Origin of the sequence: Allomuricauda ruestringensis DSM 13258, assembly GCF_000224085.1 — a bacterium.
Lineage (GTDB): Bacteria > Bacteroidota > Bacteroidia > Flavobacteriales > Flavobacteriaceae > Flagellimonas > Flagellimonas ruestringensis.
In genome coordinates, this window is sequence record NC_015945.1 from 3,279,901 (window position 1) to 3,337,571 (window position 57,671).

At 39.9% G+C, this 57,671-nt stretch carries 47 protein-coding genes and 1 pseudogene (2 of these 48 only partly in view); 22 read left to right on the forward strand and 26 right to left on the reverse strand.

All coding sequences use genetic code 11. The annotated features are described in order from the left end of the window. From menA to MURRU_RS14795, 7 genes are all read left to right on the forward strand, one after another. Positions 1-244, forward strand: partial view of a 1,4-dihydroxy-2-naphthoate octaprenyltransferase gene (gene menA / locus MURRU_RS14765; protein WP_014034278.1) — the 3' portion only. 665 nt of this gene lie to the left of the window's left edge; the window shows 244 of its 909 coding nt (coding positions 666-909); the start codon falls outside the window, past its left edge; the stop codon is at positions 242-244. Positions 245-277: 33 nt separating this feature from the next. Continuing rightward, complete coding sequence (locus tag MURRU_RS14770; protein ID WP_014034279.1) at positions 278-1,027, forward strand: LytR/AlgR family response regulator transcription factor; 750 nt, start codon at positions 278-280, stop codon at positions 1,025-1,027. 537 nt (positions 1,028-1,564) lie between these two features. Next, entirely contained in the window at positions 1,565-3,526 is a 1,962-nt protein-coding gene (locus MURRU_RS14775; RefSeq protein WP_014034280.1) for a histidine kinase dimerization/phosphoacceptor domain -containing protein, read from the forward strand. A gap of 55 nt (positions 3,527-3,581) precedes the next feature. After that, positions 3,582-4,634 carry an o-succinylbenzoate synthase gene (menC, locus tag MURRU_RS14780; protein ID WP_014034281.1) on the forward strand — a complete coding sequence of 351 codons (1,053 nt, stop codon included), beginning with the start codon at positions 3,582-3,584 and terminating at the stop codon, positions 4,632-4,634. After that, on the forward strand, positions 4,625-5,587 hold the full coding sequence (locus MURRU_RS14785; RefSeq protein WP_014034282.1) for a CPBP family intramembrane glutamic endopeptidase: 963 nt from the start codon (positions 4,625-4,627) through the stop codon (positions 5,585-5,587). Before menC ends, MURRU_RS14785 begins: the two co-directional genes overlap by 10 nt. After that, positions 5,565-6,638, forward strand: a complete 1,074-nt coding sequence (locus MURRU_RS14790; protein WP_014034283.1) for an AMP-binding protein — start codon at positions 5,565-5,567, stop codon at positions 6,636-6,638. Before MURRU_RS14785 ends, MURRU_RS14790 begins: the two co-directional genes overlap by 23 nt. Positions 6,639-6,836: 198 nt before the next feature. Beyond that, on the forward strand, positions 6,837-8,183 hold the full coding sequence (locus tag MURRU_RS14795) for a M24 family metallopeptidase (RefSeq protein WP_014034284.1): 1,347 nt from the start codon (positions 6,837-6,839) through the stop codon (positions 8,181-8,183). Positions 8,184-8,187: 4 nt separating this feature from the next. Here MURRU_RS14795 and MURRU_RS14800 read toward each other — a convergent pair whose 3' ends face one another. Continuing rightward, a complete protein-coding gene (locus MURRU_RS14800) occupies positions 8,188-9,816 on the reverse strand; it encodes an acyl-CoA carboxylase subunit beta (RefSeq protein WP_014034285.1) in 1,629 nt (542 codons plus the stop codon). Positions 9,817-9,878: 62 nt separating this feature from the next. On the opposite strand from MURRU_RS14800, the gene MURRU_RS14805 reads away from it, so the two are divergent. The 3 genes from MURRU_RS14805 (at position 9,879) to ettA (ending at position 12,836) form a co-directional block, all read left to right on the forward strand. Continuing rightward, positions 9,879-10,862 carry a Gfo/Idh/MocA family protein gene (locus MURRU_RS14805; protein ID WP_014034286.1) on the forward strand — a complete coding sequence of 328 codons (984 nt, stop codon included), beginning with the start codon at positions 9,879-9,881 and terminating at the stop codon, positions 10,860-10,862. A 66-nt stretch (positions 10,863-10,928) separates the two neighbouring features. Beyond that, positions 10,929-11,111, forward strand: a complete 183-nt coding sequence (locus tag MURRU_RS17980; protein ID WP_041801594.1) for a CAL67264 family membrane protein — start codon at positions 10,929-10,931, stop codon at positions 11,109-11,111. Positions 11,112-11,144: 33 nt separating this feature from the next. Then, positions 11,145-12,836 carry an energy-dependent translational throttle protein EttA gene (ettA, locus tag MURRU_RS14815; RefSeq protein ID WP_014034288.1) on the forward strand — a complete coding sequence of 564 codons (1,692 nt, stop codon included), beginning with the start codon at positions 11,145-11,147 and terminating at the stop codon, positions 12,834-12,836. 8 nt (positions 12,837-12,844) lie between these two features. Here ettA and MURRU_RS14820 read toward each other — a convergent pair whose 3' ends face one another. Next, entirely contained in the window at positions 12,845-13,534 is a 690-nt protein-coding gene (locus MURRU_RS14820; protein ID WP_014034289.1) for a hypothetical protein, read from the reverse strand. Between the two features lie 65 nt (positions 13,535-13,599). Then, on the reverse strand, positions 13,600-14,397 hold the full coding sequence (locus MURRU_RS14825) for an MBL fold metallo-hydrolase (RefSeq protein WP_014034290.1): 798 nt from the start codon (positions 14,395-14,397) through the stop codon (positions 13,600-13,602). Positions 14,398-14,563: 166 nt separating this feature from the next. Here MURRU_RS14825 and MURRU_RS14830 point away from each other — a divergent pair, with 166 nt between their 5' ends. Then, positions 14,564-15,454, forward strand: coding sequence for a hypothetical protein (locus MURRU_RS14830; protein WP_014034291.1), 891 nt, complete (start codon positions 14,564-14,566; stop codon positions 15,452-15,454). A gap of 77 nt (positions 15,455-15,531) precedes the next feature. Here MURRU_RS14830 and fumC read toward each other — a convergent pair whose 3' ends face one another. Further along, positions 15,532-16,929: a class II fumarate hydratase gene (fumC, locus tag MURRU_RS14835; protein ID WP_014034292.1), complete on the reverse strand. Its 1,398-nt coding sequence runs from the start codon at positions 16,927-16,929 to the stop codon at positions 15,532-15,534. Between the two features lie 138 nt (positions 16,930-17,067). On the opposite strand from fumC, the gene MURRU_RS17985 reads away from it, so the two are divergent. Then, positions 17,068-17,241: a hypothetical protein gene (locus MURRU_RS17985; protein WP_014034293.1), complete on the forward strand. Its 174-nt coding sequence runs from the start codon at positions 17,068-17,070 to the stop codon at positions 17,239-17,241. Positions 17,242-17,428: 187 nt separating this feature from the next. On the opposite strand, the gene MURRU_RS14845 is transcribed toward MURRU_RS17985, so the two are convergent. The 4 genes from MURRU_RS14845 to prfB all read right to left on the reverse strand — a co-directional run bounded on the left by MURRU_RS14845 (position 17,429) and on the right by prfB (position 22,030). Next, positions 17,429-19,912 carry a TonB-dependent receptor gene (locus MURRU_RS14845; protein WP_014034294.1) on the reverse strand — a complete coding sequence of 828 codons (2,484 nt, stop codon included), beginning with the start codon at positions 19,910-19,912 and terminating at the stop codon, positions 17,429-17,431. 101 nt (positions 19,913-20,013) lie between these two features. Beyond that, positions 20,014-20,508, reverse strand: coding sequence for a hypothetical protein (locus MURRU_RS14850; RefSeq protein ID WP_014034295.1), 495 nt, complete (start codon positions 20,506-20,508; stop codon positions 20,014-20,016). 68 nt (positions 20,509-20,576) lie between these two features. Further along, entirely contained in the window at positions 20,577-20,918 is a 342-nt protein-coding gene (gene arsC / locus MURRU_RS14855) for an arsenate reductase (glutaredoxin) (RefSeq protein WP_014034296.1), read from the reverse strand. Positions 20,919-20,928: 10 nt separating this feature from the next. Then, a protein-coding gene (gene prfB, locus MURRU_RS14860) for a peptide chain release factor 2 (RefSeq protein WP_014034297.1) occupies positions 20,929-22,030 on the reverse strand; the annotation gives its coding sequence in 2 pieces (ribosomal slippage) (positions 20,929-21,966 and positions 21,968-22,030; 1,101 coding nt in all). Between the two features lie 455 nt (positions 22,031-22,485). Between prfB and MURRU_RS14865 the strand changes: the two genes are divergently transcribed. From MURRU_RS14865 to MURRU_RS14875, 3 genes are all read left to right on the forward strand, one after another. After that, the gene (locus tag MURRU_RS14865; protein WP_014034299.1) at positions 22,486-24,888 is read left to right on the forward strand and encodes a zinc-dependent metalloprotease; all 2,403 of its coding nucleotides are present in this window, start codon (positions 22,486-22,488) and stop codon (positions 24,886-24,888) included. Between the two features lie 8 nt (positions 24,889-24,896). After that, entirely contained in the window at positions 24,897-25,922 is a 1,026-nt protein-coding gene (locus MURRU_RS14870) for a threonine aldolase family protein (RefSeq protein WP_014034300.1), read from the forward strand. Positions 25,923-26,178: 256 nt separating this feature from the next. Further along, positions 26,179-26,475: a GIY-YIG nuclease family protein gene (locus MURRU_RS14875; protein WP_014034301.1), complete on the forward strand. Its 297-nt coding sequence runs from the start codon at positions 26,179-26,181 to the stop codon at positions 26,473-26,475. 210 nt (positions 26,476-26,685) lie between these two features. Here MURRU_RS14875 and MURRU_RS14880 read toward each other — a convergent pair whose 3' ends face one another. After that, positions 26,686-27,012, reverse strand: coding sequence for a YbaB/EbfC family nucleoid-associated protein (locus MURRU_RS14880; RefSeq protein ID WP_014034302.1), 327 nt, complete (start codon positions 27,010-27,012; stop codon positions 26,686-26,688). A gap of 103 nt (positions 27,013-27,115) precedes the next feature. Here MURRU_RS14880 and MURRU_RS14885 point away from each other — a divergent pair, with 103 nt between their 5' ends. The 3 genes from MURRU_RS14885 to MURRU_RS14895 all read left to right on the forward strand — a co-directional run bounded on the left by MURRU_RS14885 (position 27,116) and on the right by MURRU_RS14895 (position 31,749). Then, the gene (locus MURRU_RS14885; protein WP_014034303.1) at positions 27,116-29,254 is read left to right on the forward strand and encodes a S9 family peptidase; all 2,139 of its coding nucleotides are present in this window, start codon (positions 27,116-27,118) and stop codon (positions 29,252-29,254) included. A gap of 70 nt (positions 29,255-29,324) precedes the next feature. After that, positions 29,325-30,365 (forward strand): cysteate synthase, encoded by a 1,041-nt coding sequence (locus MURRU_RS14890; RefSeq protein ID WP_014034304.1) that lies wholly within the window; start codon positions 29,325-29,327, stop codon positions 30,363-30,365. Between the two features lie 124 nt (positions 30,366-30,489). Continuing rightward, the gene (locus tag MURRU_RS14895; protein ID WP_014034305.1) at positions 30,490-31,749 is read left to right on the forward strand and encodes a cysteate-C-fatty acyltransferase; all 1,260 of its coding nucleotides are present in this window, start codon (positions 30,490-30,492) and stop codon (positions 31,747-31,749) included. An 88-nt stretch (positions 31,750-31,837) separates the two neighbouring features. Here the strand turns inward: MURRU_RS14895 and MURRU_RS14900 are convergent, their stop codons facing one another. From MURRU_RS14900 to MURRU_RS14970, 13 genes and pseudogenes are all read right to left on the reverse strand, one after another. Next, positions 31,838-32,788 carry a nitrilase family protein gene (locus MURRU_RS14900; RefSeq protein WP_014034306.1) on the reverse strand — a complete coding sequence of 317 codons (951 nt, stop codon included), beginning with the start codon at positions 32,786-32,788 and terminating at the stop codon, positions 31,838-31,840. 87 nt (positions 32,789-32,875) lie between these two features. Then, the gene (locus MURRU_RS14905; RefSeq protein ID WP_014034307.1) at positions 32,876-33,673 is read right to left on the reverse strand and encodes a helix-turn-helix transcriptional regulator; all 798 of its coding nucleotides are present in this window, start codon (positions 33,671-33,673) and stop codon (positions 32,876-32,878) included. Between the two features lie 256 nt (positions 33,674-33,929). Further along, on the reverse strand, positions 33,930-34,616 hold the full coding sequence (locus tag MURRU_RS14910) for a DUF4386 family protein (RefSeq protein WP_014034308.1): 687 nt from the start codon (positions 34,614-34,616) through the stop codon (positions 33,930-33,932). Positions 34,617-35,172: 556 nt separating this feature from the next. Next, positions 35,173-36,512 (reverse strand): annotated as a pseudogene (locus MURRU_RS14920) (IS3 family transposase). A 108-nt stretch (positions 36,513-36,620) separates the two neighbouring features. After that, positions 36,621-38,873, reverse strand: a complete 2,253-nt coding sequence (locus tag MURRU_RS14930; RefSeq protein WP_014034309.1) for an ATP-binding cassette domain-containing protein — start codon at positions 38,871-38,873, stop codon at positions 36,621-36,623. A 190-nt stretch (positions 38,874-39,063) separates the two neighbouring features. Beyond that, positions 39,064-39,651 carry a hypothetical protein gene (locus MURRU_RS14935; RefSeq protein WP_014034310.1) on the reverse strand — a complete coding sequence of 196 codons (588 nt, stop codon included), beginning with the start codon at positions 39,649-39,651 and terminating at the stop codon, positions 39,064-39,066. 227 nt (positions 39,652-39,878) lie between these two features. Beyond that, a complete protein-coding gene (locus MURRU_RS14940) occupies positions 39,879-40,235 on the reverse strand; it encodes a hypothetical protein (RefSeq protein ID WP_014034311.1) in 357 nt (118 codons plus the stop codon). Between the two features lie 217 nt (positions 40,236-40,452). Then, positions 40,453-41,046, reverse strand: coding sequence for an acyl carrier protein (locus tag MURRU_RS18180; protein WP_014034312.1), 594 nt, complete (start codon positions 41,044-41,046; stop codon positions 40,453-40,455). A 152-nt stretch (positions 41,047-41,198) separates the two neighbouring features. Beyond that, positions 41,199-42,314, reverse strand: a complete 1,116-nt coding sequence (locus tag MURRU_RS14950; RefSeq protein WP_014034313.1) for a tyrosine-type recombinase/integrase — start codon at positions 42,312-42,314, stop codon at positions 41,199-41,201. 410 nt (positions 42,315-42,724) lie between these two features. Continuing rightward, positions 42,725-43,507, reverse strand: coding sequence for a sterol desaturase family protein (locus MURRU_RS14955; protein WP_014034314.1), 783 nt, complete (start codon positions 43,505-43,507; stop codon positions 42,725-42,727). A 119-nt stretch (positions 43,508-43,626) separates the two neighbouring features. Beyond that, positions 43,627-44,496 carry a helix-turn-helix domain-containing protein gene (locus tag MURRU_RS14960; protein WP_014034315.1) on the reverse strand — a complete coding sequence of 290 codons (870 nt, stop codon included), beginning with the start codon at positions 44,494-44,496 and terminating at the stop codon, positions 43,627-43,629. A 186-nt stretch (positions 44,497-44,682) separates the two neighbouring features. Next, positions 44,683-45,801 (reverse strand): hypothetical protein, encoded by a 1,119-nt coding sequence (locus MURRU_RS14965; RefSeq protein WP_014034316.1) that lies wholly within the window; start codon positions 45,799-45,801, stop codon positions 44,683-44,685. Positions 45,802-45,885: 84 nt separating this feature from the next. After that, a complete protein-coding gene (locus MURRU_RS14970) occupies positions 45,886-46,848 on the reverse strand; it encodes a transporter (protein ID WP_014034317.1) in 963 nt (320 codons plus the stop codon). Positions 46,849-46,935: 87 nt separating this feature from the next. Between MURRU_RS14970 and MURRU_RS14975 the strand changes: the two genes are divergently transcribed. The 4 genes from MURRU_RS14975 to MURRU_RS14990 are packed head-to-tail and all read left to right on the forward strand — an operon-like array spanning position 46,936 to position 52,381. Continuing rightward, positions 46,936-47,196 carry a DUF4834 family protein gene (locus tag MURRU_RS14975; protein WP_014034318.1) on the forward strand — a complete coding sequence of 87 codons (261 nt, stop codon included), beginning with the start codon at positions 46,936-46,938 and terminating at the stop codon, positions 47,194-47,196. Positions 47,197-47,220: 24 nt separating this feature from the next. Further along, the gene (locus MURRU_RS14980; protein WP_014034319.1) at positions 47,221-49,653 is read left to right on the forward strand and encodes a YfhO family protein; all 2,433 of its coding nucleotides are present in this window, start codon (positions 47,221-47,223) and stop codon (positions 49,651-49,653) included. Further along, positions 49,653-50,921: a glycosyltransferase family 4 protein gene (locus tag MURRU_RS14985; RefSeq protein WP_014034320.1), complete on the forward strand. Its 1,269-nt coding sequence runs from the start codon at positions 49,653-49,655 to the stop codon at positions 50,919-50,921. Before MURRU_RS14980 ends, MURRU_RS14985 begins: the two co-directional genes overlap by 1 nt. Continuing rightward, positions 50,921-52,381, forward strand: a complete 1,461-nt coding sequence (locus MURRU_RS14990) for a lipopolysaccharide biosynthesis protein (RefSeq protein WP_014034321.1) — start codon at positions 50,921-50,923, stop codon at positions 52,379-52,381. Before MURRU_RS14985 ends, MURRU_RS14990 begins: the two co-directional genes overlap by 1 nt. 50 nt (positions 52,382-52,431) lie before the next feature. Here the strand turns inward: MURRU_RS14990 and MURRU_RS14995 are convergent, their stop codons facing one another. From MURRU_RS14995 to MURRU_RS15010, 4 genes are all read right to left on the reverse strand, one after another. Further along, on the reverse strand, positions 52,432-53,646 hold the full coding sequence (locus MURRU_RS14995) for a hypothetical protein (RefSeq protein ID WP_014034322.1): 1,215 nt from the start codon (positions 53,644-53,646) through the stop codon (positions 52,432-52,434). Between the two features lie 436 nt (positions 53,647-54,082). Further along, a complete protein-coding gene (locus MURRU_RS15000; protein WP_014034323.1) occupies positions 54,083-56,020 on the reverse strand; it encodes an OmpA family protein in 1,938 nt (645 codons plus the stop codon). A gap of 10 nt (positions 56,021-56,030) precedes the next feature. Then, a complete protein-coding gene (locus MURRU_RS15005; protein WP_014034324.1) occupies positions 56,031-56,987 on the reverse strand; it encodes a PorP/SprF family type IX secretion system membrane protein in 957 nt (318 codons plus the stop codon). 47 nt (positions 56,988-57,034) lie between these two features. After that, positions 57,035-57,671, reverse strand: partial view of a gliding motility-associated C-terminal domain-containing protein gene (locus tag MURRU_RS15010; protein WP_187289859.1) — the final stretch only. It continues 2,531 nt past the right edge of the window; 637 of the gene's 3,168 nt are visible here — the last part of the coding sequence; its start codon lies beyond the right edge, outside the window; its stop codon occupies positions 57,035-57,037.

Genomic DNA, 57,671 nt, shown 5'->3' on the forward strand with positions numbered 1-57,671 from the left:
AAAGCGCTACCATTTTCTTTTGATTTTGATGGCCTTGATCAGCTTTGCATTATATCTGTGGATGGAAAACTATGGTTGGAAACAATCCTTCTTTATGTTGGCCTTTGCGCCATTATTGATTCATTTACGAAAAGTGATGATGACCAAAGATCCGGGGGAATTGGACATCGAATTAAAAAAAGTAGCACTCAGCACTTTTTTATTGGCGCTATTATTCTTAATTTCTGTTAATATTTTTTTGTAAATTTGATTTACAACCAAATAAACTTAAAGGAACTTGGAACATCCGATAAAAATTTTGATCGTAGAGGATAATGTCATCATTGCTGATGACATGCAATCCATGCTAGAGGAAATCGGCTATGAAATTGTCGACAATGTCATAGTATACGAGCAGGCAGTAGATGTATTAAAGAACAATCATGTTGATTTGGTGCTCATCGATATCATTTTGGCATCGGACAAAACTGGTATTGACCTTGGTAAGCATATCCGGGACACCTACAATATTCCTTTTATATTCGTAACATCCAACTCGGACCGGGCCACTGTTGAAAATGCAAAAACAGTAAAACCGGACGGATATTTGGTTAAACCTTTTGAACAACAAGACCTCTATACATCCATAGAAATTGCGTTATCCAACTTTAACTATGCCAAAAAAGGAATAGATAAAGTAGCGGACGAAGCAGATGAAATTACTTCCAATTCTGTTTTAAAGGATTCCATCTTTGTAAAGAAACAACATCTGTATTATAGAATCCAGTTTTGTGATATCCAGTTTATAAAAGCGGACAATGTTTATTTGGAAGTTAATACGGCGGATAAAAAGTTTTTGGTACGCTCCCCCTTAAAGGATTATTTGGAAAAATTGCCCAAGAACAAGTTCTATAGGGCCCATAAATCCTACATTGTGAACGTTGATCACATTGACGCCATCAACTCCAAGGATATTATGATCAACAATAACTTGATTCCGATTTCCAAGGATTTTAAAGAATTTATACTGTCCTCCATGAACAGTTAATGTTTGTTGGAGCATACAATATACAAGTGCCTTTAGGGGCACTTTTTTTGTGGCAACAATTTTTAAAGGGGGTGACAACAATTTTTAAGGGGTTCACAACAATATTTTTTCTACCATGCCGTATGCCCATACTTTAGCAGTGTTAATAAATCAGAAAGTAATTTTTTCATTTTCATATAGTGTTCTCGTAAAAGGGTCTTGTTGTAAAAAGCAGGACCTTTTTCAATTTTATGCCCTTTGTGCCAATCCAAATATTCCATAAAAAGCACAAAACATCGACAAAATGCATTTTTACATACAGGAATTCTGTTTTCACAACAGAAAACAACACTTTCACAACAATAGTGGTCAACTCTTTCCTATTGGATTTAATTTTGTGGCAAAACTAACGTTCTTTATATACCCCATACGTTGCAATTCGGTACAATGTTCCTTTTTTTGAATTGAATTGAATGTCGGGGCAATAAAGGAAAAAAGGGCACGATAATAATATAGGGCCTGCGGAAACAATCCGTGGTCGCTATATCAATTAAATTAATGGGACGTTACGTAAAATTTTTATTTACCGCGGTATTTTTTGTTTTTCTTTTCAATTCATCTGCGCAGAACATTGTAGATGAGGAGGAAAGTGTCCTCAAAGAGTTTCAGGATACCGACCAAGCTTCTCAGCGGTTCGAGGTTTTTTTCAATTCCTTGGATCGGTACAATGTAAATTCTGCCTACGATTGGTTGGATACCATTAAAATTTATTTGGCCAACGCCCAAAAAACTCAAGATACTACAGCTTCGCACCTCTACCGAGTAATGCAGGCACAGGTGTACAACGATTTGGGCGAATATGATAAAAGTACTGCCCTGGCCATGGAATTGTACGATATTAAGGATTCTTTGGATGCTGACTCCCAGCGAATAGTTCTGGATGTCCTCGATGATAACTACGCCAACCTCCAATTGTTCGATAAACAGATTGAAATCCGAAAGCAAAAGCGTGAGCTGGGATTGACCAACAATGTTTCTTTTTACGACATCTACAGCAACCTAGGATTGTATAGAAAAGCTCGTAACCAATATATAATGGAGGTGAAGCCAACCATTGCGGACAACGATTCCTATGGTTTGGCAAAATACCATAGCAAGGTAGGCAACTATTTAAGGCTGGATGACTCTGCACCAACGGCCTTGAGCGAATTAAAAAAGGCAAAGGCCTATTTAGATGTTTATGTCAACGATATTTCTACCCAAAAAAGTGAATCGGACATATTTGAAAGTAACCTGTTAAAGGCAGAAATAGAAGGGAATATTGCAAAATGTCACGTAATGCTCGGCGAATATGAAGAGGCAATCCCACTTTTGGAAACCAGTATCGAAACCTTAAATAAATCACCGGATAATAAGGATCAAAGCGAAGTAGTGGAAAACACCCTTTACTTGGCCGAAGCCAATTTGCAAATGGATCACTTTTCCGCGGCAAAAAAATATTTAGACGTTGAGTTCGACAATATTTCGGTGCTACAAACCATAAAAAAGAACAGTCTGTTGGCCGCTTTTTACGATAAAGTAGAAAACTATAAAAACGCTTCCATTTACTATAAACGTAATGAAAGAATCAAGGATTCGCTATCCAAAAAACAATCGGCACTTATAAAACAACAATTGGTTACCATTGTTGCCAATGAAGACTTGGAAAACTCCCAAAGGCTTATAGATGAGCAAAAAAGAATAAACGAACTGGCCCGTAGCGAGATGAAAGCCAAGGATGAACGAATCAACTTGGTGTTTATTTCCTTGATATTTACCCTTTTGGGCTTTGCAGGATTAGTATACGCTTATTTAAAGAGCATCAAAAACCAACGTTTGATCGCGGAACAGAAGCATATTATTGAAAACTCCCTTGTGGAAAAGGATTCTCTTTTAAAAGAGATTCACCATAGGGTAAAGAACAATTTGCAAATGGTGAGCAGTTTGTTGAGCCTACAGACCAAGAACACGCGTAGCAAAGCTGCGATTGTGGCTTTGGAAGAAGGCAAGAGTAGGGTAAAGGCTATGGCCTTGATTCATCAAAAGTTATATCAGAACGATGATCTTTCGGTGATAGAAATGCAAGGATATATTGAGAGTTTGATCAACAGTGTACAATCCGTTTATAAAAAAGGAGGCCACAACATCACCATTACCATTGATGCAGAAGGAACCGAACTGGACATTGATCGGGCCATTCCCTTTGGTTTGATTTTGAACGAACTCGTATCCAATTCTTTCAAGTACGCCTTTCCCGATAACGATGATAACGGTAAAATCTACATCCACTTACGTAAAAATGGTGATCAAGGCTATTTTGAATATACTGATAACGGAATAGGGCTTCCAGAAGATACCGATGAACGTGCCCACTCCTCCATGGGTATTCGTCTTATCAACCGATTGGTGAATCAACTTCAATCCAAATTAAACATAGATAGGGAAGTAGAAGGAGTACGGTTCTGGTTCAACTTTAGTTGATTTATTTTTCTCTCGCCCTTTAGGATTCAAAATATACTTAAATTTGGCTCACTTCATGAAAGCAAGCTATAAAAAGTATACCCTCAATTTTAAGGTCCCCAGCGGTACCTCGCGCGGGGTAATGACCCAAAAAGAAACCTGGTACATCATCCTTAAAGATGCTAATGCATTTGGAATAGGAGAGTGCGGAATATTGCGCGGATTGAGCGTTGATGACGTGCCTGATTATGAACAACAACTTGCTTGGGCCTGCGATAATATCCATTTAGGAAAAGATGAATTGTTGCGTCATTTAAGGGCTTATCCATCCATTCAATTTGGACTTGAACAGGCCTTGTTGTCGTTACAATCCAAAGACCCGTTTGTGCTTTTCCCCTCCGATTTTACGCAAAAGGAATCCCCAATATCCATAAACGGCCTTATTTGGATGGGCGATGAGGCCTATATGCTAAAACAATTGGAGCAAAAACTGAACGATGGTTTTGGCTGCATCAAAATGAAGATAGGAGCCATTGATTTTGAAAAAGAAATGGACATTCTTAAGTCCATTCGCAATAATTTTTCACCAGAAGAAATAGAACTTCGAGTAGATGCCAATGGAGCGTTTTCACCTAAAGAAGCCATGGATAAATTGGAACGCTTGTCCACATTTAAAGTGCATTCCATAGAGCAGCCCATTAAAGCTGGACAATGGAACGAAATGGCCAAACTTTGCAGAAAAACTCCGTTGCCCATTGCCTTGGACGAGGAATTGATTGGAGTTTTTGATGTAACAGAAAAGGAAGAACTACTACAAACAATACAACCTCAATATATAATATTGAAGCCAAGTTTGGTGGGCGGAATAAATGGTAGCCAAGAGTGGATAGAACTGGCCGAAAAGCAAAACATAAAATGGTGGATTACGAGTGCGTTGGAAAGCAATATTGGGCTAAACGCCATTGCACAGTACACCTATTGGCTAAACACAACAATGCCCCAAGGATTGGGAACCGGTAGCCTATTTACCAATAATATTAAAAGTCCTTTGGAAGTAGCCGAGGGCAAGCTTTTTTACAGACAAGCAAATGGCTGGGATATGGATTTAATACAAGAAATATGTATATAGAGCAAGCGTATAAAGGATTTACAGAGCGTTGGAGGTATTTGGTCGGTTTGTTGATTGTTTTTATTGGTTGGCAAGTGCTCGGAGGAATCCCGCTTATTTTTGCCTTGATTTTAAAGTCGGATTTTATGAATTCCATGCCGACGGATTATGGCACCATGGCCGAGACTCTAGGTCTCAACCTCTTTTTTCTTTTGGTACTCCTGACCTTTTTGGGAGGAATGGTAAGTTTGTGGTTTGTTGTAAAGTTTGTACATAAGTTATCATTTAAGGACTTCACTACTTCTAGAAAAAGGATTGATTGGAAACGAATTGCTTTCTCATTTCTGCTTTGGGGAATAATATCATCTGGACTAGTTTTCTTGGACGTTTATCTGTCTCCCGAAAACTATGAGTTCGATTTTAATCCTGGACCATTCTTTATGTTGGTCATTATTTCAGTAATTTTCATCCCCATCCAAACCAGTTTTGAGGAGTATTTTACCCGAGGATATTTGATGCAGGCCATTGGAATTGCATCCAAAAATAAATGGCTTCCCTTTTTGATAAGTTCTTCACTTTTTGGTCTATTGCACATTTTTAACCCAGAGGTGGAAAAGTTGGGTCATGGTATTTTGGTTTACTATGTAGGAACCGGGTTTTTTCTTGGCATATTGACTTTAATGGATGAAGGATTGGAATTACCTTTAGGCTTCCATGCAGCTAATAATTTTTTTACGGCCATTTTGGTTACGGCGGACTGGACAGCCTTCCAAACCAACTCACTTTATAAAGATGTTTCGGAACCCGTATTGGGCTGGGATGTTCTGATTCCTGTTTTTGTGATTTATCCCATTTTGCTGTTTATTTTCTCAAAAAAGTACGGCTGGAAAAACTGGAACGAACGCCTTTTTGGAAAAGTACTGATCAAAGAAGAATATGTAGCAATTACCGATGGAGCATCCGACTTGGCATAATGTTCACCCCGATTTTAGGTTAAACGATATTCCGTTAAATTTTGAAGGTATAACTAAAATAGGTCAAAACCTCATAAAGGAAGGAAAGCCGTTTGAAAAAAGCATTGGAGATTTTTTATTGGACTGGGCTTCGGATGATTCAACAATAAAAGTCCAAACTTCTGGATCTACGGGCAAACCTAAAACCATAGTGCTCAAAAAAGAGCAAATGGTAAATTCCGCACTGGCTACGGGAGCATATTTTAAATTAGAGCCCAGGCATAAAGCCCTTTTGTGTTTGCCATGTACGGGGATTGCCGGTAAAATGATGTTGGTCCGCGCCATGATTTTAGGTCTACATCTGGATTATGTGGAACCCTCATCGACACCCTTGTCAAATACTAATAAAACCTACGATTTTGTAGCTATGGTGCCTTTGCAGGTCCAAAATTCCTTAAAAGACTTATTTAAGGTTAAAAAACTGATTATTGGAGGCGCACCCGTGGATTCAAATTTACGAAACAAGCTTAAAACACTATCTGTTGAAGCTTACGAAACCTATGGGATGACAGAGACCATAACCCATATTGCAGTAAAACGAATAACTGGTGATTCAGTTAATAGTTTTGAGACGTTGCCCCATGTTTTTGTTACCCAAGATGATAGGGGGTGTCTTGTAATTGATGCGCCTAAAATTTCAGATCAGAAAGTTGTGACCAATGATTTGGTGGAACTTATAAGTAAAACTAGGTTTAAATGGCTGGGCAGGTACGATTCCATAATCAATTCGGGCGGGATCAAATTGGTTCCCGAGACGATTGAGGAAAAACTATCAAGCGTAATAAAATCACGCTTTTTTGTTGCTGGCATACCGGATGAAACTCTGGGACAAAAATTAGTGCTTGTAGTAGAAGGCAATTCAACCGATGGGCGAGAACAGCTTCAAGCCATCAAGGAATCAAAAACGCTATCAAAATACGAGGTGCCCAAGGAGGTTTACTTTGTAAAAGCTTTCTCGGAAACTGCAACTAAAAAAATCAATAGGCAAAAAACAATTCAACAGATTGCTTAATTTTATACTGATTGTCCGTTTAATGTCATAATGGTGTTTTTGGCGTCATGCCTGCCGACAAAGGCAGGTTTCAACATCTCATCCTGCTGAACATGAGCATCTTTATGTGACCCTGAATCAAGTTCAGGGTGACGTTGGTAATATTATGACACATTGCGGACATTCAAATTTTATAAGCATCAAACTAAAAAATCAACCATGCGAAAAACCATCAACCTAATAGTACTGCTATTGCCTTTTATTGCCATTTCCCAACAAATACTCCCCGAAGTGGAACGGGCAAGGGCAGTGGACGAAATTCTAGAAGAACGTTTTAATGTGTTGCTCCCCCAGTTAATGGATGATGCAGGGTTGGATATGTGGATTCTGATATCTAGAGAGTACAACGAAGACCCTGTGCTCCGCACCATGCTGCCAGCGAAATGGTTGAATGCAAGAAGAAGAACCATTCTCCTTTTTTATAGGAATAAACAAAAAAATACTATAGATAAACTGGCCGTTGCCCGCTACAATATTGGTAAAAGTATAAGCTCCGCTTGGGATAAGGAAAAAGAACCTGATCAATGGAAAAGATTGATGCAGTTAATCGCTGAACGAAATCCTGACAAAATTGGGCTCAATTTTTCCAAGGACCACAACATAGCTGATGGTCTTGATAAAACCGATTATGATGAATTTATGGCCAATCTGCCCAGAAAATATCAACCCAAGGTAGTGTCTGCAGAGCAATTGGCAGTCCGTTGGGTTGAGACCCGTACACCTCGGGAAATGACCATTTTTAATCAGTTGACGGATATTACCCACGACATTATCGCCGAAGCTTTTTCTGAAAAAGTGATCACACCTGACGTTACCACTACTACCGAAGTGGAATGGTGGATGCGCCAAAAAGTTACGGATTTGGGTCTGGAAACTTGGTTTCATCCAACCGTGGATGTGCAGCGAACAAGTGAAGAGTTGGTGGGTCACCTGTATTCTTTTTCGGGAAGACCAGATGACGAAGTCATCCAACAAGGAGATTTATTGCACTGCGATTTTGGAATCACCTACTTGCGCTTAAATACCGATTGCCAAGAATTGGCCTACGTACTTAAACCAGGAGAAACCGAAGCCCCTTCTTTTTTGGTCAATGCTTTATATGATGGTAATCGTGTACAGGACTTTCTCACCCAAAACATGGTAGCGGGCAGGGTAGGCAACGAGATTTTGGCCAAAGCCCTGCAAGACGCTAAAGATGCTGGACTAAGGCCATCAATTTATACACATCCTTTGGGTACTTATGGACATTCAGCCGGAACTACTATTGGTATGTGGGATGCCCAAGAAGGTGTAATGAAAGACGACGGGGAGAACTATCCACTAAACCCCAACACCGCTTATGCCATTGAACTGAACGCCACCGTGAATATCCCTGAATGGAACAGGGATATTCGGATTATGTTGGAAGAACCAGGTTTCTTCGGTGAAGATGGATTCCGATACATTAATGGCAGACAAACGGAGTTGTTGTTGATACCAAGGCCAAAATCGCATTTAGGGAACTAAAAAATCACACCTGCAAAACCCCCATATTAAATTGCTTCTCAATAGGTGCATGGTTCGCGGCCTCTATCCCCATGGAAATCCATTTGCGGGTATCCAACGGGTCGATTATGGCGTCCGTCCAAAGTCGGGCTGCAGCGTAGTAGGGTGATATTTGGTCATCGTACCGTTGTTTTATTTGGTCAAAAAGTTCCTTTTCCTTTTCGGCGTCCACAGCTTTTCCGCTTTTCTCCAAACTGGCTTTTTCAATCTGCATGAGTACTTTTGCCGCAGAATTTCCGCTCATCACCGCAAGTTCGGCACTCGGCCAAGCCACAATCAATCTTGGGTCATAAGCTTTTCCGCACATGGCATAGTTTCCCGCCCCGTAGCTGTTGCCAATTACAATGGTAAATTTGGGCACTACAGAATTGCTCACGGCATTCACCATTTTGGCACCATCTTTTATAATACCGCCATGCTCACTTTTACTGCCCACCATAAATCCAGTAACGTCTTGTAAAAACACGAGTGGAATCTTCTTTTGATTGCAATTGGCAATAAATCGGGTTGCCTTGTCCGCGGAATCGGAATAGATAACACCGCCAAACTGCATCTCGCCCTTTTTGGTCTTGACAACCTTTCTTTGATTGGCTACAATGCCTACGGCCCAACCATCTATGCGGGCATAGCCTGTTAGTATTGTTTTGCCGTAACCCTCTTTGTATTGCTCAAATTCGGAATCGTCCACCAAACGCTTTATAATTTCCAACATATCGTACTGGTCGCTTCGGGATGCGGGCAGTATACCAAAAATATCATCAGGATTCTCGACCGGTTTCTTGGCTTCAACCCGATTGAAACCCGCCTTGTCAAAATCACCAATTTTATCTACGATGTTCTTTATCTTGTTAAGCGCATCTTTATCATCTTTGGCCTTGTAATCGGTCACACCGCTAATTTCTGAGTGCGTAGAGGCACCACCTAGTGTTTCGTTGTCAATACTCTCGCCAATGGCGGCTTTCACCAAATAACTTCCAGCCAAAAATATGCTTCCCGTTTTGTCCACGATCAACGCTTCGTCGCTCATAATGGGCAAGTAAGCGCCTCCGGCAACACAACTTCCCATAACGGCAGCAATTTGGGTGATTCCCATACTGCTCATTACGGCATTGTTCCTAAAAATGCGTCCAAAATGTTCTTTGTCGGGAAAAATCTCGTCCTGCATGGACAGGTACACTCCTGCGCTGTCCACCAAATAAATGATGGGCAACTTATTTTCGATGGAGATTTCTTGAGCACGTAGGTTTTTCTTTCCGGTAATAGGAAACCAGGCACCCGCTTTTACGGTAGCATCATTGGCCACCACCACACATTGTTTGCCCTGAACATATCCAACTTTAACCACTACACCGCCCGATGGGCATCCGCCATGCTCCTCATACATATTTTCCCCGGCAAAAGCACCTATTTCAATGGACTGGCTATCATCATCCAGTAAATAATCAATACGCTCCCTTGCGGTCATTTTACCTTTGGCATGGTGCTTTTCGATACGGCTCTTGCCACCTCCGAGTTTCACTTTGGCCAGTCTACGCTTTAGATCGGATAGTTTTAATTTATTATGGTCTTCGTTCTTATTGAAGTTTATGTCCATTCTTTTTGAAAATTCATTTAGTTGGTTAAAGATAAGGAGTTATAATTATTACTTTTGAATCTATGGAAACCAAAATACGATGGGGCATTGTTGGCCCTGGAAAAATAGCTAGAAAATTTGTGTCGGACCTTTTGCTCGTTGATGATGCCGAGATTGCTGCGGTGGCATCACGATCATTGGAACGGGCCGAAGCGTTTGCCGAAGAATACGATGTGGAGCATACCTTTGGGAGTTATGATGCATTGTTCCAATCAGGAACAGTTGATGTAGTCTACATCGCTACGCCGCACAATTTTCATAAGGAATTGTCCGTAAAAGCCCTTGAAAATAGTATTGGGGTACTTTGTGAAAAACCAATGGGCGTCAATAGGGCAGAAGTGGTGGAGCAGGTAAATGCTTCCAAACAAAACAACGCATTTTTGATGGAGGCCATGTGGTCTAGGTTCAATCCATCCATCAAAAAAGTAAAACAGTTGGTTGATGAAGGGGTGGTGGGTGATTTGAAATATATCCATGCGGATTTTGCATTTTACGGTTTGGACAAAGGTTTGGACTCTAGGTTATTGAATCCCGATTTAGCTTCGGGCAGTATATTGGATATAGGTATTTATCCCATTTTTCTATCTTATTTGTTGTTGGGTATGCCAGATGAGATTATGGCTACATCCAAATTCCATGAAAATGGAACGGAACTCCAAACCAGTATGATTTTTGATTATAAAGATGCCCAATCAATTCTCTATAGCGGACTTACAAGCGATTCTAAAATGGAGGCTGAAATATCAGGCACCAAAGGACAATTGTTTTTAAAACCCAGATGGCACGAGGCAGACGAGTATACCTTGGTAAAAGATGAGAAAACCAATAAGTTCAGTTTGCCTTTAACTGGAATTGGCTACTACTACGAGATTTTGGAAGTGAACCAGTGTTTGAGGGAAAACAAAATTGAAAGTGAGCTGTGGTCGCATCAAAACAGTCTGGATTTGTCAGAGTTGTTGGACAAGGTCAGGGAAAAGTGTGGTGTAAGCTTTCCTTTTGAAACATAATCCTTAATAATAACTTTACATTATCTCTATTTTTACGATATTTGAAATTCTTCAGAAATATATATAATGGGAATGAATAAGAACACGGTGCTGGCCTATGCCACATGGATTATGATTTTGGTAGGTTTGGGAATGATAGCACTTGGAGCTTTTAAATATGATGAAGTAGCAGGATGGGGCTTCGCTGCTGTTGGAATTGGATTTTTTGCCGTAGCTTGGGTTTTTAATGCCCTAAAAGGTAGAGTATAGCCTCTTTTTCAAAAACAATTTAATTTATAGTAGATGTCAGACGATAAAAAAGTCATTTTTTCAATGTCTGGGGTTACCAAGACCTTTAAAACGGCCAATACTCCAGTACTTAAAAATATTTACCTAAGCTTTTTCTATGGGGCCAAAATCGGGATTTTGGGTCTCAACGGTTCGGGTAAGTCCACCTTGTTGAAAATAATCGCAGGGGTCGATAAGAATTATCAGGGCGATGTGGTTTTCTCTCCAGGTTATTCTGTTGGCTATTTAGAACAGGAACCACAGTTGGATGAGGACAAAACTGTTCTTGAAGTGGTAAAAGAAGGCGTAGCCGAGACCGTTGCCATTTTGGACGAGTACAATAAAATCAACGATATGTTTGGTCTGCCCGAAGTATATGAGGATGCGGACAAGATGCAAAAGTTGATGGATAAGCAAGCAGCACTCCAAGATAGGATAGATGCTTCCAATGCTTGGGAATTGGATACAAAACTGGAGATTGCGATGGATGCCCTTCGTACTCCCGAATCCGATAAAAAAATAAGTGTGCTTTCTGGTGGTGAGCGTAGACGAGTGGCGCTGTGCCGTTTGTTGTTGAAAGAACCGGATGTGCTATTGTTGGATGAGCCTACCAACCACTTGGATGCAGAATCCGTACATTGGTTGGAGCACCATTTGGCACAATACAAAGGAACTGTAATTGCCGTAACGCACGATCGTTATTTCTTGGATAATGTGGCTGGTTGGATTTTGGAACTGGACCGTGGAGAAGGAATTCCTTGGAAAGGAAACTACTCGAGCTGGTTGGATCAAAAAGCGAAGCGATTGGAGCAGGAGAGCAAACAAGCGTCCAAGCGCCAAAAAACCTTGGAGCGGGAGCTGGATTGGGTACGCCAAGGCGCCAAAGGTAGACAGGCCAAGCAAAAGGCCCGTTTAAAAAACTACGACAAGCTTCTTAGCCAAGATCAGAAACAAATGGAGGAGAAGTTGGAGATCTATATCCCCAACGGACCACGTTTGGGAACCAATGTAATCGAGGCCAAGGATGTAAGCAAAGCTTTTGGTGACAAATTGTTGTACGAGAACTTGAACTTTAACTTACCACAGGCCGGAATTGTTGGTATTATCGGCCCCAATGGTGCTGGTAAAACCACCATTTTTAAAATGATTATGGGGGAAGAAACTCCTGATAAAGGTGAATTTGTTGTTGGTGAAACAGCAAAATTGGCATACGTAGACCAATCACATTCCAATATAGATTCTGAAAAATCTATTTGGGAGAACTTTAGTGACAGCCAAGAATTGATGATGATGGGAGGGAAGCAAGTAAATTCACGTGCCTATCTGAGTCGATTTAATTTTTCGGGAAGTGAACAGAACAAAAAAGTGAACATGCTTTCGGGTGGAGAACGTAACCGCCTCCATTTGGCCATGACCTTAAAAGAGGAGGGCAACGTTTTGCTTTTGGATGAGCCTACCAATGATTTGGATGTAAACACGCTTCGGGCCTTGGAAGAGGGTCTAGAAAATTTTGCTGGTTGTGCCGTGATTATTTCCCACGACAGATGGTTCTTGGATAGGGTTTGTACCCACATCCTTGCTTTTGAAGGCGATTCGCAAGTATATTTCTTTGAAGGCTCTTTCTCTGATTACGAGGAGAACAAAAAGAAACGCTTGGGAACGGATATCATGCCCAAGCGTATCAAGTATAAAAAGTTGATTCGATAGAAGAGGAATTATTCTTCTCCACCGAGATTTTTGATTCCTTCCTCCAATAACTTTTTAGCTTTTTCCAAATAAGCTTTTTGGTGAGCTGCCAAGCTGTTAGGGTCTTGATTATTATCTGCAGATGCTGGACCAATGGAACTGGATAGTTCCACCAATTGCTCAATGGCTTCCTCTGCGGATTGGAGTTTGTCATTGGCATGCTTTTCAAAAACCTTGATCATTTCCAGTTCCATGGAGTTAACGGAAGCGGTTTTGGTTTTTTCTTCAACTGTATTTATTTCGTAGGAACTCGAGGAATCTTCGGCCGCAGCAGTAGTTGTTGAATTGCCGAGGGTACATTGGTCAATAATTGTAATCAATTCGTTGATTTCTCCCAGAGCCTTTTTTGTGAAGAACCTACCAGTTTCCCAGTCAACCGGTTCTATGGCCTTGTCCAAGGTTTCCATTGCGTCCAAGGTTTTGTTTTTGGCTTTGTCGCAACTGCACTCGGCCATAAAGGATTCGGACTTTTCCAAAGCGGTCAAGGCCCTTTCAGCGTAATACATCTGATGCTCAAAGTTTGTGGCATTCATGGCTTTTTTACCATGGCTGAGCGCATAGGTTACTTTAGCGTAAAAATTATCACATTGATTAGAGTAGGTAGCTTGTACGGCAAAAAAGATTGCCAAAACTACTAAAACATGGGATTTGGGAGCCATATTCAAGTTTTTAGGTTATTAAGTTTGTTGTTCTAACGACAAAATTAGGTAATTATTTCATGTACCTAAAAATCATCGTTGGGATACCAGTCCAATTGTACAACATTAATGCTGGAATCACCTTCGTTCACAATCGTTTTGAATTTTTCAACATCGCTTACATCAGGTCTTCCTCTAAAATGATATGGATAAACTTCAGCCGGCTTAAATTCCAATACGGCATCGGCAGCGCTTTCTACCGTCATGGTATAAGGTAGGTTCATGCAAACAAAAGCTTTATCAATATTTTCCAAGGAACGCATTTCAGGAATGTCCTCTGTGTCACCGGAAAAATAAATGCGCTCATCACCAAAAGTAAATACATAACCATTGCCCCTTCCTTTAACATGAAAGTCTTTGGCTTCCTCACGAAGATTGTACATAGGAATAGCTTTTACGGAGAAACCAGCTATTTCTTTTGTTTCACCATTTTTTATTGTGGTAGTCTTGGAAGATAGGTTTTCCTCCATTTGTTGTTTTACCGCGTCGGGGGCAATAATCTGGACACTTTCAAGATCTAATTCATTTAAGGTTTCTGGATTAAAGTGATCGCCATGTATATCGGTAATAAAAATTATGTCTGGTGATTTTTGTCCTTCAAAAGCTGCTTTGCCGCCAACAGGATCTACATAAATGGTAATTCCGTTCCACTCAATTACAGCTGTTGCATGTTCAATAGGGGTAATTTCGGCTGCTGCTGGAGCTTCAACTTTCATAGTAGTTTCTTCTGCTTCGGCAGTTTCCTCTTGTTTTTCTGCTTTTTGCTTGCACGAAACAAGCAACAAGACAGAAGCACTAACTGTTAGAATGATATTTTTTTTCATGGTCTATCTTTTTAAATCCTTCTAAAAATAGGGGATAAAGGGCAGAATAGTAATTTTTTGTGAACATTATTTTAAATCAAATAATCCAAACACAAATCTGATGCGTATATAAACCAAATACGATTGATTAATAACCTTAAACGAGAATCAATTAAAACAAAAAGTTATGACTGAAACAAAAAATAACAATAACGGATTGAAGGTAGTTGCTGGTCTGTTGGGTGTAGTTCTTTTGGGAACCATTATTTACACTGTTAGTCTTTATCAAGATAAAAAAGCAACCACAGAAGCCCTTACTCAAGAGAAAGAATTGGTTGTAGAGGATTTGAACAGCTTAAAATCTGAATACGACAAGGCTATTTTGGAAAGCAACGCTACCAACGAAGAATTGGTTGCTGCTAGGGATAACATCGCAAAGTATATCGATTCCGTTAGCAGTATGAAAGCTGACATCGCTACACTTTCTCGTTATAGAAGACAAGTGAGCGTTCTTAAAGCTGAAAGAGAAGAACTATTGAAGCAAGTTGATTCCTTGACGCAATCCAACAGCTTGTTGGCCATGCAAAGAGACAGCACTTTTGCCGAATTGGAGCAACAAACAGTATTCAACGATTCTTTGATTATCCAGAACACACAATTGGCCGATGCCGTTGAAAAAGGTTCTGCCCTTAACCTAAGCACTATTAGTGTTGATGCCATTAAAGAAAGAAACAGTGGTAAATTGGTTTCTACAAGAAGAGCTAGGGCCACTGATAAATTTAAAGTATGTTTTACCATTGCCAACAATACAATCGCCGAGGCTGGTGACAGAGAGTTTTATATCGAAGTTCTTGGCCCACAAGGTAACGTACTAGGTGAAGGTCTTACAAAAACTACTGAAGAAGGAAGCTCTCTTACTTATAGTAAAGGAACCAACTTTTACTATGAAAACGATGCTTTGGACGTATGTGATTACATAAACAAGCCTAGTGGTGATTTCCAAGATGGGAATTACATGGTAAATGTTTATGACAACAAATTGAAATTGTTGGGCACTTCCAGCTTCGAATTGAAATAGAACACACACTATCACCATAATAAAAATGCCCGTCCAATTTTTGGTCGGGCATTTTTTATGTTTTTAAATGCAATAAACTATTTAAGGCTACCTACCATATCCTCTGGTTTAACCCACTCATCATATTCATCAGGAGTTACATAACCAAGGTTAATGGCTTCTTCTCTAAGGGTTGTACCGTTTTTATGTGCTGTATTTGCAATTTCGGCAGCTTTATAATAACCGATTTTCGTATTCAACGCAGTAACCAGCATCAACGAATTGTTCAATAAGGTTTTGATGGTTTCGTGGTTTGGCTCAATACCAGCAGCACAATTTACATCAAAACTTACGCAAGCATCCCCTATTAATTGGGCGGATTGCAAAATATTGGCTGCCATAACGGGCTTGAAAACGTTAAGCTCGTAATGCCCTTGTGTACCACCAACGGAAATAGCAACATCATTGCCCATAACCTGTGCACAAACCATGGTCAAGGCTTCACATTGGGTGGGGTTCACTTTGCCCGGCATAATGGAACTCCCAGGTTCGTTGGCAGGAATTATAATTTCCCCAATACCGGAACGTGGACCAGAAGCCATCATACGGATATCGTTGGCGATTTTGTTCAAAGAAACGGCCAATAGCTTCAGAGCACCATGACTTTCCACAATGGCATCGTGCGCGGCCAATGCTTCAAACTTGTTTTCTGCTGTAATGAATGGTTTTCCTGTAAATTCAGCAATATATTTTGCAACAAGCACATCATATCCTTTTGGGGTATTCAAACCAGTACCTACAGCGGTTCCACCAAGCGCAAGTTCGCTCAAATGGGGCAACGTGTTCTTCAAGGCTTTAAGTCCATGGTCCAATTGTGAAACATAGCCCGAAAATTCTTGGCCCAAGGTCAGTGGAGTGGCATCCATCAAGTGGGTTCTACCAATTTTAACCACATCCTTAAATTCTTGGGATTTTTTCTGCAAAGTGTTTCGTAGCTGTTCCACCCCTGGGATGGTAACCTCTACAATTTTTTTGTAAGCGGCAATGTGCATTCCTGTTGGAAAGGTATCGTTAGAAGATTGACTCTTGTTCACATCATCGTTCGGTTGGATGGCCTTCTCGCCTTCACCAATCTTTTTTCCAGCAATTTCATGAGCACGGTTGGCAATCACTTCGTTCACATTCATATTACTTTGTGTACCGGAACCTGTTTGCCAAATTACCAAAGGAAATTGGTCGTCATGTTTCCCTTCAAGTATTTCATCACAAACTTGGGCAATAAGGTCTCTTTTTTCTTGGCTCAGCACACCTAGCTCGTGATTGGTATAGGCAGCAGCTTTTTTTAAATAGGCAAATCCGTATACTACATCCAAGGGCATGGATGCCGGAGCACCAATTTTAAAGTTGTTGCGGGAACGTTCGGTTTGGGCGCCCCAATATTTGTCGGCGGGTACTTTTACCTCGCCCATGGTATCTTTTTCAATCCTAAAGCTCATAGTTTAAAATTTTGTCATACAAAGGTAGGATATAGGGTATTTATATGGTAGTTAACCAGGATAAATACATTTTTTTGTCCCTGTATTTGTTTTTTTTGACAAGAAGAAAGTATCTTTGTTAAAACAAAAGGAGTAAAGATGTTTGAATTTGACCAATATTTAGGTTTTTTAGCTTTTCTAACAATTTTGACAATCGGTTTTTGGTTGATGATATTCCTATTGACCTTTGTAGTACCTTATTGGTTGATCGGTAACCTAAGGGAAATGTTTAAAGAAAGAAAAGAGGCCAAACGTGCCCAATTAGAAGAATAAAAAGATATACAAAAGGAAGCCAATTGGCTTCTTTTCTGTTTAAGGCTATGTTTAAGATTAGTTTTTCATTCGGTTGAGAACTAATTTTTTTGTCTTGTTTAAAATCAAATTACGTAAAGCATAAAAAAAGCAGCCGAACGGCTGCTTTTTAATTTAAGTTTCGGGGAAACTCGCTTTTTTGTTAGTCTTAGTATTGTCCTTCGCCATCATCGTCACCAGGACCTTGTTGTCCGCCCCTTTGGCGTTGCTCCTTAGGTTGGTTAAACCTATAAATAAAGGATAAGTTTACCTGTCTTTGTCTCCACTGGAACTCACTGTCCGATGTAAATGTAGGTGTTTGTGTAAAAGACCGTCGCTTTCTGGAGTTGAACAAGTCACTGGCATTTAATGATAGTGTAGCCTTATCATCGAAAAGATCTTTGCTTATCGCTAAGTTTAGCGAGAACATTGGATCGGATTCTGTTTGGGCATTTTGCCTTGGGCCCATATAAAAGGAGTTGGCCTGAAGCTCTAATTTTCCAGGCAATGTAAACTTGGAGCTCAAACGGGCAAAATAGCTGGAATTGGTTGTTCCATAATCGACCCCGTTAAATGTTCCATCCGAAGAAAAAGTAAAAAAGTTGAAACTACCGTTCATTCTCCACCATTTTGTAGGGTTGTACATTACACCTGCTTCGGCACCGATACGCTCGTTGGTGGATAGGTTTATGGGAACCCTTCTAATGATCTGGATACCATCCGAAGTAAATTGACCCGTATTTTCGGTAATAAACTCAAAAGATTGTGTTTCACGTTGATAGTAAACAGAAGACGTAAAGGTTATCTTTTTCCACCTCTTCATGTAGCCAAGGTCAAAAGCATTGGCAAAGGCCGGGTCCAAGTCTGGATTTCCTTGAAAAACGTTTGTCCTACTAGATCTGGATGGAAATGGGTTGATAAACCAGCCCCTTGGTCTGTTTATCCTCCTGTTGTAACCAAGCGAAATGTTTTGGGTTTCCGAAATTTCGTAAACAAGGTTGACTGTTGGGAAAAGTCCTAAATAGTTTTTATCAAAATTAAGGTCAACATCTTCCCCCACAAGTTCTTCCAAAGCGTGGCTATCTATACTGGCATCTACCTCACCCCTCAATTCCGTATTTTCCAAACGCAAGCCAAGTAACACGGAAAATTTACCGTACTTGTTCCCATACTGGGTGTAAAGTGCATTCACGTTTTCGTGATAGGTAAATATATTGGTAAGATCTTGATTGGTGATGAAATTACCTGTCCCTTGATCTAGGGTGTCCAACTGGTAATCGTTTACCTCTTTTTCAAAAGTACCTCGGTAACCCGCCTCAAACTGTGCATCGCCCATGGGCAAAACGTAATCAATCTGAGCCAGAATATCGTCCTGTTTTTGTTTTTCGTAAATGTTTTCAAGTGCAATCAAACTATCACTGGGCACAGTACGATCTTCCCGAATACCGGTCAAAACATCCTCATTATCGTAGGAATACTGAAAATCAGCAGTTAGTTTTTGCCCATCATCATCAATGTTATTGGTGTAATTAAAAGAGAACTGTCGGCTGTTGTCTTTCTCTGCTTGATCTTCTGTTCTAAAGGTCCTACTGTTGATGCTTCCATCAGAAAACCGTTGATTGTCATTTTCGGTCAAATCATTTTCATCTGACCATCTATAGAAGAAGCTACCTGTAATCGAGGATTTTTCGGTTAGGAAATACTCCATACCAATATTTATATTGAAACCATCATCGTTTCTACTGATATCCCTGTCTTCGTAAATTCTATCAAATTCACTTTGTTCGGATAGATAGGTATTATCATTGTAACCGCCCCCTGGAGATTCTCGGTGAAAATACCCCAGGGTGTTAAAAATGTTGAACTTTTCAGTTCGGATATTAAAGTTGGTGGTGGCTCTAGCATTAAAAGGGATTCCTCCTGTTAGGTTAATAGAACCATTGATGCCCAAGGTCTTCTCCTTTTTAAGCACAATGTTCAAAATACCTGCGGTACCCTCGGCATCATAACGGGCAGAAGGACTGGTAATTACCTCCACCTTTTCTATGGCATCGGCAGGTAGTTGCTGCAGTACATCGGTGGAACCAAAACCGGCCAATGCGGATGGTTTTCCGTTGATCAGGATACGAACATTATCGTTCCCTCTTAAGCTAATGCCCCCCTCAACATCTACGGAAACAGAAGGGATATTTCCCAATGCATCGCTAACGTTACCACCACTTGTAGTAATGTCTTTTCCAATGTTATACACTTTTTTGTCCAAACGGACCTCAACAGTGGTTTTTTCACCTACTACCTCAACTTCTGCAAGCTGGGCAACATCTGGGGACAAAGTAATAGAACCTAAATTGGTATCCGAATTGTACGTTTGTCCTTTTTGGGAGTATGTTTTATAAGAAATAAATTCTACCCTAATATTATAAGTGCCAGGAGTGGTCTCAACCTCAAAATTACCAGAGAGGTCAGTGATTCCGCCAGTGACTTTGTCCGGGTAATCTGTATTTTGCAACACAAATGTCGCATATTCCAATGGTTGTCCAGATTCCGAGTCAACCACCTTACCTGTAATAGTTATAGGTTTTTGGTCTTGTTGCGCCATCCCTTTAAAAGTAGTCAGGGTCAATAGCAACAACGGGATAATAATCCTTTGCATAGTTTGATTTTTACGCTGCAAAAATTGAAGGAAAAAAGGAGGCTACGAAATATAAGTCCCCCAACAACGCAATTGAACCTGCGAATGACCTTAAAGAATTGTTAATCTCTGTTTTTCTTCTTTTTCTTCTTCTTTTTTTTCTTTTTTGCTTTGAAGTGGTTCTCTTGGAGTTCCATAAAGGCTTCGTATTTATCTTCTGGAAGACCTGCCTTTAATTCGGCGTCTTGGCGTCGTTTAATTTTCTCGACTTCCTCTTTCATTTTAAGAGGTTCCAGTTCTAAGATTTGAAGCTCTATACGTTGTTGCACGGACTGTACCAATGAAGTGCGTACTACGGCTTGTTCAAAAGGGTCCAAGCCTATTGCCTCCGTGATGGATGGCATTTGTTCGTCCACTAATTCCTCCGCAGTTGGCGGGGTTTCCTCTTTTTGATTGTCCACAGGACCTGCTTGTGGCACATAGCTACGTCCTCGTCCATACATGCCGCGAGAACCATATCCATAGGGAGATCCGTATCCGTACTGGGCAACCATATCGTTAATGGCCAACATACCGATAAAAAGGGTTATTGCGAAGAGGGTTTGAGTACTTTTCATGGGCTAAATATAATATTTAGGATTCATTTATGTTTGTTTTCGTTGTTAAATGTAACTGTATATCAGAATTATAGCAACTTGGAAATATTCTCTGGAGGTCTACCCACAACTGCTTTTTTACCGTTTACAACAATAGGCCGCTCAATCAATTTAGGGTTTTCCGCCATGGCCGTAATCACTTCATCATCCGTTAAGGTTTTACCCTTAAATTTTTCTTTCCAAATGGCTTCGGTTTTACGTACCAAATCTATTGGGGAAATTCCTAAATATTCAACTAAGGTTTTAAGCTCTTCTTTGCTGGGAACATCGTCCAAATATTTTACAACTTCAAAATCTTTTCCGGATTTTTCCAAAATCGCCAATCCTTCCCTGGACTTTCTACATCGTGGATTGTGGTATATTTTAATCATGATTATCGTGTTATTCCTGTTCTTCTTTTTGTCCCATCATCATAAGATAGGCTTTTAAAAATGCGTCCAAATCACCGTCCATTACAGCGTCCACATTTCCGGTTTCCTCTCCGGTACGAACATCCTTAACCAATTTATAGGGGTGCATCACGTAGTTTCTAATTTGTGAGCCCCATTCAATCTTCATTTTGGAGGATTCTATTTCGGCACGGGCCTCTTGTTTTTTCCGAAGCTCGATTTCGTACAGCTGCGACTTCAACATTTTCACGGCCGTGGCCCTGTTGTCGTGCTGCGAACGGGAGTCGGAACAAGAAATTTGGATTCCTGTTGGTTTGTGCACCAATTGTACTTTGGTCTCTACCTTGTTTACATTTTGCCCTCCGGCGCCGCTGGAACGTGCTGTGGTAATCTCAATATCGGATGGATTCACCTCAATTTCGATACTGTCGTCCACCAACGGATACACATAAACGGAGGCGAAGGAAGTGTGCCTTTTCGCATTACTATCAAAAGGGGAGATGCGCACCAAACGGTGTACACCATTCTCTCCTTTGAGCCAACCAAAGGCATATTCGCCTTCAATTTCCAAGGTAACGGTTTTAATCCCTGCCACATCGCCCGCTTGGTAATTGAGTTCCTTTATTTTGTAGCCATTCTTTTCGGCCCACATCATATACATGCGCATAAGCATAGAGGCCCAATCACAACTTTCGGTACCACCGGCACCTGCAGTTATTTGAAGCACTGCCGTTAGCTCATCACCTTCGTCCGAAAGCATATTGCGGAACTCCAATTTTTCTATGGCCAATTGGGCTTTTTCAAACTGTTTGCTCACTTCCTCTTCAGAAACTTCACCAGCTTGTTGGAATTCCATAAGCACCTCAAGGTCACCAATCAATGTTTTGGCTTCCTCAAAATCTGCTACCCAATTCTTTTTGGATTTAATGGACTGCATTTGCTTTTGGGCTTCTTGTGGATTGTCCCAAAAACCGGGAGCAAGAGTTTTTTCTTCCTCGTTCTCTATCTCAATAAGTTTGGCATCAATGTCAAAGATACCTCCTTAACGCACCAAGGCGCTCAATAAGATCTTTTTGCTGATCTGTGGTTACCATGTATTGTATTTTGGGGTAAAAATAAGTTTCTTTCTGCACATGACCTTGGAAAAAGACAAGTTCAAGTATCAAGTTCAGGTATCAAGTTCAAGTTCAAACTTCTGACCTCCGACTATAGACTACAAAATAGCAGAGTAACAGAGTAGGCAGTAGCAGTACACAGTTGGCAGTCATCAAGTTCAAGTACAAAAGCATTCATGGCCATTCGTGAAATTTGTGTCAAAAAGGAAAAAGAGCAGAGAGAAAATAACAAGAGACAGGAGATAAGAGACCACTTCGGACTTCGGACTTCCGACATCGAGCACCAAACACCAATTACAATAACCGAAGCCATAGTTTTATATCTAATCTTGATTCATCTATTGCGGACGGGAGCCTTTAATCTTATGTCCAACATCTTATATCGAAATGTAAAATGAATTCCATATTTTTAAGGACAATATTTCAACCAGATTATGAAGAACACAACTACGCTCATCACTTTGTTTTATTTTGTTTGCGCCTCATTGGCAGCGCAAACCTTTGAAAAAGCTAAAGACTTCCAGAAATTCAATGGCTATTTCAATTTTTTCTACGACGATTCAACCGACAAAATCTATCTTCAGGTAGATGAGCTCGAAAAAGAATTTCTATACGTATATGCACTAAGCAGTGGTATCGGTAGCAACGATATTGGCCTTGATCGCGGGCAGCTGGGCAACGAGCAAGTGGTTTTTTTCCGCAAAGCGGGAACTAAATTGCTTTTGGTACAGCCCAATCTTGAATTTAGGGCTATTACGGACAACGAACTTGAAAGCAAATCCGTGGAACAGGCCTTCGCCAAATCTATCTTGGAAGGGTTTAAAATTGAAGAGGAATCCAAGGGTAGTTACCTTATAGATTTCACTGATTTTTTAATGCGCGACGCCCATGGGGTTTCCAACCGATTAAAGAGAGCCAAACAAGGTTCGTACAGCTTGGACAAATCCAAAAGTGCCTTGGCGTTTGATCGCACAAAAGCATTTCCTAAAAATGTGGAGTTTGATGTAACCCTTACCTTTAAAGGGGAACCAGAGGGCGCATGGATTCGTTCGGTCTCCCCAACAGCAAGTTTGGTCACAGTGGCCCAGCACCATTCATTGATTGAACTTCCGGACGATAACTTTAAGAAAAGAGCTTTTGATCCTCGAAGTGGGGGATACCCATTCTCTTATTACGATTATGCCACACCGGTACAAGAATCCTTGGTAAAAAGATTTATAAGAAGACACCGTTTAAAAAAGAAGGACCCCAACGCCGAAGTGAGCGAAGCTGTTGAGCCGATTATATATTATTTGGATAATGGAACCCCGGAACCTATCCGTTCAGCCCTATTGGATGGTGGAAAATGGTGGAACCAAGCGTTCGAGGCAGCAGGGTACAAGAATGCCTTTCAAATGAAAATGTTGCCAGATGATGCCGATCCTTTGGACGTGCGTTACAATGTGGTACAATGGGTGCACCGTTCCACAAGAGGATGGAGCTATGGGGCCAGTATAGTTGACCCAAGAACAGGAGAAATCTTAAAAGGCCATGTAAGTTTGGGAAGTCTTCGCATCCGTCAGGATTTTATGATTGCCCAAGCCTTGATGAACCAACCATTTGAAGAAAGGGACAATAATTACGAGCCCATGTTAGAATTGGCCTTGGCAAGAATCCGTCAGCTTTCCGCACACGAAATAGGTCATACCCTTGGATTTGCCCACAATTTTGCGGCAAGCACCAACAATAAAGCATCTGTGATGGATTATCCGCACCCGCAATTTGAGTTGGATGGAGGTGAAATCAATTTTAAGAATGCCTATGATACTGGTATAGGTGAATGGGACAAGGTAACCGTAGCCTATGCCTACTCCGATTTTCCAAGTGGAACCAACGAGCAAGAGGCGTTGAATACTATTTTGAAGAAAGCCCAAGACGATGGGTTGCGTTATATTTCCGATCAAGATGCCCGCCCTAAAGGTGGTGCACATGCATTGGCCCATTTGTGGGACAATGGAAAAAGTGCCAGTCAAGAATTGGAGAGCATGTTAGAAATAAGAAAAAAAGCCATCGAAAACTTTTCCATTGATAATATCAGGACAGGCGAAGCCTATTCCGTTTTGGAAGATGTGTTTGTACCCTTGTATTTCTTCCACAGATACCAGACCGAGGCGGTTTCCAAAGTTATTGGCGGTTTGGATTATAATTATGCAGTGAAAGATGGAGGTCAAACTCCTGTGAAGCCTGTAAATGAAGCTATACAGGAAGCAGCAATGGAATCCATCCTCAAAACATTGGATGCCGAGGTGATTGCGGTTCCAAAGGACAAATTGAATCTTTTTCCACCGCGCGCAATCGGTTTTAGCCGTTCCAGGGAATCTTTTAAAGGAAGAACAGGTGTAAGTTTTGATGCCCTTTCCGTTGCGGAAACTGCTGCAGATATGACCTTGGAATTGTTGTTGCACCCAGAGCGCGCATCTAGACTGGTTCAGCAAAAAAGCTTGGATAAAGGTCAAATGGGTCTAAAAGAAGTATTGGACGAAACCATAAAAGGTACTTTTGATTTATCGCACCGAGATGATTACGAGGAAGAGGTGCAGCATACCATCAATTTTAGGGTGCTTTACCACATTATGAACTTGGCAGCACACAACGATGTATACCCGCAAGTAAACGCCATTGCCAATGAATCTTTGAATAATTTGAAAATACAATTGTTAGGTGACGGTAAAAATGCCATCTCGGTTGAAATGGTCAAGAGAATAGATGCTTTTATGAAAAAGCCTTCTGAATTCAAACTTATTCCAGTTTCCGAAATCCCAGATGGGTCGCCCATTGGTATGGACTGCATGGATTAAACTATTTTATGGAGATAAACTTAATAAGTGACACTGTCACAAGACCTTCGGCTGGAATGTTGGAGGCCATGATGAATGCTAAAGTAGGGGACGATGTTTTTAAGAACGACCCTACGGTAAACGAATTGGAATCCAAAATTGCTACGTATTTTGGCGTGGAAGCTGCCCTATTTTTCCCTAGTGGCACCATGACCAATCAAACAGCTATAAAAATCCACACCCAGCCTGGCGACCAGTTGATCTGTGATAAATATGCGCACGTCTACAATTACGAAGGGGGAGGAGTAAGTTTTAATAGTGGGGTTTCCTGTAAATTGGTGGATGGCAATAGAGGTATGATGACCGCAGAACAGGTCGAAGCATCAATTAATCCACCAGATTTTTACCACAGTCCATTAACCTCTTTGGTCTGCATAGAGAACACCACGAACAAAGGAGGTGGAGCCTGTTGGGATTTTGAAGAGTTGAAAAAAATCCGAAAAGTCTGTGATGAGCACAATCTAAAATATCATTTGGACGGTGCCCGACTTTGGAACGCTTTGGTAAAAAAAGGCGAGGACCCAAAAGCCTACGGACAGTTATTTGACAGCATCAGCGTATGTTTAAGCAAAGGTATGGGCTGCCCTGTGGGTTCTGTGCTTTTGGGTAGTAAAAATGATATTGATAAAGCCTTGCGAATCCGTAAAATTTTTGGAGGTGGCATGCGTCAGTCCGGTTATTTGGCCGCAGCAGGGATTTATGCCTTGGAAAACAACGTGAAACGATTGGCAGAAGACCACAAGAAAGCTCAAGAAATAGGGAAGGTGCTTCAATCCTTGGATTTCATTAAAAAAGTGGAACCCATCGAGACCAACATCATCATTTTTGAAATAAATGAGAACAAAATATCATCTGAGGCATTTTTAGAGCAATTGACCAAAAATCAGGTATCCATCATAGGGATGGGGCAGGGAAAATTGCGCATTGTTACCCATTTGGACTATACCGATGCGATGCATCAGCATTTCTTAAAAGTTTTGAAAAGTATTGGATAATAGCATGTAGTTCTCGATACGCTTCGCACTCGAACTGACAAAATATAGCTACAATGTCACTTCGAGTGGTTTTGGCATAGCCAAAATTGTATCGAGAAGTGATTCGGTCTTTGTCGTGAAAATGGATTGCAGAGAAGAGTTCTCGATACGTTCCCTTCGGAAACACTCGAACTGACATTTTTTATATGAATTGCCAATTTCAGTAACTTTGGTGAAACCCAAATTGCAACAAAAAATCAATCAATGGACAATCCCTATGAGAACCTACATTGTTTATATCTTAAAATGCTCGGATAATACTTATTACACTGGAATAACTTCCGATTTAATAGAAAGATTAGAATCACATCAAAATGGTAAACATAAAAATAGTTATACATATTACCGAAGACCTTTGCAGTTAGTATATCATTGTGAATTTACAGACCCTAACAAAGCTATTCTAACCGAGAAGCAGATAAAAAAATGGTCCAAAAAGAAAAAGGAAGCCTTGATAGCAGGCGAATTTGACAAACTTCCCAATTTATCTAAGAAAAATTTTGGAAGTAATTAGTTCTCGATACGCTTCGCACTCGAACTGACAAAAGCTAAAATTAATGTCACTTCGAGTGGTTTTGGTAAAGCCAAAATTGTATCGAGAAGTCTAAGTTGTAGTTACTTTTTATTGCCTTAAAACGACATGGTGTTCTCGATACGTTTCCTTCGGAAACGCTCGACCTGACAAGTTTAAAACCGCCCCCTTAAGGGGACTTTAGGGGTGTTTTTATTTCATCAAACCATCCATACCGGGAATATTCGGCATACCTTCTTTGGCCACAGCAGCCAATTCAGCTTCATTTACTTTGGTAGCCTTTTCAATGGCTTTATTTAGGGTAAGCACAAGATAATCTTCCAATTGCTCTTTATCTTCCATAAGGGAATCATCCACAGCAATGGATTTTATTTCACGATTGGCCGTGAGTGTCACTTTTAGTAATCCGTCGGTAGATTCTTCGTCAATCATCACGGTGTTCAACCGTTCCTTTGTGGCTTCAACCTTTTTTTGGGTCTCCTTTAGTTTACCCATCATTCCCATAAGATCTCCAAACATATCTTTAAATTTTAGGCTTGTCGGACTACCGTCAGAACAAGCAAAACATTAATATTTATCAAACGTAATGTCAAAAGTAGTAAATTGGCATAAACACAAACCTATGAAACAAACTATTTCAAGAGTTTCTATTCTGGTTTTATGCCTTATTTTTGCGACCGCTTGCAAAAACAACAAAGACGAATCCATGAGTATAGCTCCCCCGGTAGCACCCAAACATCCAACTCAACTAGAGAAACACGGCGATGTTAGAATTGATGATTATTACTGGATGAACAATAGGGAGGACCAGCAGGTTCTTGATTATTTGAATGCCGAGAACGAGTACTATCAAAAAATGACCGCCCATACCAAGGAGTTTCAAGAGAAACTTTTTAAGGAAATGAAGGGCAGGATCAAGGAAGATGATTCGTCTGTTCCCTACAAATTGGATGGGTACTGGTACATTACCCGATATGAGGAGGGCAAAGAGTACCCGATTTACTCCAGAAAAAAGGGAACTTTGGATGCTGAAGAGGAGTTGTTGTTCGATTGCAACAAAATGGCACAAGGTCACGATTTCTTTAACATGAGGGGTGTTTCCATTAGTCCAGATAATACCATGGCTTCGTTTGGAACGGATACCATTTCCAGAAGGCAATACAATATTCAGGTTAAAAACTTGAAGTCTGGTGAAATTTTTCCTGATATTATTGAAAATACCACAGGAAGCTCTGTGTGGGCAAATGATAACAAAACGCTGTTTTACACCAAAAAAGATCCGGTTACCCTACGTTCCGATAAAATATTTAAGCATGTGCTGGGAACTTCATCGGATGCAGATGAATTGGTTTTTCACGAAAAGGATTCCACCTACAACACCTTTGTTTACAAGACCAAATCCAGAAAATATATCGTAATCGGATCCAGTAGCACGTTGACATCAGAATATAGAATTTTGAATGCAGATGATGCCGAGGGCGAGTTTAAAGTGTTTTCCCCACGAGAAAAAGGGGTGGAGTATGGCATCTCTCATTTTGAAAGTGACTTCTATGTTTTGACCAATAAGGACAAGGCCACCAACTTTAAGTTGATGAAAACCGATGAGAACAACACCACCTCGGAGCATTGGGAAGAATTTATACCGCATAGGGAAGATGTTTTGTTGGAAGATGTGGAGATTTTTAGGGATTACTATGTGCTAACAGAGCGTAATAATGGCCTCAACCAAATGAAGATCGCCAAATGGGACGGTTCCGATAGCTATTATCTGCCTTTTGATAGTGAAACATACGTGGCAGGACCATCCGTCAACCTTGATTTTGACACAAAGGAACTCCGATACTACTACAACGAATTGGGTTCGCCTTATTCCATCATCGATTTCAACATGGAGACCAAGACCAAGACCATAAAAAAAGAACAAGAGGTTTTGGGAGGTAAGTTCAATAAGGATAATTACAAAACAGAACGTTTGTGGGCAACAGCCAGAGATGGTAAAAAAGTACCTATTTCTTTGGTTTACCATAAAGATACCCCTTTGGATGGCACAAGTCCGTTGCTACAATATGGCTATGGATCTTATGGAGCCACTATTGACCCTTACTTTTCGTCTATCCGATTGAGTTTATTGGACAGGGGATTCATATATGCCATTGCGCATGTGAGAGGAGGAGAATATTTGGGAAGGCCTTGGTACGAGGACGGCAAACTGTTCAATAAGAAAAATACGTTTACTGATTTCATCGATATTTCTAAGTATTTGATTGATCAGAAATATACTGGCCCAGAACATTTATATGCCATGGGTGGCTCTGCTGGTGGACTTTTGATGGGAGCTGTCATTAATATGGCACCGGAACTATATAACGGAGTAATCGCGGGAGTTCCTTTTGTTGATGTGGTAACCACCATGTTGGACGATACCATTCCGTTGACCACAGGAGAGTATGACGAATGGGGAAATCCAAACGAAAAGGAATATTACGATTACATTAAATCGTATTCCCCCTATGACAATATAGAAGCCAAGGCATACCCAAATATGTACGTATCCACCGGATTGCACGACTCCCAAGTACAATATTGGGAACCGGCCAAATGGGTGGCCAAATTGAGGGAATATAAAACCGACGACAATCTATTGTTTTTGGATACAAATATGGACGCTGGTCATGGTGGAGCTTCGGGCCGATTTGAAGCTTTGAAGGAAACCGCTAAGGAATACGCGTTTATTTTAGACCTTGAGGGAAAAGCTCTTTAAAAAAAAATGTTACATTTGCATGGAATAACTTTCTTATTAAAGTAAGATTGTTACCTACCTAATACCAGTTATGAAGAAACAGATAAATGCGCACAGCAATATCCTAGACCTAATTGGAAGTACCCCCTTAGTTAAGCTAAACAGAATTACCGCCCCACTTACCGGAAATTTTTATGCTAAGCTGGAATGCTTTAACCCCGGACATTCTTCAAAAGATAGAATTGCGATTCATATTATTGAGGAAGCCGAGCGAAAAGGGCTTCTTAAGCCGGGTAGCACCATTATCGAGACCACATCTGGCAATACAGGCTTTAGCTTGGCCATGGTGAGTATTGTTAAAGGCTATAAGTGTATTTTGGCCGTGAGTTCAAAATCATCCCCGGACAAGATTGATATGTTGCGTTCCATGGGAGCCAACGTATATGTTTGTCCAGCCCATGTTAGCGCGGACGATCCACGTTCTTATTACGAAGTGGCCAAACGTTTGCACAGCGAAACTGAGAACTCAATTTACATCAACCAGTATTTTAACGAGTTAAATATTGATGCCCACTATTCCAGCACAGGACCCGAAATCTGGGAACAGACCAATGGTCAAATCACCCATTTAGTGGCTTGTAGCGGAACAGGAGGGACTATATCGGGCATTGCCCGTTATTTAAAAGAGCAGAACCCAAATATTAAAATATTAGGGGTAGATGCTTATGGGTCTATATTGAAAAAATATCACGAAACCGGAGAATTTGACCACAATGAGATATACCCATACCGAATTGAAGGATTGGGCAAAAACCTGATTCCGGCAGCTACGGACTTTAACACTATTGACAGGTACATAAAGGTAACTGATGGAGAAAGTGCCCACATGGCCCGTAAATTGGCTCATACCGAAGGTATTTTTGCAGGTTACACCAGTGGTGCCGCCACTCAGGCATTATATCAATTGAACACCGAAGGAGAGTTCACCGAGGACAGCAATGTTGTTGTGGTGTTCCCAGACCATGGTTCTAGGTATATGAGCAAGGTGTACAGCAACGAATGGATGGAAAACCAAGGCTTTTTCGATATCCAAAATGCTGAAGTACCAGAGGAAATCAAGTATATTAAATAAACCAATACCCTATAATACCTATAGAACGGCAATGTTTTTCATTGTCGTTTTTTATATCTGAACATTTCGTTATGCGAGGTTCATAAAAATCTATACTTTTGCATTTGAATCAAATTTAAGGTAGATGAGAGATTTATTCGATAGAATCATTGAGAACAAAGGACCTTTAGGAAAATGGGCCTCACAGGCTGAAGGCTATTTTGTTTTTCCAAAATTGGAAGGACCTATTTCCAACAGAATGAAATTTCAAGGGAAAGACGTGATAACGTGGAGTATCAATGACTATCTGGGTCTCGCAAACCTACCTGAAATAAAGAAAGTGGACGGAGCAGCAGCTTTGGAACACGGAGCTGCCTACCCAATGGGGGCCCGAATGATGAGCGGCCATACCGATTATCATGAACAGTTGCAAAACGAATTGGCGGAATTTGTCCATAAAGAAGCTTCTTATTTATTGAATTTTGGATACCAAGGCTTTATGTCGGTTATCGACGCTTTGGTAGCCAAGGACGATATCATTGTTTACGATGTGGATTGTCATGCATGTATTATAGATGGTGTTCGTTTGCACATGGGCAAGCGTTTTACCTTTAAGCACAACGACCCAGATAGTTTGGAGAAAAACTTGGAACGTGCCACTAAATTGGCCAATGAGACCGGTGGTGGTATTTTGGTGATTTCCGAAGGTGTTTTTGGTATGCGTGGTGAGCAGGGAATCCTAAAAGAAATCGTGGAACTCAAAAAAAAGTACCTGTTTAGACTTTTGGTGGATGATGCCCACGGTTTTGGAACACTGGGCAAAACAGGTGCCGGAGCAGGAGAGGAGCAAGGCGTACAGGATCAAATTGATGTATATTTGGCCACTTTTGCCAAATCTATGGCGGGTATTGGCGCTTTTGTGGCTGCAGATAAAGAAATTATTGAATACCTAAAATACAACCTACGTTCTCAAATGTTCGCTAAATCATTGCCCATGGTTTATGTTAAAGGAGCGCTTAAGCGACTTGACATGCTACGTACCATGCCCGAACTTAAAGCAAAGCTTTGGGAGAATGTGAATGCGCTTCAAAATGGATTGAAAGAACGTGGATTTGATATAGGAACCACAACAAGTTGCGTTACTCCTGTTTATTTGAACGGTAGTATTCCAGAGGCTATGGCCTTGGTGAAGGATTTACGTGAAAATCACGGAATTTTCTGCTCCATTGTGGTATATCCTGTAATTCCAAAAGGATTGATTTTACTTCGTTTGATTCCTACAGCGACACACACCATGAAAGATATCGAGGAGACACTTGATGCTTTCTCCGCCATTAGGGAGCGTTTGGAAAATGGAACCTACAAAAGACTTTCGGCTGCCGTTGCAGCAGCCATGGGTGAGTAATTTTTTTTATGATGGACTTTCCTTGTGAGGGGATTTTTGTCCATGGTAAAACTGAAGCCGTTCTGATTAGTTTAATATAGATATTTTTTCAATCTCTATTATTTTTTTCTTTCATCCATACGGGGGTTGTTTCCGATTTATGGTCTTTGCCAATTATATCTTTGTACAGTTCTGGTTTTCTTGCATTCTTGTACCTCCATCCTCCTGAGAGTTGAATTTTATCTTTTGTTATTTTTGAAATTGTAATATCATTTTCAAAGGATTTTATTTCGGACAAAACTTCACCATAAGGGTCAATAATCATCGAATTGCCATTTTTTAAGTGCTCGCCATCGTAACCAATCGGGTTTGTAAATGCATAGTAAACTCCATTGTCATAAGCTCTTGCAGGTAGCCAGCGCATTAACCAACGCCTGCCTTTGGGGCCATCGAATTCCATTCGTAACGAAACTGGGTCGTCTTCGCGATTTCGCCAATATTTATCGGCTACATAATCTCGATGTGGCATTGCGGATGGTGTACAGCCCGTAACATGGGGGGCAAAAATTAATTCCGCGCCCAAAAGGCTCGTTGCCCGAACATTTTCGATTACGTTATTGTCATAGCAGATTAAAATTCCACATTTCCAACCAAGTAGGTCGAATACGCAATATTTATCGCCAGCAGACATATATTTGCTAATAAAAGGATGTATTTTTCGGTATTTTGCAATTAGTCCTTCTCCAGTAACACAGATATAAGTATTGTATATTTTTCCGTCAAATATTTCTACAAGACCAGCCAAAATTGGAATGTCCAATTCTTTGGAAATAGCAATCAATTCTTGTGTACTTTTTCCGTTAGGTACCTCTTCTGCCAAGTTCGTTATTTCTTCAAGACTTAAGTCTTTGGTAAAAGTGTAGGCCGTAATCGACATTTCATGAAAACTGATTAAGTCAGCTCCTTTGGATTTTGCTTTTTCCGCAAGTTTTTTGATTACCGATAGATTATAGGCTTTATCACCGTCCTTTGGTTCAAATTGGGCTACTGATATGTTCATGTTTTAATGTGAAGTTGAGTTATTGTTGAAATCAAAACTATGAATTGAATTCAAATTAAAATTGGACAAACCCGACAATGAGGAATATTAGAACTCAATTAAATTAACTGCGAGACGTTTTGTTTTTTGATACTTAGAAGGTGCAAAACCTACGATTTTCTTAAATTCTTTGATTAGATGGGCTTGGTCATAGTAACCAGCTTGTAGGCTTAAATTAGTTAAAGAAAGAAAACCTTTTTCATTTCTTAAGAGGCTTAAAAAATGGTGTAATCTAATATTGCAAATAAACTTTTTTGGAGAAACACCAATTTGTTTAGAAAACATTCTTTGCATTTTTCTCTCCGTAACCCCTATCTGAGCACAAAGGTCATTGACTGATATATCTCCTTTTTTATTATGAACAAGTTGAATCGAATTGGAAAGAAAAGGATTTATAAGCGGATTATTGCTTTTTATTTTATGAGTAAAAAAAGAATTCAAATGATTAATAACTTCGTTTGAATTAGAACTTGATTGTAACTGATTTTTAAGTTTTAAAATTTCTTTACCAAAAATTAAAGAAGAATCTTCAAAGTCACTGACAAAGTGATTTGCAGGAATACCTGTTAAGTTATATAACCCAAAAGGCTGAAATAATACAATTACTATTGAAGTAGCTCCGCTTATATAGAAATCTTGATTATCCGAAATTTGTTTAAATACAAAAGTTTCTGGTAATGTAGTTTTAGAGTTTATTGAGACGAATTCTTCTTTTTTTAAGGTAAGAACTATGCCATTATGACCATTGGAAAAGTGTCTATATCTTTTTTGTCCATTTGAGGGAATATCAAACACTAGATAGTGTTTAATATATTTTGAAAGACACGGTGTCGTTGGGTATTGCATTATAGAGATACTAGTTTGGCTAACTTAGTTTGAATTGTTCCATGCTTGTGCATAACGGTTTTGTGTATGATTAGTGGCGTGTTTATAGATGCTAAACTTTCGGATTATGCACGAGCCGAATTTTTTAATTTTCTTTTATCTTAATTTCTCAAAAAGCCAAATTAAAAAATTTGGCGGTCTTTGCAAATACACACAAACCTCTCGGAAAGCCTGTAATAGCTATGTTTTATATACGTTGTTGGCAAATCGTTTTTCCCTACGGTCTGCTTACTGCTTTTAAGTCGTTATGAATAATTGTAGGCTTACGAATCATAAAAATTCCAACCCATACGAACCATATTATTTGACTAATTCCGAAAATTTCCGTGAATATTTCCAAGGGATATATTGTTAAAATTCCTGCTATTCCGACTAAAATTCCAATAACAATCAATGGTTTTGAAAATATTTGTCCTTTAAAGGCTATAATACTTAGTAATAATACCCATATTCCGCCAACGATTTCGTTTCCACCACCTAGTCCTTCAGAGATGACACTTACACTAGACCAGACTAACATCGCATTATCTGGTTCTTTAGTTCCAATTGCAAGTACAGAATTTAAGCCTATGTTTGCTATCATTCCACTAGCGATAACTAGGCCGACCCAAATTATTCCAAAAATTGAAGCCAAATTCGAGAAGATTGGTGAGTGGTTTTTTAATCGCTGATGAATTGCTAAAACCAAAACTGCCAATATAATGCCAAATAGCACATAGCTAATAAGGTTAAGTATTGATAATGTTAGGTAATTGTCATTTAGGAAATTCAATTGTTCGACTGCACTAGCGTTTGCATTTGGGTAAACTAATATTCCGCCATAAACAATGAATGCAAAAATGTAAATTAGAGCTTCAAGAATTGCACATATTCCGCCTATTTTTTGTAATTTTTTTAATTCCATTTTTTAAACCTTTTCACTTAAGACTATTTAGTTTAGATGTTGTTACAAGGTCTTTTTCAAATGTTTGCCAACGTTCTGAATAAACGGTCGTTTTAATGTCGTTTATTTTTTGTTGTGTTTAGTTTATTCTTTCTAGCAATTCATTTAGCAGTGATTTCTTCTGTTCAGTGGTCAAGTCATTATTCATCTCGTCCAAAGCATATTGAATTTGATGATCTCCACTTTTACACCATTTTATCATTCTTATAATTCCACTTTTTGTAATTATCCCTTCATCATTTTCGAATCTCGGTGGAGATGATAAATGAACCAATTTCGAGTAATTATTTAGTGCTATTACCAATTTTCGGTCAGTTTCTTGTTGTTGCAATCCGTATTTAAAGAAGTGCGATTGGTCAGAACAAACAGCTTTAATTTGAATGCCATCAAATTCCGTCTGATCAACTTCATCAAATACCCACCACAGATATTCTTTACCGTCAACAAGTGCTCTATTCTTATTCTTCTTGCTTGTACGTCTTCAAACGAATCTGAACTGGCCCAGTCCAAAGTTAAGTCATAGTTTCAACTTTTGAATTTGGTGCTCTTTCCTTCTTTTGAGCATCGTTCTTTTCTTTATCAATTTACGGTTTTCCAATATCTTTTTGTCCAATCCAAAATATACGGTTGCCGGCGTCAGGTTGTCCAATGATTCGTGGTATCTCCTATTGTTGTAATAGTCCACGAACTCTTCCAACCTTTCCTTGAGTTCCCCCGGTAGATAGTAGTTGTCCAGTTTGATGATGTTCTTCATCGAACGGTGGTAACGCTCTATCTTGCCCTGCGTCTGGGGATGGTTCGGTTTTCCCCGGATATGCTCCATCTCTTTTTTCTTTATGAACTCCTTCAGTTCGCCACTGATGTAACAGGGACCGTTGTCCGACAGGAGCCTTGGCATTTGCCCCTTGGGCAGCGACACCTTTTCCAGTGCCCTTCCCACCGTTTTCTTCACATCCCCTGCGTTCATCGAGGGACAGAGTTCCCAATGTACGATATAACGGCTGTAATCGTCCAAAATGGTCGAGAGATAGTACCAGCCCCATCCCACGATCTTCAGATAGGTGAAGTCCGTCTGCCACATCTGGTGTACCCTTTGGGTCTTGTCCCTATACTCCTGTGAAGCGGCAATGGTATCAAAGGCTGGGGATGTCACCAACCCCTTGGACTTCAAGATACGGTAAACACTGCTCTCGGAGATATAGTATTCCCGCTCATCGGTCATCTTACAGGCAAGTCCACGACAGGATTCCTCCGGAAAGTCCAGAGCCATCTCCACGACCTGCGACCTAATCTTGTCGGGGATCCTGTTCCAATAGGTGTTCCTGGCCCTTTGGCTCGGGGCAAGCCCATCAAAGCCACCTTCGAGGTACTTGCCGTACCAATTGTAGAAGGTGCTCTTGTTGACCCCTGTTTCCTTCAATGTCCTGTTCACGCCTATCTCAGATGTCTCCACGAGCCTTATGATCTCGTATTTCTCCTGTTGGGTAAATCGCATATACTTCCTCCATTTTACCCTAAGCCATTGGTACTTTTTTTGAGCACCCGGTTTTGGAGCAATAGCTCGGCCACCGTTTCCTTGAGCTCGGAGTTCTCCCCACGGAGTTCCTTTACCTCACTGGTATTGGCCTCACGCATGGTGTCGCCCATCAGGCGTTTCTTCCCGGCCTCCAAAAAGTCCCTGCTCCAACGGTAGTACAGGGCAGGGGCGATTCCCTCTCGCCTGCATATGCCGGATGCCGATTCCTCCCCTTTGAGCCCTTCAAGCACGATGCGGATCTTTTCCTCGGCGGAGAACTTCCGCCTTGTCTTTCTCTTGATGTCCTTTACGATTGATTCCGTGTTCTTCTTCTTTGTCATTTTTAAGTGATTTAAATGGTTAATGAATCCATCTTCAAGGCTAGCCTTGAAGATAACAAAACCATCACTTAACTTTAGACCAAGTTCAGTCCACTTTTAGTTGAAGATTTACACTCCCAAGTATTGTCGTAAATATTCCGCTGTCGCTGACTTTTTATGGTTCAGAAGTTTTTCAACTTTTCCCTCGAATATTACTTTTCCACCATATTTTCCCGCTCCCTCTCCAACGTCAATTATCCAATCCGCTTGTGAAATAATATCTAAATTATGCTCAATGACAATAATCGTATTGTTTTGGTTTACAAGTTTGTTCAATATTGTCATTAGCTTTTTGGTATCGAACGGATGCAATCCTGTACTTGGCTCGTCCAACACGATTAAATTATCTTCATCGGCAATCTCCTTTGTTAGTTTTAATCGCTGTCTTTCTCCTCCCGAAAAGCCGTTTAATCGCTGACCTAATTTTAAATAGTCCAACCCCAAGTCGATTAATAAATCAAAATCTGGCGCAAAATCATTTTGGTCAAAAAAAGACCTTGCTTCCAATGTGGTTAAGTCTAAAACCTCTACAATATTTTTATTTTGGTAGGTATATTTTAAAACCTGTGGTTTAAACCCACTTCCGCCACATACTTCGCAAGGTGCTTCAATATCATCCATAAAAGCTAAATCTATCTTTTCTATTCCAAGACCTTTACAATTTTCACAACCTCCCTCACTATTACTGCTAAAAAGTTTGATACTGACATTATTTTCTTTTGCAAACAAACGTCTTATTTTGTCAGAGACACCTAAATAGGTCAATAAATTGGACTTTGAACTACCTCTAATTTGCGATTGGTCAATAATCTTTGCTTGAGGAAATTGTTTTGGCAACACTTTACTGATAAGTGTGCTTTTGCCTGAACCTGCAACACCTGTTACGACAGTAAGAACGTTTGTTGGAATTTCAACTGAAACATTCTTGAGGTTATATAAATCGGCATTGGTAATTTTTATGGTTTCACTAATCTCTCTTGGATTTTGATTGATTTGTCTTGAAAGGGAAAAATATTGTCCTGTCTTTCCCTTGGATGTTTTCAAATCTTCAAAATTGCCTTGGTAAACAATTTCGCCACCGTTTACACCCGAAAGTGGGCCTAAATCCACAACGTGGTCAGCTAACTTTATCAAGTCTGGGTCGTGTTCAACGATAAGAACTGTATTACCTTTTGCTTTTATTTGCTCAATGATTTGCGAAATATTGTCTAAATCTTTTGGATGTAGACCAATGCTCGGTTCATCGAATATGTATAGCAAATCTTCCAAGCTGTTCCCAAGATGTCGTACCATCTTAATCCGTTGCGATTCGCCACCTGAAAGGGTAGTGGTAACTCTGTCCAATGTTAGGTATTGAAGACCTATTGTTACTAAATTGGTCAGCTTTTTTGTCAGCTCGTTCAAGACGGTTTCGTAAGTTGTGGAAGGGATTGTTTGGATAAATGACAGTAAGTCATCTATGGAAAGAGAGGTGCAATCGGCAATGTCCTTGTCTTTGATTTTGCAGGACAGAATATTGTTGTTCAACCTTTTGCCTGTACAATCGGGACAAACTTTTGTCGAAATGATTTTGCATAACTCCTTTTTACGAAGTTTTTCTTCTTTTGAGTTCTTTTTGAGGAAATCCCTTTGAATTCGAGGTAAAACTCCCAAATACTGCATCGTCTTTCCCCAATCCTTTGAAGGGTTCTTGGGTTTGTGCTCTTCCGAGTGAAGCAATAAATCCCATTCTCTTTCTGTGTAGTCTTTCAACTTTTTATCGTTGTCAAAATACCCTGAATTTACATAGCGAAACCAACGATAACCATCGGGTTGAAAGGTAGGGAACCGTATCGCTCCCTCGTTCAATGATTTGGATTTGTCGAACAATGTTTGTGTATCGATACTGCTTACATAACCCAAGCCATTACAAGTCGGACACATTCCTTGTGGATGGTTGAACGAGAAAACATTTGAGTAACCGACAAATGGTTTGCCTACTCTCGAAAAAAGTAGTCGTAATGAGGCATAAATGTCCGTTGCCGTACCTACGGTAGAACGAGCATTACCACCTAATCGTTTTTGGTTGATGATAACTGGAACATTCAGATGCTCTATTTTATCAACGTCAGCTACTCCAAAACGCATTAACCGATTTCTAACGAAACTATTTTGGGTTTCGTTGATTTGTCGCTGTGCTTCTGCACCAATCGTTTCAAAAACCAAGGATGATTTTCCTGAACCGGAAACTCCGGTAAAGACAGTAATTTTGTTTTTAGGAATTTCTAATGTTAGGTTCTTTAAGTTGTTCTGTCTTGCTCCGTATATTTTTATTTTTTTCATTTAATTCCTTGTGGTTGAATTGAAGCAATGTCGTTTTTTTTTAAATTGCAGGTAACGTTTTTGTGTAAGGAACGTTGCGTGTTTGGGTGCGAGGATTTTCCGCAGGAAAATCAGAGCTGGCAAACGGGCAACGACCAAACAGTTTAACTAAAATAAGCAATGTTTTTTACACGGTGTTGTAAGGCGTTTTTTATTTTTTTCTTTTCGGGTTAATTCCATTCATTTTGGCAAATCCATAACTATATCCAAATACATTATGCAAATCCGAACCTTCGTCAGGATAGTTTTTGTAAAATTCTAAATGTTTAATTGTTTCCTCAAAACTTTCCTTTGTCCATTCAAAGTCAATTTTATAAATCTGCTTTAAGTCAACAATTTGATTGTTGTCATTTAAAAAATATATGTGGCGATATGGTACTTCTGAAGTTTTAAAGTCATTTGCAATTTCATTGTCAGAGCTAAAAAACGTTTCGATTATTTTATTTTTCTCGTAATCGTAATTTATAATTGAGCCACCATAAAATCCAGAACCAGCCCAATCCAATTGATGTTTCCAATTGTAAAACCTTAATTCTTTTGTTCTTCCATAATTATCTAGGGTTTCCATAACAAAAGCAGTTCCTGTGGTATCTTTAATATTCCATTTTTCTAATTCTACAGATGAAGCAGTAAATCTAATTTTATGAAAAAGTATTTTCGGTTCGTTTTGAAGTCCGAAAGAAGTAAGGATTAATACTCCAATTAAAATTAATGATATGAATTTCAGTGTTTTGTTCATTTTTCAAATGCCTTACAACGGTCTGTGTATGGACAGTAGGGCAGATTCAAAGCACTTCACTTTCGGATTACCACCAAGCCAAAACAAACGTTTTTACTTTTAATTTTCTTTTTGTTAAACGTCAAAACTTTGTTTTGGCGTTGCCTGCTCAAAGAACAGGACTTTCAATTTATTACTAAATGCCCTATTGGCTATACACCATGTTGGCAGTAGTTTTTTATTTCTTTTTAATCAAATCCACTTGCTACGGTCATTGCAAAAAAAAATAATAAAATATGAATCAGGAATATTCCAAGACCCACTATTTTCCTTTTTTTATGTCTTACCGAATACAGCAATAATCCGTAAATAGGAATTTGAAGCACAGCTATCCAAGCGGCTAAATCCGTTATTCTATCATTCATTCCTGCAATAATCATAGGAACTGGATAAAATAATTTTCCAAAGAAATAAGTTCCATGTCCACCGCCCATGAAGAAGATTGATACAACCAAGAGAGTAGGTGTCAAGATACTTGTCCATATCAATATTTGTTTTCCGCTTAGGTGGTTCAATTTTATTTCAGTTTTGGATTTCTCTGTCATTTTGAATTACTGCCAACGGTCTGGTGTATGGCTCGTTGCGTGCAAATTAGCGATTATTTTTCGGTTGAGCCACAAGCCGGATTTTTAAATTTTACTATTTATTTTTTTTATTGGAAATCGTCAAATTTAAAAATTTGGCGACTTTCCAAATATGCCTCAACTTCGTTTAAGCAACTGATTAGCAATGAGCTATACACGTTGTTGGCAAACGTTTTTTTTAGTCAATTCCTAAATCATTTGTTATTGAGTGTTCCAATTTTATTTCGCTAATTGGTATTCCCAAATTTCTGTTTATTATTCCGATTACAATTCGCTCAACCTCGTATTTGTCTGTTATTTTTTCAATATCAATAAGTTTTTCTTGGTTCAAAGCGATTGTCCAGTCAACTAATTCGCGCATAGTTCCACTCGAAACAGGCGTGGTTCGCTTAATCGTTTTAATGCCAAAAATTTTGACGTGAGAACCTAATTCTGGATTAAAATCAAGTGCAACCAATTCAGGCAAATCAAGTCCGATTTCTGTTTTTAGTAGATGCCAATTTTCTTTCAATTCCGATTGAGTGAGCAATTCCGTTATTTTGGTTTCGGGTTTGATTTTTTGTTCGGTCAAATTCAAATTCCGAAATGCTTTTCTAATTCGATAAAAGACAATTTGGGTTAAGCATTTTTCATTCGGATTGGTAATTATTTTACTGTAAACACAATCCACAAAATTTTGAACGGTATAAATTTTTTCCGCTTCGGAATCCTCAATTCGTATTCCAAATTTTTCCTCAACTGACATCAATAATTCAACGGAATCTAATCCCATTCTCGGTTCGTTTTAAATGTTTGCCAACTTGTTTATATACTGAACTTTGTTGGGCATATACTTCCAAAATGGTTGGCTATGCCCAAGTTTTGTAATTTATGGTTCAGTATAGTTTTCAACGTTTTTTTTACTTTTTAGCAATATAAACATAATTACAGGTCATCAAAGGGGTTGTTGATGTTTTTGATACTATTCTCCGTTACATGGGTATAAATCATAGTGGTCTTGGGACTATTATGCCCTAAAAGTTCTTGGATATAGCGTATATCGGTTCCACTTTCCAATAAATGGGTTGCAAAGCTGTGCCTTAGCGTGTGAAGAGTAATCTTTTTCCGTATTCCCGACGCTAGAACAGCTTTTTTTAAAACGCTTTGCGCACTACTAGTACTATATTTTGATGCTTTTTGACCTTCAAAAAGGTATTCTTTCGGCCTAAATTGTTTATAATACTCCCGAAGAATCCTCAAAAAACTGGCAGAAAGCAAGGTATATCTATCTTTTTTTCCTTTTGCACCCTTTATGTGTATCAACATTCTTCTACTGTCAATATCATCGATTCTAAGATTAATAGCTTCACCTACTCTTAACCCTCCAGAATAGATAAGGGACAATAGCGTTTTGTGTTTAAGGTTATGGGTTACCTCAATAATAGACCTTACTTCTTCCTTGCTTAGCACAACAGGAAGTTTTTTCTCTTTCTTTGGTCTACTTAAATGTAGTGTGCCAATATCGATTTCTTTGAACAAAAAATACTTCTTTATGCCGTTAATGCATTGATTTTGATAGGAGATAGATTTTCCTTCCTTAACTATGAATTCATAATTGAAGGATTCCACCAACCTTTTTGAGTAGCCTTTTGAATTTCTCAATATCGCATACCTAAGAAAAAAACCAGTAACCTCAACATAGGTGTCCACAGTGTTCGGACTCAATCTTTTCTCCCCCAACCATTTCCTAAATCTCTCTAAATTTTGTTTGTTAAGGGAGTCAATGGGCGGTAAACAAAGCTTTTCTCCCTTTTTAGGTATATCAATTCGCTTTTGTTTTAATTCGCTGTAGTCAACATAGCATTTTATCTTGCGCATATGGTTGAATACAAGATTTAAGTTTTTGGACGAATTTTTTAAATAGAAGGTGCCATCCCCATGGTTCCTTTGCAACCCATGTAAGCCAATAAGGTGTTTTTCTATTGTTTTGTCCGCTTTAAACTTGATGACAATAATTTCCTCGCTGTTGTATTTCCCAGGAACCAGTTGTACGGTTTTCATCCTTGGTTGTTTAAGGTGCTTTGGGGATGCTGCGCCAAATAGCTACCGAATTAAATCGATCAGCAGGGTCAAATTACAAAATCAAGTGCATATATACCCAAATCAAATATGGGGACACACTCATTTTTGATAAAAAACAATATAAAGATTGTGCTACAAATTCTTTACATAAGTCCGTCTTCGCTTGATCACTTTCGGGTCAAAATGCTTCCACATTTGCTGTATGGCAATATTGTCTTCCAGCTCGGGAGTTCAAATACAATTTACCACCCCACGCTTGTGAAAAGTATGGTGGAACTCATTAAAAATAATGGAAGTTACTCCCTTGTTTTGGTAATCAGGATGGATGCGGTCAAGTAAAAAAATCACTTTATGCTGTTCTTTTTGGCGTTGGGCAATGGCCAGCAATATTACTGTGGATTTTTTTCAGTTGATTTGGAGTCATTTGTTTCAAGAATGTCCTTAAACAACAGCATATCCGTTATTTTGGAAGAAGCTCCCATATAGAACCCGTTTTCGTACTCAAAATCCTTGGGGTTTTTCCATGTTCCAAATAGAATATCATAAATGGTGATATCGCCATAATTGTAGGCATGGATGCCTTTGGCGTGGTGCAAGGCATGGGCCTCGGGCCTTTGTACAATATACCCCAGCCATGCAGGTGTGCGGATATTGCTGTGCTGGAACATACTGAAAAAGGTGTTGACCAAAATAATCACGGTAGCTGCTTGTGGGGTAAACCCTGCTACCAAAACCAGCAATAGGCTGCCGAGTGCCGTGAAACCAATCATATCCATAGGACTGAAAATAAAGGCACTGTATGTATCTATTCGTTCAACACTATGGTGCATTTGATGAAACACCCTCCAGAGTACATTACTTCTGTGCATGGCCCTATGCCAAACATATACTCCAAATTGGTATAGCAACACACCTACCAGTGCGCCCCACAGAGTGCCCAGTCCAGTAAGGTCCATAAGCTGATATTCGGCAAGGTATCCGTCCCAAATCAACGGCAAGTAACTGGACAGGTAAAAGAATAGGACAAAAAATATCATCCCCTTCAGTTTCCAATATTTCACCAATGGGAGCTGGCGTGCAGGGAACAATGCTTCCCAAATCATAAGTACTGCATATATAGCCAATATAATCAGGCTTACAGGGTCCAATAAAATTTCAAGAGGTGTCGGCATAACTTTTTTATTTACAATTATTTATGGACCAAATGTAAGAAGCAAACAAAGCTGGGATTTTGCTCAAACGTTTTGTTTTTTTGCTGTATGGTCCATTTTGGCAGGGCACGGATCAAATCTCATGCTCTCTTGAATTTTTGGGGAGATACCCCATATTTTTCTTTGAATATGCGACTGAAATGGGAGAGATTTTCAAAACCACTGTTAAAGGCCACTTCACTTATATTTCTTTCGCCTGCTTCCAAAAATGACTTGGCAAGTTCCAGTCTTTTTTGGGTAAGCCATCTACCGGGTGTGGTACGGTAATACTCATAAAATTCCTTTTTGAATACCGAAACACTTCGATTTGCCATTCGGGCAAACTGTTTTACAGTTAGATTAAACATATAATTTTTCTCCATCACCTGCCAAATGGGCGTTTTGGAAATATCCATTAAACTATTTGCATAGGCAAGTATTTTTCTATTGGAAGGATCCAATAAGATGTTAAAGAGTAGTTCTTTGAACTTGAGCTCCAATAAACCTTCCGGTGCCGGTAATTTTTGGGTGAAATATGGGAGAATACTGAAAAAAAACGCTTGAGTGGTTTTGTTTAAATGTATTTCTATCAGCATATCAAAAGGAGGTGCAGGGAGATCCTTCAAAGGAAGGTATTGACGGTATTCCTTGATTATCTGTCGAAAAAAATTGTCCTGAAAATAAAAGGCGAGAACTTTCCATTCCGTTGTCTCGGGCAATTCCTGCAAATAGGCCGTTTTTCGGGTAAGGATGCAGGAATGTTTGGTAAGGTGCCATGATTTTCCACTGTGTCGCATGATCCGGCCACCTTCCAATGTGAACATGATTTCGTTGTAGTGTGAGAAAAGTTGTTGTTGTTTATCTACCTGGGGGCACTTGTAGTACAAAAACAATGTGTCTTTTACGGCCAACTGTTGAAATGTAACAGGGTCTGCAATGCTATCGTCATAATTGTTGTACACAAGTCCCATGTCCTAACAAAATAAAATTCTCTTTAGTCAAGTGTCGGCAGGGCAATCCAAAAATAAAAACGGAATTATGGTAAAAATTATAAAAAATTAACAAGAATCAACAATAACATCGCCATAAAGTGATGAAATCAATTAAAATAATTGAGAGCGCATTATCGATAAGAGAGTTGTCAAAAGGACAAGGTCTTACAGATTCTTTCGGTACGTCCGTCTTCGCTTGATCACTTTCGGGTCAAAGTGCTTCCACATTTGTTGTATGGCAATATTGTCTTCCAGTTCGGGAGTTCTAATACAATTTACCACCCCACGTTTTTTAAAAGTATGGTGGAACTCATTAAAAATGATCGAAGTCACCCCTTTGTTTTGGTATTTGGGGTGTATGCCGATCAAGTAGAAAATGGCATCCTTGCTATGTTTTCGGGCATGGAGCAAATGGAAAATCCCAAAGGGGAACAATTTACCGTTCGCTTTTTGCAGGGCTTTGGAGAAAGAGGGCATTACAATGGCAAAGGCCACCAGGTTATCATCCGAATCCACCACAAACTTAATGTACTCCGGATTTATAAAACTAATGTACTTTTTCTTGAAGTACTCCTTTTGTATATCGGTAATCTTCACAAAGGAGGATAGTTTGGCATAGCTTTCGTTAAAAAGGTCGAACATTTTGTCCACCCAAGGCATAATATCCGCACTTTTTTCAAAGTTCATCTCCCGTAGACCATACCGCTTTTTAATCAGCACATTGGCCTTCGCAAACAACTTTGGGTCGGCATTGGCCGCCGGAAACTTGCTTTCGATGTATTTTTTCTCCGTTGTAAATCCGTATTTTTCGTAATGCGATTGGTAATAGGGGTGGTTGTACCACGTAATCATATTACCAATATGGTCAAAACCTTCGGTAAGCACACCTACTTTGTCCAAATTGGAAAAGCCTACGGGGCCTTCCATATACTCCAGCTGGTTTTCCTTGCCAATATCTCGGACCTTGTCCAGTAATGCCTTGGATACCTCTGGGTCGTCCACAAAATCGAACCAACCGAACCGCATTTTCTTCAAGCCTTGTTCCTTAACTTCCAACCAATTGATGATGGCCGCTACGCGCCCAACAATCTTGTTGTCCCTGTAAGCCAAAAAGAATTTGGCCTCCGCCGTTTTAAAAACAGGGTTTTCGTCCTTGTCAAACGATGCCATTTCATCTTTTATGATGGGGGGGACCCAGTAGGGTGAATCTTTGTAGAGCGAAAAAGGAAATTTTACAAAACGCTTTAAGTCCGATTTGGACTCAACCTGCTTAACGGTTACCATAGTTGCAAATTAATGCTCAATATTAGGAATATTACTTGCAGTAGAAAAGTGAAATTTGTGGAAAACGTAAAAAACTAAGATGGATTAGTTCTTTTTATTGCGCCTTTTTGATTTTTTGTTGGCATTCTTCTTGATTTTTCCGTTCACACCCGATTGTTGCTCGTTGATGGGGATAAGTTCGTCTTTGTGGAAATCCAAACGGTAGGAGAATCCAAGCACCACAAAAATACGTGACGGGTCATTTTTAAAATTGGAACCTAAATGGAAATCGGCCTGAAAATTGGGATTGATCAAACGGGCAACACCAGTTCTTAAAATAATATCGGAATAGCGGTCGCCAGAAATGCCTTGGCCCTCAAAGAAAACGCTCCATCGGGGATCACGAAAAGCATGCGTTAACGATAGGGCATAGCGCCATTCTGGGGAATCGGTGGTAATACGGTCGTAGGCCACATTGGAAATCAACACAAAACGTGGCGAAAGTCTACTTTGGGTTTGAATCCCTCCGCGGTACGAAACCGTGGGTTCTCCGGGATAAAAAGGATTGTCTCCCAGTACAAAATTGGCCCCGCCATAAACGGATACGGCAGGAATCAAATTTTTCCATTGAAACACATTGTTCGCTCTCCAACTATATAAATTGGGTTTGTTGTGCTCTGGATCCTTAAAAGGGTCAAAAACCAAGTATTTTAAACCCACTCGGTTTCGTGAAAAATTGGTCAGATTGCCCTCGATGCCCAAATCGGGGTAGGTGATGTTTTGGGAGATGAAAGAACCCTCGGCAATAACTTCCAGTTCTTCAAAAAGCAGACCGTACCTCAACGCATAATCGGCTCCAAAAATATTGGAATCTGAATTGAGGTCGGCATTATCCTGTTGTTCGTACAACATGCCAATCTCGGCCTGTACCACATTTTTACCAACCGCATAGGCACTGGCTGCCCTTCCAGGTCTATTGGAATTGATGACATCGGTATATTGGGCGAAAATAAATGTTGGGAATAGAACGAAAAGAAATAATGACTTTTTGATCATGGAAATATCCATATAACTGGGTTTTTAATACTATTTTAAGATACGTTTGATGGGTTTACGGGACTAACAATGTAACTTTGATACAATAACTAAGGTTATATGGTTTTATTACAAACGATTTTAATCGTCATATTAGTATACTACGGACTCAAATTACTTTTAAAGTGGTTGGCACCGAAACTCTTGAATTACGCGGTTAAGAAGACGAGCGAACGTTTTGGACAGCAGTTCGGAAACTCCCAAGATTTTGATACTGCGCAGCCTGAGGAAGGGGAGACCATCATTTCCAAAAAACCGTTTAGAAAATCCAATCCCTCAAAAAAAGTTGGAGAATACATAGATTTTGAGGAAATTGATTAATATTTGCCGAATCAAAACCTATCCATGAATCTTTCTCCAAAAGCCATTATCACCCATATTTGTGTTGTCGGTTTATTCATTCTTGCTTCGCTGGTCTATTTTTACCCGGCATTACAGGGAAAAGCCATTTATCAGTCGGACATTGCCCAGTACAAGGGTATGGCCCAAGAACGTGATGCATACAAAGAGCTTACGGGAGAGGAATCTTACTGGACCAATAGTGCCTTTGGCGGAATGCCTACCTATCAATTGGGAGCCAATTATCCGCATAACTATGTAAAGGAATTGGACCGTTTGATTCGGTTTTTGCCCAGACCTGCAGATTATCTTTTTCTCTATTTGATAGGGTTTTACATACTGCTGTTATGCCTAAAGGTTGATTTTCGGTTGGCTGCTCTTGGAGCCTTGGCTTTCGGTTTTTCCACCTATCTGATTATAATTTTAGGTGTGGGGCACAATGCCAAAGCGCACGCTCTGGGATATGTCCCGATGGTTTTGGGTGGCATAGTACTCGTATTTCGAAAAAAATACATTTTAGGATTTATACTGACCGCATTGGCAATGGCGCTCGAGATTAGCGCCAATCACTACCAAATGACCTATTATTTTATGCTTTTGGTACTGGTGATGGGGCTCGTGTACCTTATTTACGCCATCAAAGAAAAAGAACTGAAACACTTTTTTGCCTCTGTCGGTATTTTAATTTTGGCAGTAGTGCTGTCCATTTTCACCAATGCCACTAGCTTGATGGCGACCAAAGAATATGCTGATTGGAGCACCCGAGGGACATCGGAACTGACGATAAACCCAGATGGGAGCGAAAAGGCAATTTCCACAGGGTTGGATTATGATTACATTACGCAATATAGCTACGGAATTGCGGAATCGCTCAATTTGTTTGCACCACGTTTGTTTGGAGGTTCAGGTGGGGAAGATTTGGGCAAGGATTCCAAAGCCTACGAATATTTGACCAATCAAGGACTTACACCGACCAAGGCCATAGAATTTTCCAGCAGTTTGCCCTTATATTGGGGCGACCAACCGATTGTGGCAGCTCCTGCCTATGTAGGTGCTATTGTGTTCTTCTTGTTTCTGTTGGGTGTATTTTTGGTGGATGGTAAAAAGAAATGGTGGTTGCTATCGGGCGCCATATTATCCCTGCTGCTCTCGTGGGGGAGAAACTTTCCGCTACTTACCAATTTTATGATAGATTACTTCCCTATGTACAACAAGTTCAGGGCAGTATCTTCCATTCAAGTGGTATTGGAGCTTTGTTTGCCCGTTTTGGGAATTCTAGGCATTCGCGAATTGTTCAAATCATCGGTGGACCAAATGGAAAAACTAAAAGCTTTAAAGCTAAGTTTCTTTGTTTCCGTAGGACTGGGCATCTTTATTTTCTTGCTCAAAGGGTTCTTTGATTTTGAAGGATTACGTGACGAAACCTATCGCGGGTATTTTGGTGATGAATTGATGACCATGATCCAACGTGACCGTGAAGCCGTTTATATCAGCGATACCATCCGTTCACTGATTTATGTAGCCTTGGCTGCCGCTGCGTTGTGGTTCTTTATCAAAGATAAAATCAATAAAAATATCTTGGTATTTGCCCTGGGTGCCCTGATACTGTTTGATTTGGTAGGCGTAGATCTTCGTTATGTGAACGAAGACGATTTTGTGCGCCAGCGTGAGGTAAACCAACCTTTCCAAGCCAATCAGATAGACCAAATGATTCAGCAAGACGATTCCATCTATCGGGTTTTTGACCCCCAAGAGGGAATCAACGGGGCAAGAACCTCGTATTTTCATAAATCTATTGGTGGTTATCACGCAGCGAAACCCAGAGCGCTTCAAAATTTGTTCGAATATCATTTGTACCAAAACAACCTTCAAGTGTTGAATATGTTGAATGTAAAATACATTATTCAGCAAGATGAGGAAGGGAACAGTTTTCCTGCCGTAAATCCAGATGCCAATGGCAACGCTTGGTTTGTGAATCAGTTGGTGCCTGTTTCATCTGCCAATGAGGAAATTTTGAAACTTAAGGATTTCAATTCCAAAACACAAGCCGTGGTCAACACGAAACAATATCCCGAATTGACCAAACTTCGGTATTCCGTGGATTCCGTGGCAAGTATTGATTTAGTAGATTATCGTCCCGATTATTTAAAATATACTTCCAATAATGCGAACGATGGTTTTGCGGTGTTCTCCGAAATGCACTATTCATCTGGTTGGAACGCTTTTATTGATGGAGAACCACAGGAACATTATAAAGTGGATTATGCCCTTCGTGGTATAAAGGTTCCTGCTGGCCAGCACGAAATCGAGTTCAAGTTTGAGCCCGAAGTGGTGAAAACGGGAAGCCAGATTACCTTGGCGGCCAATATTCTCTTGGGATTGATGATTGTTGGGGGATTGGGCTTTACTTTGTTCCGTGGTAAAAAGGAAGCATCCTAATGCGAAAAATTTTGGTCATAGCGTACTATTGGCCACCCGCAGGGGGACCAGGGGTACAGCGTTGGCTTAAGTTTGTTAAATATCTGCCCGATTTTGGTATTCAACCCATTGTGTATGTTCCTGAAAACCCCAGTTATCCCATTGTGGACGACAAATTAGTTTCGGAAATTCCAGCATCCATCAAAATAGTAAAGCAGCCCATTAAAGAACCGTATGCTTGGGCTTCACTACTTTCCAAAAACAAGACCAAGACGATTAGTTCAGGAATCATCAAAGAGAAAGACCCATCATTTACAGAAAAGGTGTTGTTGTGGATTCGTGGTAATTTTTTTATTCCCGATGCTCGAAAACTGTGGGTGAAACCATCCATTTCATATTTGGCAAAAGTGATTGCAGATGAGGGTATCGAAACCATCATCACAACGGGACCTCCACACAGTCTACATTTGATAGGGCTTGGCCTGAAAAAGAAATACAATATTCAATGGATTGCAGACTTCCGTGATCCTTGGACTTCCATAGGGTATCATAAAAAATTACGATTGACCACCTCATCCCAACAAAAGCATAAAGCTTTGGAAAAGGGAGTGCTTTTAAAGGCCGACAAAATTGTCGTGACAAGCTATACCACCAAAACAGAGTTTGAACAAATCACACCCAAACCAATAAAGGTTGTAACTAACGGTTTTGATGATGATTTACAAGCGGTTCCATTGGATTCCAAGTTTACGATTTCCCATATTGGTTCTTTGCTCACGGGACGAAACCCTTTAGGGTTGTGGCAAGCTTTACAGGAATTGATTGCCGAAAATCAAGCTTTCAAGAACACTGTAAAGCTTCAATTGGCTGGGGTGGTAGGGGAAGAGGTGTTACAATCCATTAAAGAATTTGGGCTGGATGATTTTATGGAGCAGTTGGGTTATCTGTCCCACGATAAAGTTTTGGAAACACAGCAAAAATCGCAATTACTTTTGTTGTTGGAGATTGATTCCGAAGAGACCAAAGGCATTATCCCGGGAAAATTATTTGAATACCTGAATGCAAGGCGGCCTATTTTGGCGATTGGTCCAAAAGGGTGGGAGGCAGGAGCCATGGTGGAACGGCACAGAGCTGGAAATACCTGTTTGCATGATGATGTAGCGGCATTAAAAAATGTACTTTTGGATGCCTTTAACCATTATCGAAAAGGAACTTTGCTTTGCCATTCCAAAGGGGTGGAGCAGTACCACAGAAAGGCATTAACGGAGTCTTTGGCTAAATTTATCTAATGGGAATCGTCTTAAAACAATCCTTTCAGAATACTGTTACGACTTTTATCGGTTTTGCGTTCGGGGCCGTGAACACCCTGTTCCTCTACACTAATATTTTAGCGCCTAAATATTATGGTCTGGTAACCTTTATATTGGCTACGGGTGCTATATTGATGCCTTTAATGGCACTGGGTGTCCACAATGCCACTATAAAATATTACAGTGCCCAAAGTGAGCAGCGCAAGAACGGTTTTATAACCTTAATGCTTTTAAGTCCATTAGTGATTCTAGGCGTTTTATCGCTCTTGACGTGGTTTTTTTATGAGCCGATAGCGCTGTTCTTTTCCAAGGAAAATCCAATTGTCAAGGATTATGTTTGGTATGTGTTCTTGGTGGGAATGGCCATGGCCTATTTTGAGATCTTCTATGCGCTGAGCAAGGTATATTTTAAATCGGTATTTGGTAATTTTATGAAGGAGGTCTTTGTCAGGGTGTGTGTTTCCGTCTTGTTGGGTCTGTTGTACTTTGAGGTGATTTCCCTTGATTTTTTTCTGAAGGCATTGGTGGGGGTATATCTGCTCCGTACCCTTTGTATGAAATTGTACGCGTTTAGACTGCATAGACCCGTGTTGGATTTTAAGTTTCCCAAGGAATCCAGAACTATTTTGGGATATGGTATACTGATGATTTTAGGCGGTTCTGTGGCACTGATTCTTTTGGAGGTGGATAAATTTATGATTAACCAGTTTATTGTTTTGGACAATGTCGCCTATTACAGTGTTGCTGGATATATTGCCTCTAGCATTGTGGTGCCGGCTAGGGCCATGAACCAGATTACCTATCCCATGACCGCCAATTATTTGAACACGGGCAATTTTTTTGAACTGGAACAATTGTACAAGAAGACTTCGCTGACCTCTTTTATTGCATCGGGTCTTTTGTTTGTATTGATTATTTTGAACATTGAAGATTTGTTCCTGATGCTTCCCGAAGATTACCGAGGTGGTTTTTTTATTGTTCTTTTGATTGGTTTGGCCAAGGTCTTTGATTCACTTTTGGGCAACATCAATGCCGTTTTATATTATTCAGAATATTACAAGGTTATTCTGTTGATAGGGATTTGTTTTGCTTTGGCCACTATTTTGCTCAATCTTTGGTTGATTCCTGTTTATGGTATAGAAGGAGCGGCACTGGCCAGCTTTCTCTCCATTATCATCTTTAATCTGGCCAAATTGATCTTTGTAAAGTCAAAGTTTGATTTTTTGCCCTTTACCAAAGCTACGTTTAAGGTTTTTGCGACCTTGGTTTTGCTGTCGGGCCTTTTTTATTTGCTGCGATTTCCTTTTCACCCCATCATTAACATTGGCTTAAAGTCATTGCTTATTGTGGTAATGTATGTGGGTATTTTGTACCGTTTTAATATTTCGGAAGATGTTTCTGGCATCTTGTCCAAATGGTTCAAAAAAAATACCCCGTAGCGAATAAATCCGACTACGGGGTAAACAACTAACCAACCTAAAAAAACTATCTAATTATTTCTTCTGGAAGCACCTCTTGAGCTACTTGTTCTAGCGCTACTTTTTCTGTTGCCAGAACTTCTACTCACACTAGGCCTAGAAGTAGTTTTTCTACTTACAGAACTTTTTCTGACACTAGGTCTAGTGCTTCTGGAAACGGCTTTCCTTGAAGAGTTTCCTCTACTCACCGTAGACCTACTTGGTGTTCTCGTTGTGGCCTTGGGTTTTCTATAAGTACTATGGGTAGAACGCTTAACGGTTCTGTCGTTAGTACTAGAGGTTACTTTTCTGGAACTCACACTTCTTTTATTGGGCGTGCGCGTTACTTTATTATTGGAAGCCGTTGTTCTTCCAGATCTTGTTACATTATTTGATTTTCTATAATTATTGCTCCTAGAATCCCTGGAAGCAACTTTCTGTCTTTTTCCATTATTACTGGAACGGTTAACAGCAGTATTTCCTCTTCTAGAAGAATTCTTGGCTACTCTCGCATTGCTCCTGCCATAATCTGCTGCTCTTCTGTTATTGTTGCCGCGTACAGAAACTCTTCTATCATTTCTATAGATGTTGTCTCTTCTATGTGTATTGTTGTTTCTGTAAACCTTACCAACTCTGGCATAAGCACGTCTTGTATTATGTCTGTAAGGTGAGTAATACGTATATCTTATAGGTCTGTAATACCTTCTATATGGTCTTGCATATACATTACAGAATCCAATGGCAGGTCTTGCAAAATACCTATGGAATGGTCTATGCACATATCTTCTGTTGTAGATATTGATGTATCCTGTGTAGTGACTGAAAACGCCTCCATTATAGTAAACATGCAATCCACCGATTCTACGAACCCTACCGTTGTTATACCAGATTTCTACGTTTCCTATTTGTGAAACACGTCCATAATAATCGTAATAAATAGGGGTGTTCTCAACTTGGATCACGGCACCATAATCATCGTACTGAACATAAGGGTTGTAATTATATCCTGAGTTAAAGGTGATTCCAACATTGCCAATTTGAGCGCCAACACCTACATTCACCCTGTTGTCTATATAGAAATCGAACTCACCATCTGGATAAACCGAAAAGGTTACACCATCTTCCACAAAAATGAAAGAATTTCCATATCGGTAATTGGTGGCAGTAGCCACTGTGTTGGTTGTTTCTGCTTGGATACTTGGTATTCCAAAAATAACCGCTGCTATAATGAGTACTAACTTTTTCATACTACAAGGTTTTAAGTTCTAGATGCAACTATTTACATCCACCCTAAAGTATGCAATCAGCGTGCCAAAAAATGTAATACACTGATAATCAGTAAAAAAATCATGTTTTTTCTATTCTTGAATGATAAACATCGAGGATGAAATGCCAAAACCCAAATCCCAACCTCCAATAACCGAAGCCTAATCGAGATCGGGTGAGTGTGATAAATTTAGATTCTTCAAACACTGTGTGTTTTCAGAATGACAAGCACAAGCAAAAGTTTAATTTCAAACATCAAGAGCAAGTTCAAATACAAAATATCATGTTACAACAACCCAATAACAAAATAACTGAATAACTCAGTAGGCAGTCAACAAGCGTCAAACTTCCGACTTCGTGCTTCGGACTTCCGACTTCGTGCTTCCGACATCACCTCTGGCTTCAAACGATGGTAGTTTAATTTTTAATGATGAACATGGACCTTCTATTGAGTTGGTGCTGCTCTTCTGAACAGTTTACCCCATTGGAACACTCATTTAATAATTGGGACTCTCCATACCCTTTAGAGGATAGTCTGTTTCGATCGATTCCCTTGTCAACTAACCATTCTAGGGTGGATTTTGCCCTTCTTTCGGATAATTGCATGTTGTAGTTATCATCTCCTCTGGAGTCTGTGTGGGACTCTATATGGATTGCCAATTGGGGATATTCTTTCATGGCCTGCAGTATTTTAGCCAATTCTACTTCTGCATCGGGTCGTATGTTGTGTTTATCAAAATCAAAATAGATGGGTTGTAGGTCCAATCGGCACCCCAAATCGTTAACGGGGCAATCGGGTGGGGTAAGGGCTAGGTCTACCTGCAGCATCATGGAGCCTTCAGGTGTCATTACTAATTTTTCTTGGGGTTGGTATTCCTTTTCGTCGTTGGATGCCCTAACTACGTATTGCTTATCACAATCCATATTTTCCTCGAATTGATAGTTTCCATTGGCTTCGGTGACCTGTTGAGATACTACTTTGTTGTCTCTGTCTATAAGGTATACGATGGAACCATCCAACGGTTCCCCTGTGTTTACATCGGTAATGGCTCCATATATAACAGGTTTACAGTTTCTGGTAATAAGATAGATATCATCTGAGCTACTGCCATTACTTCCTTCTCTGTTGGAAGAGAGGTATCCTATTTTTTCATTTTCTTTTACAATAAAGCCGAAATCATCTTGATTTGAATTGATGGGTTGCCCAATATTTTGGATTGCTTCAAAGCCTTTTTCACCATTATAAGAGGCCCTGAAAACATCTAAGCCTCCGAGTCCTACATGACCATCACTTGAAAAGAAGAGCCTATTATTATCACTTATAAATGGAAAGGTTTCTCGTTGCTCGGTGTTAATGATGGGCCCTAGATTAATCGGCTTTCCGTAGTTTCCATTTTCTAGAATATCCACATACCAAATATCGGATTCGCCTAAAGTCCCTTCCATGTTGGATGAAAAATACAGTCGGGTTTCCTCTTGATCCAAGGCGGGGTGGGCCACGGAATAGGAGTCGTCGTTGAAAGGTAATTCTTGTACATTGCCCCAGGTTCCATTATTATTTTTAGTGGCTTTGTAAATTTTTAAGCTTACCAATCTTTTTTTGCCTCTTTTCTTTTTACCATCAATATAATTGTTCCGTGTAAAGTAGGCGGTTTTACCATCTTTGGTGAAAACTGCCGATGATTCATGGTAAGGAGAGTTGATGTCCCCTTCCAAGTTTTTCACATTTTTTAAATTTCCATCTTCACCAATTTCAGCTTCAAAAAGGTCCAAATAGGGGAGACCGTTCCAGTCATGTACTTTGCTGCCCTGGGTATTAATGGATGATGAAGCAAATACAATCTTATCCCCGTAAAAAGATGGACCAAAGTCCGACCCGGACATATTGGAGGTAATATTGGTTACTTTAAACATTTTATTTTTTGAGTTGGTAAGCTCTTCGAAGGACTGCCAATTGTTCATTTGATTTTGGGCCAAGACGGAACCGTTTGATGAAGCGATGAATTTTTCCATCATAACCTTGGATTCTTCATACTTTCCAACACTTTTAAGTGTTTGTGCTGCCCTGAAATAATATTCTGGCTCTACTTCATCAGGAAAGTTCTCAACTAGTTTTCCGTACCATTTGCTAGCTTCTTTATATTCGCTGTTGAAATAATAGGTATCCCCCAATTTCTCAAACACTTGTGCGGATTTGTAACCATCCTCTACTACACTCAAATAAATTTTTCGGGCATCTATATAGTCATAGCTATCAAATTCTTCATCCGCTTTTTTGATTTTATTTTCTTGTGCAAATGCGCTCCCGACCAATAAAAAGACTGAAAGTACATGTATAATTATTCTTCTTTTCATCGTGATTGTTTTAAAAGAATCGTGGGTTTACTACCCTATCTGATTTGTTGAAAATGTCGAAACGAAGAAACACTTCGTAAGAACCATCGCTATATTGTTCTATGTTGGTGGACTGGTAATCGTAGGCCACACCTGCAAAAATTGATTTTGATATTTGAAATCCGGCAAGGGCACTAACGGAGGCACTCCATCTATAGGAAGCCCCGACTGTAAATTTCTCATTGATCAAAAAGTTAGCGGAAAGGTCCCATTGCAAGGGGGAACCACTCACATATTTTACCATTGTGGCAGGTTTAAACTTTAAATTTTCGTTCAAATCGAACACATAACCTGTTATAAAGAAATAGTGTAAACGCTCAATGGCTATATCGTTCTTCTCTACATTCTCCAAAGAGCTTTCATCATAGTGTTTGGAATTCAGAAAGTTGGGAACGGATAGCCCAGCATAAAATCTATCTGTGTTTAGGTAAAGTCCTGCTCCAATTTGGGGTTGTAGTTTGTTGTCCACATTCGTTTGAAAATAGGCGTCGGTTTCATCATAGATGTTCAATCTGCTGTAATCCACATCCAGCATGTCCAATCCGGCCTTCAGTCCAAATGACAACTTACTGGCATTGGATAGAAATACCGAATACGAATAGTCCACAACCACATTGGATTCCATTGCTGGACCAATCCTGTCGTGAACGATGGACAGCCCAAGTCCCATATTATCATATAATCCAATGGGGGAGTTTACCGTAAATGTGCCCGTTTCTGGAGAACCCTCCAAGCTTACCCATTGTGTTCGTCCCAGCAGACCGAAGCTTAACACTTCTCTGGACCCTGCATAAGCGGGGTTCACAACTTGGGTATTGTACATATATTGCGTGTATTGAGGGTCTTGTTGTGCCGTAGAAGTGTACAGGGCGAATAGAAATACTGATAAGGATAAGCAGTAGTTTCTATATGTTTTAAGATGTATCATCCTTGCTATATATTCTTGGTTCTTTATTACTTAATTGTTTGGTTATATTAGTTCCTATTGATGTAGAGGTATCCAGAGTAGCTTTCTTCACCTGGGTTGTCTTCACTTGTAAAGGTCAGTATGTAGAAATAGGTGCCGCTTGGAAGTTTTCCTTCTTTTTGCAAAGTTGCCCTTCCTTCGGGAATACCGTAGAACAGGTTGTTTCCTTGTCCATAGCTATCTGTTTGATATACCAATACGCCCCAACGATTAAAAATCTTCACATTGTTATCTGGGTAGTTTTCAATGCCTTGTATTCTGAAGAAATCATTTGAACCATCACCATTTGGTGTTATTCCGTTGAAGATTTCGAAGCCAGAGCCTCCTCCGGTAAATTCGCAGAAGCTAGACACGTTTATGGATGTGATTTCATTTTCCAGATAGCTATCATTATCGGAATTGTCGAAAATGGTAATATCAGTATTGATCAAATTTGCAGTGACGGTAGCTTGATTTTCCACAAATATGCCACTGATATCTTCTTGGGTAAGATTATAGGTGGCCGTATAAATCCATTCCTCTCCTGGTTGAAGAATGCCATCTTCGGTTGCCTCACTCGTTAAAGGTCCATTTATTTCTTCACCCAACATATCATCGGTCAGCACAATGCTTTCTAGATTGGTACTTCCTGAATTTGTTACGGAA

Excerpts from the sequence above, each read along its gene's own strand:
- MURRU_RS14775 (WP_014034280.1), top strand. The coding sequence starts at position 1,565 with ATGGGACGTTACGTAAAATTTTTATTTACCGCGGTATTTTTTGTTTTT.
- menC (WP_014034281.1), top strand. The coding sequence starts at position 3,582 with ATGAAAGCAAGCTATAAAAAGTATACCCTCAATTTTAAGGTCCCCAGC.
- MURRU_RS14785 (WP_014034282.1), top strand. The coding sequence starts at position 4,625 with ATGTATATAGAGCAAGCGTATAAAGGATTTACAGAGCGTTGGAGGTAT.
- MURRU_RS14790 (WP_014034283.1), top strand. The coding sequence starts at position 5,565 with ATGGAGCATCCGACTTGGCATAATGTTCACCCCGATTTTAGGTTAAAC.
- MURRU_RS14795 (WP_014034284.1), top strand. The coding sequence starts at position 6,837 with ATGCGAAAAACCATCAACCTAATAGTACTGCTATTGCCTTTTATTGCC.
- MURRU_RS14800 (WP_014034285.1), bottom strand. The coding sequence starts at position 9,816 with ATGGACATAAACTTCAATAAGAACGAAGACCATAATAAATTAAAACTA.
- MURRU_RS14805 (WP_014034286.1), top strand. The coding sequence starts at position 9,879 with ATGGAAACCAAAATACGATGGGGCATTGTTGGCCCTGGAAAAATAGCT.
- MURRU_RS17980 (WP_041801594.1), top strand. The coding sequence starts at position 10,929 with ATGGGAATGAATAAGAACACGGTGCTGGCCTATGCCACATGGATTATG.
- ettA (WP_014034288.1), top strand. The coding sequence starts at position 11,145 with ATGTCAGACGATAAAAAAGTCATTTTTTCAATGTCTGGGGTTACCAAG.
- MURRU_RS14820 (WP_014034289.1), bottom strand. The coding sequence starts at position 13,534 with ATGGCTCCCAAATCCCATGTTTTAGTAGTTTTGGCAATCTTTTTTGCC.
- MURRU_RS14825 (WP_014034290.1), bottom strand. The coding sequence starts at position 14,397 with ATGAAAAAAAATATCATTCTAACAGTTAGTGCTTCTGTCTTGTTGCTT.
- MURRU_RS14830 (WP_014034291.1), top strand. The coding sequence starts at position 14,564 with ATGACTGAAACAAAAAATAACAATAACGGATTGAAGGTAGTTGCTGGT.
- fumC (WP_014034292.1), bottom strand. The coding sequence starts at position 16,929 with ATGAGCTTTAGGATTGAAAAAGATACCATGGGCGAGGTAAAAGTACCC.
- MURRU_RS17985 (WP_014034293.1), top strand. The coding sequence starts at position 17,068 with ATGTTTGAATTTGACCAATATTTAGGTTTTTTAGCTTTTCTAACAATT.
- MURRU_RS14845 (WP_014034294.1), bottom strand. The coding sequence starts at position 19,912 with ATGCAAAGGATTATTATCCCGTTGTTGCTATTGACCCTGACTACTTTT.
- MURRU_RS14850 (WP_014034295.1), bottom strand. The coding sequence starts at position 20,508 with ATGAAAAGTACTCAAACCCTCTTCGCAATAACCCTTTTTATCGGTATG.
- arsC (WP_014034296.1), bottom strand. The coding sequence starts at position 20,918 with ATGATTAAAATATACCACAATCCACGATGTAGAAAGTCCAGGGAAGGA.
- MURRU_RS14865 (WP_014034299.1), top strand. The coding sequence starts at position 22,486 with ATGAAGAACACAACTACGCTCATCACTTTGTTTTATTTTGTTTGCGCC.
- MURRU_RS14870 (WP_014034300.1), top strand. The coding sequence starts at position 24,897 with ATGGAGATAAACTTAATAAGTGACACTGTCACAAGACCTTCGGCTGGA.
- MURRU_RS14875 (WP_014034301.1), top strand. The coding sequence starts at position 26,179 with ATGAGAACCTACATTGTTTATATCTTAAAATGCTCGGATAATACTTAT.
- MURRU_RS14880 (WP_014034302.1), bottom strand. The coding sequence starts at position 27,012 with ATGTTTGGAGATCTTATGGGAATGATGGGTAAACTAAAGGAGACCCAA.
- MURRU_RS14885 (WP_014034303.1), top strand. The coding sequence starts at position 27,116 with ATGAAACAAACTATTTCAAGAGTTTCTATTCTGGTTTTATGCCTTATT.
- MURRU_RS14890 (WP_014034304.1), top strand. The coding sequence starts at position 29,325 with ATGAAGAAACAGATAAATGCGCACAGCAATATCCTAGACCTAATTGGA.
- MURRU_RS14895 (WP_014034305.1), top strand. The coding sequence starts at position 30,490 with ATGAGAGATTTATTCGATAGAATCATTGAGAACAAAGGACCTTTAGGA.
- MURRU_RS14900 (WP_014034306.1), bottom strand. The coding sequence starts at position 32,788 with ATGAACATATCAGTAGCCCAATTTGAACCAAAGGACGGTGATAAAGCC.
- MURRU_RS14905 (WP_014034307.1), bottom strand. The coding sequence starts at position 33,673 with ATGCAATACCCAACGACACCGTGTCTTTCAAAATATATTAAACACTAT.
- MURRU_RS14910 (WP_014034308.1), bottom strand. The coding sequence starts at position 34,616 with ATGGAATTAAAAAAATTACAAAAAATAGGCGGAATATGTGCAATTCTT.
- MURRU_RS14930 (WP_014034309.1), bottom strand. The coding sequence starts at position 38,873 with ATGAAAAAAATAAAAATATACGGAGCAAGACAGAACAACTTAAAGAAC.
- MURRU_RS14935 (WP_014034310.1), bottom strand. The coding sequence starts at position 39,651 with ATGAACAAAACACTGAAATTCATATCATTAATTTTAATTGGAGTATTA.
- MURRU_RS14940 (WP_014034311.1), bottom strand. The coding sequence starts at position 40,235 with ATGACAGAGAAATCCAAAACTGAAATAAAATTGAACCACCTAAGCGGA.
- MURRU_RS18180 (WP_014034312.1), bottom strand. The coding sequence starts at position 41,046 with ATGGGATTAGATTCCGTTGAATTATTGATGTCAGTTGAGGAAAAATTT.
- MURRU_RS14950 (WP_014034313.1), bottom strand. The coding sequence starts at position 42,314 with ATGAAAACCGTACAACTGGTTCCTGGGAAATACAACAGCGAGGAAATT.
- MURRU_RS14955 (WP_014034314.1), bottom strand. The coding sequence starts at position 43,507 with ATGCCGACACCTCTTGAAATTTTATTGGACCCTGTAAGCCTGATTATA.
- MURRU_RS14960 (WP_014034315.1), bottom strand. The coding sequence starts at position 44,496 with ATGGGACTTGTGTACAACAATTATGACGATAGCATTGCAGACCCTGTT.
- MURRU_RS14965 (WP_014034316.1), bottom strand. The coding sequence starts at position 45,801 with ATGGTAACCGTTAAGCAGGTTGAGTCCAAATCGGACTTAAAGCGTTTT.
- MURRU_RS14970 (WP_014034317.1), bottom strand. The coding sequence starts at position 46,848 with ATGGATATTTCCATGATCAAAAAGTCATTATTTCTTTTCGTTCTATTC.
- MURRU_RS14975 (WP_014034318.1), top strand. The coding sequence starts at position 46,936 with ATGGTTTTATTACAAACGATTTTAATCGTCATATTAGTATACTACGGA.
- MURRU_RS14980 (WP_014034319.1), top strand. The coding sequence starts at position 47,221 with ATGAATCTTTCTCCAAAAGCCATTATCACCCATATTTGTGTTGTCGGT.
- MURRU_RS14985 (WP_014034320.1), top strand. The coding sequence starts at position 49,653 with ATGCGAAAAATTTTGGTCATAGCGTACTATTGGCCACCCGCAGGGGGA.
- MURRU_RS14990 (WP_014034321.1), top strand. The coding sequence starts at position 50,921 with ATGGGAATCGTCTTAAAACAATCCTTTCAGAATACTGTTACGACTTTT.
- MURRU_RS14995 (WP_014034322.1), bottom strand. The coding sequence starts at position 53,646 with ATGAAAAAGTTAGTACTCATTATAGCAGCGGTTATTTTTGGAATACCA.
- MURRU_RS15000 (WP_014034323.1), bottom strand. The coding sequence starts at position 56,020 with ATGAAAAGAAGAATAATTATACATGTACTTTCAGTCTTTTTATTGGTC.
- MURRU_RS15005 (WP_014034324.1), bottom strand. The coding sequence starts at position 56,987 with ATGATACATCTTAAAACATATAGAAACTACTGCTTATCCTTATCAGTA.